The organism is Haematobacter missouriensis (assembly GCF_000740775.1).
GTDB classification, from domain to species: domain Bacteria; phylum Pseudomonadota; class Alphaproteobacteria; order Rhodobacterales; family Rhodobacteraceae; genus Haematobacter; species Haematobacter missouriensis.
The window spans coordinates 1-57,091 of the sequence record NZ_JFGS01000021.1 but is presented as its reverse complement, the minus strand read 5'-3'; the positions used below and the strand labels follow the sequence as shown (position 1 = coordinate 57,091).

Genomic DNA, 57,091 nt, shown 5'->3' with positions numbered 1-57,091 from the left:
GGCGAGAACGTGATGGATCAGGCAGCGGTGCAGGCGACCGTTCCCGTCCGCCAGCGGGTGGATATAGACGAAGCCGAAGGCGATGATGGCGGCCTGCAGGACGGGATCGACCTCTTCGGCATCTGTCAGCCGTAGCCGGTTGTTGCAGTCGTTCAGCGCCGTCATGAGGGCGGGAACATCCTCGGGTCGCGCGCCGATGAACTCGGGCAAGGGGTCGTTGCTGTGGTCCCGTTCGCCCAGAAAGACTCCGTCTTCGCGATAGCCGATCGGGGTCAGGCGATCGTCGCCGATCAGGATGCGGTGCAGACGGTAGATCTCGGTCTGATTGAGGGGGCGTTTGCCGGCCTCGAGCACTGCGCGTCCCCAGCGTTCGAGGCGGTTGACGGGCGGGCGCTCGCCTTCGATCTCGAAGCTCGCGCGGCTGTCGGCCAGCAGCATGAAGCTCGCCGCGCGCGCCACGACATGGCCGCCCGTCTTGCCGATGGTCTCCTTGGCCCGCGCGGCCAGGTCGAGCCCTATCAGTGCTTTGAGCTTCTCTGTGCGCCGGATCATCGGGCAGAGGGCGCCGGTGCCAAGCAGATTGTCCCGGACGCGGTGGCGCTGTGAGAAGCGCTCCTTGCCGGTGAAGTATTGGGTGGGGTCCAGAGCCGGGACCGCCGTGACGGTTGGCGCATCGTCGAGATCGAGCATGCGTCCCGTCAGGGTCTCGAAGAAGAACCACAGCCGCCGGGAGAAGGCGCCGGTCGGTGTGGCGCGGACGATCGCTTCGATGTCCTGTTGCGGAACGGCATCAAATACGCGCTTGAGGATCAGGAGGTCGATGCTCTCGTGCCGCAGGGCAAAGCCGAGATGGCCCTCCAGCGTTGCATCCGGCAGGTATCGCTTGTCATAGACCTGCCAGATCCCATCCGCGCGGACGTTGCCGCGCACATGTCGCTCCGAAATGCAGGTAGGGTTGCGCACCGGCGCAGGAATGCCGAACGCGGAGACCAGCCCTGCCCAACCTGCGAGGCTGGTGCCCTCGGGAAGGGGCTCATCCTGGAAGAAGGAGGGCGTCAGGCTCTCGGGTCTCATGCGTCGAAAAGGCCTCATCTGCGCGGATTATGGCCGTAAATCATGTGTCCGCGTCGAAAATCGTTATACGAACATCCGGCAGAAAATCAATCACGGATGTCGAAAAGCCATCATGCTGGAGAAGAATGTAGAAATCGGTATGATGTGGGGTGCGTGGTGAGCCCGGTGCCCGATCAGTGGCCACGGCCGAGCGCCGTTGCAGTGCGCAGACAGCAAGACAGACGATCGCCTTGCCGAAGGGCCGGAGGATTGCCGCAGCAAAGAGGCAGGGCTAGTGACGTGCCAAAGAATTGCGCAATGATCGCCCGCGCCTCGCTGCAGAGGCTGGACTGTGTCAGTAAATGAAGCGGCCTGACATCTTCTACCTTGCGCGGATCACGCAGGAAGGCCAGATCGCAGATCCGGTTGATCATGGTCGCGCCATCGGGGTCCCCTGCGGCGATGTCATCGAGGGGCGCAAGCGCCAGCAAGGCCTGACGGAATATCTCGGCCTTCGACCCGAAGGCGCGATGGACATAGGCCACATCGACCCCAGCCGCGGCGGCGATGTCGCGCAGGCTGGTGTCGGAATAGGGCATCCGCGCGAAAAGCAGCATCGCCGATGCAAGAATGCGTTCTTTCCCGGTTGCCTGCCCCGGCATGCGGTCGGTCGAGTTGGCTGAGTTGAGCGTCCTTGGCATGGGTGGCTTGTGTTCGTCCGGTGGCTTCGACGCGAAGAAACTGAACATGCTGCCCCGGAGCAGAGGTGCGGCAAGGTGCAGCCCAGACCGGGTCGTGTTGTTTAGCTGGTTTTTCAACAGCAAACAACCAGCAGCCGCTTTTGCGCGACAATACAGGTTTTTACCCTGTCATCGAGCGTTGACAACAGGGGAGCGTAGGGCGAAGACCGCATCGGGACATGCGCGAAGCATCCATCAGCACAGCAATCAGAGGCAGATCATGGCAAAGCCCGGCAGAAACACCATTATTCTGGGCGGCCTGGCCGTTGTCGCCGTGCTTGGCTGGCTGGCCTGGGACCGGCTGCAACCCGCCGGTCTGCCGGCGGGTTTTGCCAGCGCCAATGGCCGGATCGAGGCGACCGAGGTGGATATCGCGGCGCTCACCGGCGGCCGAATCGCCGAAATCACCGCTGCCGAAGGTGACATGGTCAGCGCAGGCGATGTGCTGGTGCAGATGGACGTGGTGCAGCTGAACGCACAAAAACGTCAGGCCGAAGCGCAGCTTGCCCGCGCCGAAATCGGCGTCGAGACAGCAAGGGCGCTGGTCGCTCAGGCCGAGGCACAAGAGCGCGCGGCCCGGGCCGCGGTTGATCAGGCAGGCTCGGTTGCCGATGCCGCGTCGCGCAGGCTTGAACGCTCTGAGCAGCTTGCAAAGACCAGTGCGATCTCGCAGCAGGTGCTGGATGATGACCGCGCCCGGGACGCCCAGGCCCGCGCCGGTGTGGCCTCGGCCGAAGCCAGCCATGCGGCAGCGCTGGCGGGGGTCAGCAGCGCGCAGGCGCAGGTGGTCGATGCAAGTGCGGCCGTCGAGGCGGCAAAGGCGTCGATTGATGCGATCCAGGCCTCTCTGGACGACGCCACGCTGAAAGCGCCGCGCACGGGCCGGATCCAGTATCGCATCGCACAAGAGGGCGAGATTGTCGGCTCTGGCGGGCGGATCCTCAGCCTTGTCGATCTGGGCGATGTCTATATGACGGTTTTTCTGCCGACATCGCAGGTCGGCCGGGTGCAGGTCGGATCAGAGGTGCGCCTTGTCATGGATGCGGCGCGGGAATTCGTGATCCCGGCCACGGTTTCCTATGTTGCCGATGTGGCGCAGTTCACGCCAAAGACGGTCGAGACCGCCGATGAGCGCGAAAAGCTGATGTTCCGCGTCCGTGCCCGCATCGACCCCGAGCTGCTGTCGCGGCATATCGAATATGTCAAAACCGGCCTGCCGGGCATGGCCTATCTGCGGCTTGATCCGGATGCCGCCTGGCCTGACTTTCTTTCCAATGTCGTGAAATGACCGGCTCAGTTGCCGGGGTCTCCGGCCTGACGCTGCGCTATGGCAAGGTCACGGCGCTTGACAATGTGACGCTGGAGATCCCTGAGGGGCGCATGGTCGGGCTGATCGGGCCAGACGGGGTCGGAAAGTCCAGCCTTCTGTCGCTGCTGGCCGGGGCACGTGTGATCCAGCAGGGCAAGGTCGAGGTTCTGGGCGGCGATATGCGCGATGTGGCGCATCGCAACCGCGTCTGCCCCCGCACCGCCTATATGCCGCAGGGTCTGGGCAAGAACCTCTACCCGACGCTTTCGGTCGAAGAGAACCTTGATTTCTTCGGCTCGCTTTTCGGTCATGACAAGGCCGAACGCGAGCGGCGGATCACCGATCTGCTGGCTGCGACCGGCATGACGCCGTTCCGGTCGCGCCCGGCGTCAAAGCTGTCGGGCGGCATGAAGCAAAAGCTGGGTCTGTGCTGCGCGCTGATCCATGATCCCGATTTCCTGATTCTTGACGAGCCGACCACCGGCGTCGATCCGCTGTCGCGCCGCCAGTTCTGGGATCTGATCGACCGCATCCGCGCGACACGGCCGGGGATGAGCGTGATCACCGCCACCGCCTATATGGAAGAGGCCGCGCGCTTCGACTGGCTGGTTGCGATGAATGCGGGCCGGGTGCTGGCCACCGGCACCACCAGCGATCTGCTGTCGCGGACCGGGGCCGACACGCTTGATGCAGCCTTCATCGCGCTTTTGCCCGAAGAAGACCGGGGCGAAGACAGTGCCGTGGTGATCCCGCCGCGGACCACCGATGACAGCGATATCGCCATCGAGGCCGAGGGGCTGACGCAGCGCTTTGGCGATTTCGTGGCGGTCGACAATGTTTCCTTCCGCATCCCCAGGGGTGAGATTTTCGGCTTTCTGGGTTCGAACGGCTGCGGCAAGACGACGACGATGAAGATGCTCACCGGGCTTCTGGAGCCGAGTGAGGGCCGGGCAAAGCTTTTCGGCCATGAGGTCGATGCAAGCGATCTGTCGGTGCGCCGCCGGGTCGGGTTCATGTCGCAGGCCTTCTCGCTCTATTCCGAGCTGACGGTGCGTCAGAACCTTGATCTGCACGCGCGGCTTTTCGATATGGCGGCCGAGAAGATCCCCGCCAGGGTTGACGAGATGATCGCCCGGTTCGATCTGGGCGACGTGACCGACAGCCTGCCCGAGGCGTTGCCGCTGGGTATCCGCCAGCGGCTTTCGCTGGCGGTGGCGATGATCCATGCGCCCGAGATCCTGATCCTTGACGAGCCGACCTCGGGGGTGGACCCGGTGGCGCGCAACGGCTTCTGGCGCATTCTGGCGGAACTATCGCGCAAGGATGGCGTGACGATCTTTGTCTCGACCCATTTCATGAACGAGGCGGAATGGTGCGACCGCATCAGCCTGATGCATGCGGGCAAGGTGCTGGTCTCGGACACCGCCGAGGGGATCACGAAAGCCAAAGGTTGCGCCACGCTGGAAGACGCGTTCATCGCCTATCTTGAAGAGGCGATTGGCGAGACGGCACCCGCCCCCGCCGCTGCGCCCGAGGCCGCGCCCGAGGCCCCCGCAGCCGGGGTGACCCATCACGCGCAGCAATCCGGCTTCAGCCTGCGGCGACTGCTTAGCTATTCGCAGCTGGAAAGCCTGCAATTGCAGCGCGATCCGATCCGGCTGACCATGGCGTTGGTCGGCAGCCTTCTTCTGATGATCGTGGTGGGGCTGGGCATCAACATGGATGTCGAGGATCTGACCTTCGCCGCCCTTGACCGCGACCAGACCACCACCAGCCGCAATTATATCGCCGATATTGCGGGATCGCGCTATTTCATCGAACAGCCGGCCCTGACAAGTTACGACGAGATCGACGCAAGAATGCGCTCGGGCGAGCTGGCGCTGGCGATCGAGATCCCGCCCGGCTTTGCCGCCGATATCGCGGCAGGCAGGGATGTGCAGGTCGGGGCCTGGTTCGACGGCGCCAACCCCAGCCGCGCCAATACGGTGCAGGGCTATGTGCAGGGCATGCATGCCGACTGGATCACACGTCAGGCGCGTCAGCTTTACGGTGACAAGGCGAGCGGCGGCAGTTTCGAACTGGTGACCCGATACCGCTACAACCCCGACGTGCGCAGCCTGAATGCGATGGTCCCGGCGATCATCCCGCTGCTTTTGCTGATGATCCCGGCGATCCTGACCACGCTTTCGGTCGCGCGTGAACGCGAACTGGGCTCGATCATCAATTTCTACGTCACGCCGGTGACGCGGCTGGAATTTCTGCTTGGCAAACAGCTGCCCTATATCGCGCTGGCCATGCTGAATTTCTTCCTGATGATGGCCATGGCGGTCACATTCTTCGCAGTGCCCTTCAACGGCAGTTTTCTGGGCTTTACCCTTTCGGCGCTGATCTATGTCACCGCGACCACGGCGCTTGGTTTTCTGGTGTCGGTCTTCATCGCAAGTCAGGTCGCGGCGCTGTTCGCGACCGCCATGCTGACGATGATCCCGGCGGTCAGCTATTCGGGTTTGATCTACCCGGTCTCTTCGCTGTCGGGTTTTGGCCGGGTTCTGGGCGAGATCTACCCCTCGACCTGGTTTATCACCGCCGCGCGGGGGGCTTTCTCCAAGGCCTTCGGAATGGCGGAACTGGCCGGGCCGATGCTGGCCATGGGCATCGCCATTCCGGTGATTATCGGGCTGGCGGCGGCCTTCCTGGAAAAACAGGCGAAGTGAGGGGCGGATGAACCTGCGCAACACCTTCAATCTGGGCGTCAAGGAATTGCGCGGGCTCTGGCGCGATCCGGTGATGCTGGTGCTGATCGTCTATTCCTTTTCGCTCTCGATCTGGACCTCTGCGAACGTCTCGCCCGAGGCGCTGACGAATGCCGCGATCTCGATCGTGGATGAGGATCAGTCGCATCTCTCCGCCCGCATCACCTCGGCCTTTTATCCGCCCTATTTTGTCGAGCCGCAGATGACCACGACGGCCGAGATGGATCGGCGGATGGATCAGGGGCTGGATACTTTTGCGCTGAACATCCCACCGGATTTCGCGCGCGATGTGCTGGCCGGAAAAAACCCGGCGATCCAGCTGAATATCGACGCGACAAGGATGAGCCAGGCCTTCACCGGCGGCGGCTATATCCAGCAGATCGTGTCCTCCGAGGTTTCGGAATATGTGGCGGGCTACCGGGCCGAGACCGCGCTGCCGGTCGATCTGGCGCTCCGCGCGCGGTATAATCCCTCGCTGGATCCGAAGTGGTTCGGCGCGATTTCCGCCGTGATCCGGTCGATCACCATGCTGTCGCTGGTGCTGACCGGCGCGGCGCTGATCCGCGAAAAGGAACATGGCACGGTCGAGCACCTGCTGGTCATGCCCGTCACCACGACCGAGATCATGTTTTCCAAGATCTGGTCGATGGGGCTGGTGGTGCTGCTGGGGTCGATCTTTTCGCTAAGTGTTGTGGTGCAGGCGCTGATGGCGGTTCCGGTGCAGGGCTCGGTCGTGCTGTTTCTTGCGGGCGCGGTGCTGATGGTTTTCGCCATGACGGGGCTTGGAATTTTCCTTGCCACCATCGCCGGGTCGATGCCGCAATTCGCGCTTTTGCTGATGATGGCGCTTTTGCCGCTGCAGGTGCTGTCAGGCGCGATGACGCCGCGGGAATCCATGCCAGAGATCATCCAGACCATCATGCTTGCAGCCCCCAACACGCATTTCATCATCCTCTCGCAGGGCATCTTGTTCCGAGGTGCGGGGCTTGACGTGGTCTGGCCCCAGTTCGCGGCGCTGGCGGCGATCGGGGTGGCGCTGTTCTGGGTGGCACTGATACGATTCAAGAAATTCCTGCGGTAAGGCATATGTTGGGCCGCCTGCTTCTGATCCTGACGCTTGCGCTTGCAGGCTGCGCTGCGCGTCCGGGGCCGGAAGTTCTGGCCCCCGATGCCGGTGCCCTGCCCGAGGGCGCCCGCCTTGTCCGGGTGCTGACCATGACCACCCGCGCGCCCGAGGCAAATCTGCCGGGGGCCTTTGGCGACTCTCGCTCCATCCGGCCAAGCTGGCTGGAATACGAGGTCTCGGTGCCGCCTGGCCATCGGCCGGGAAAGATTGAATGGCCGGATCGCAATGGCAGCAGCGCCGACCGGAATTTCGTGATGCGCAGCCGGCAGACGCTTAGCCGTGACGCCTTTGCAAAGCGTCTCTCGCGCGAGGGGGTCGGGCTTTATGTCCACGGCTTCAACACCCGCTTTCATGAGGCCTTGTTCCGTACCGCGCAGCTTTCGGTCGATGCGCATATCGAGGAAAAGCCCGTCCTTTTTACATGGCCCTCGGCAGGCTATCCGGGCGCCTATCTGGCTGATCGTGACGCGTCTTACTTTTCCCGCGCGGCGCTTGCCGATCTGCTGCGGCTTTTGACAAAGGGTCGGTCCGCTTCCGACGCGGTGCCGGTGCTGGCTCACAGCATGGGCGCGCGGCTGACGATGGAGACGCTGGTGCAACTGCGTCTTGCCGGGCGGGACGATGTGCTGGACCGGATCGAGGTCATCCTTGCCGCCCCGGATATTGATATCGATCTTTTCCGCGCCCAGATGGTCAGCCTTGGGCCGATGAAGCATCCCATCACGGTGCTCGTCTCCTCGGACGATCTGGCGCTGAAACTGTCGTCGCGGCTTTCGGCACGTCGGATACGGCTTGGGCTTGTCGATGTGCGTGATCCGGCGGTCCAGCGCCTGGCGGTCGCGACCGGAATACGGATCGTGGATATTACCGATATTCCGACCGATGATCCCGCCCACAGCCGCTATGTCGGCCTGCTTTCCGGCGAGGCCGGGGCTGTGGTTGAAAACACCCTTTTCGGTGAGGTACGCTTGGCTGGGGCCTTTGTCTTCAATCAGGTCGGCGGTGTCTTCACTGGCATCGGTGATGTGCTGGCGGATTGAGGCCGCGGCCTTGGCCCGGCGTTGGTGCCAGCGGCATTGGCCGGGTCATGGCCTCGACGTCGCGCCGTTTTGCCGGTAATCGTCCATGATGATCAGGGCAGGGACAGGGGATTCCGTGTCCGCCGCCGGACGCCGATGCTTTGCCTGTTCAGTCCGGGGGCGGCTGTTTCGGCGGTTTGACGGCGCTTTACGACATGTCGTCGGCATCGGGCCTTGGGCGCAATGCCTATGTTCAAGAAAAATCTTGAACTCTTTGATTTCGATCAACACTCGTTGATAGTTCTGTGCTAACTTCCGCCGGTAAATTGGAGACGCGACATGGCCCTTACTCCCAAATCAGATGGCTCGGGTGCAACCGGCGATGAAAGCCTTGGCATCGAGGCTTTTCAGGCCGTTGACCGCATACGAGAGGCGCTCTCGGGACAGCTCAGCGGCGGGGTTTCGCCCGGCTCGCTGATGATGGCCTATGTCGACTGGGCCTTTCATCTGGCGCAGGCACCGGGCAAGCAGATGGAACTGGGCGTCAAGGCGGGCCGCAAATGGCAGCGTCTCATGGCGCATCTGATGGCCTCGGCGATGGATCCGCAGGCCGCGCCGGTCATCACGCCCTTGCCGGGCGACCGCCGTTTCGCCGGTGAAGCCTGGGCGAAACCGCCCTTCAGCTGGATGTCGCAGGCTTTCCTGCTGCAGCAGCAATGGCTGCATAACGTCACCCATGAGGTTCCGGGCGTGACGAAGCACCACGAGGATGTGGTGTCTTTTGCCGCGAAACAGATCCTTGATGTCTGTGCGCCTTCGAACAACCCTTTTACCAATCCCGAGGTTGTGGCACGGACCTGGGCTACCGGAGGCATGAACCTTGTGAAGGGCTGGCAGAACTGGCTGCAGGACGTCGTCCGCCAGATCCGGCAGGAGCCGCCAGAGGGTGTCGAGGCCTTTACACCGGGTCGCGATGTGGCGGTGACGCCGGGCAAGGTAATCTTCCGCAACCACCTGATCGAACTGATCCAGTATACGCCCACGACAGAAACCGTGCACCCCGAGCCGGTGCTGATCGTTCCGGCCTGGATCATGAAATACTATATCCTCGACCTCAGCCCGGAGAATTCACTGATCCGCTGGCTGGTGGCGCAGGGCCACACGGTTTTCGCCATTTCCTGGCGCAATCCGGGTGCAGAGGATCGTGATCTGACGCTGGAGGATTATCGCCGGCTGGGCGTGATGGCCGCGTTGGATGAGATCACCCGTCTAATGCCCGATCAGAAAATCCACGCCACCGGCTATTGTCTGGGTGGCACTTTGCTGTCGATCGCGGCGGCTGCCATGGCGGGGAAGGGGGACGCGCGTCTCGCCTCGCTGACGCTGCTTGCCGCGCAGGTCGATTTCGCCGAACCGGGCGAGCTTGCGTTGTTCATCGACCCAAGCCAGCTGCATCTTCTTGAAAGCATGATGTGGAACCGCGGCTATCTCTCTGCCGATCAGATGGCGGGGGCGTTTCAGCTTTTGCGCTCGAATGACCTCATCTGGTCCCGGATGGTGCGCGATTACATGATGGGCGAGCGGACGGCGATGAATGATCTCATGGCCTGGAATGCCGACAGCACCCGGATGCCCTATCGGATGCATGCCGAATATCTGCGCAGGCTTTATCTGAATAATGAGCTTTCTTCGGGACGCTTCACCGCCGGGGGCAAGACAGTTCTGTTGCAGAACATCCGGGTGCCGATCTTTGCCGTCGGGACCGAGCGCGATCATGTCGCACCCTGGAAGTCGGTCTACAAAATCCACCAGTTCACCGATTGCGAGGTGACTTTCGCGCTGACGTCGGGCGGGCATAATGCGGGGATCGTCTCTCCTCCCGGTCACCCGCGCCGCCGCTACCGGCTGGCGACCCGCGCCCATGACGACGCGCTTTTGCCGCCCGAGACCTGGGTCGAGGCCAATCCTGCAACCGAGGGTTCGTGGTGGACGCCCTGGCAGGCCTGGCTTGCCGCGCGTTCGGGTGCCCCCGCCGCGCCGCCCGCAATGGGCAACGCGCTGGCAGATGCGCCCGGCACATATGTTTTCCAGAGGTGACAAGATGACCGGCACTCTGACCAACTATCTGTTTCACCAGATGAAAATCGGCGACCGCGCCAGTCTTGTCCGCCACGTCGGTCCCAAGGATATTGAATTGTTCGCCGCTGTTTCCGGCGACGCCAACCCCGCGCATCTGGATGCCGGTTTCGCCGCCCATGGGCCGTTTGGCCATGTCGTGGTGCACGGCATGTGGACTGCGGCGCTGATTTCGGCGGTGCTGGGCACCCGCCTGCCGGGGCCGGGGACGATCTATCTCGACCAGCAGATCCGCTTTAACAAGCCGGTTTCGCCAGGCGATACCATCACCGCCGAAGTTGAAGTGGCCGAGCTGATCGAGGGCAAGAACCGTGTCCGCCTGACGACCACCGCCCGCAATCAGCGGGGCGAGGTGGTGCTTTCGGGCGAGGCGCTGGTGCTGGCCCCGGTCGAGCAGGTGACCTGGGTGCCGGGTGACCTTCCCGAGGCGGTGGTCTTGCCGAAGGGGCGCTGGCAGGGCTTTGTCGAAGAGGCCCGCGCATTGCCCCCGGTGCGGGCGGCGGTGGTGCATCCCTGTTCGAAATCCGCGATCCTTGGCGCGATCGAGGTGCGCGACGAAGGCCTGCTTGACCCGATCCTGATCGGTCCCGGCGCAAAGATTCGCGCGGCGGCCGCCGAGGCCGGGGTCTCGCTTGACGGCTTCCGGATCGAGGAGACAGAGCACAGCCATGCAGCGGCGGCGCGGGCGGTGGAACTGGCGGCCTGTGGCAACGTCCAGGTGCTGGTCAAGGGCAGCCTGCATTCCGATGAACTGCTTGCGGCGGTGGTTTCGAAAAGCGGCGGCCTGCGCACCGAACGCCGGATCAGCCATGTCTATGCGATGGATGTGCCCGCCTATCGCAAGCCGGTGATCGTCACCGATGCCGCGATCAATATCGCACCGACATTGGAGCATAAGCGCGACATCTGCCAGAATGCCGTCGATCTGATGCGGCTTCTGGGGCGCGATCAGCCGAAGGTCGCGGTGCTGGCGGCGGTCGAGACGGTGAACGCGACGATGCCCGCCACGCTGGATGCCGCCGCGCTGACGGTGATGGCGGCTCGAGGCCAGATCACGGGCGCGCTGGTTGACGGGCCGCTGGCCTTCGACAATGCGATCAGCCCCGAGGCGGTGGCGACGAAGGGCATCGTCTCGCAGGTGGCGGGCGAGGCCGATATTCTTCTGGTGCCGGATCTCGAGGCCGGGAACATGCTTGCCAAACAGCTGATCTATTTCGCGGGCGCCACGGCCGCGGGGCTGGTTCTGGGCGCACGGGTGCCAATCGTTCTGACAAGCCGGGCGGATCCTTTATCGGCCCGCATCGCCTCGGCTGCGCTGGCCAAGCTGGTCGCGGTCCGCAAAGCGGAGGGGAAGGCGTGACCCGCGATCTGATCCTGACATTCAACACCGGATCCTCGACTATCAAGCTGGGGTTTTACGCACTGGAGGCCGCCGCGCCGCGCCCGCTGGCGTCGGGCGTGATCGATTTCCGCGATGAGCCTTTCGAAGTGCGCCTGACGCGCGAGGGCAAGACCTTTTCAGGCCCGATCACAGCGGATCCCGGCGATCTGACAGCCGTGCTGAACCAGGCTTTTGCCTGGCTGGCCGGGCATTTCAATCTTTCGCGCCTTGCGGTGATCGGCCATCGGGTTGTGCATGGCGGCGATGTCTTCACAGGACCAGCCCGGATCACCGATCAGGTGATCGCGCAGATCGACGCGCTGGCGCGGCTTGCGCCGCTGCATCAGCCGCAAAGCCTTGCGCTGATCCGGGCGATGCGGGGGCTTTACCCCGATGTGCCACAGACAGCCTCTTTCGACACGGCGTTTCATGCCACCAACCCGCCCCTGATCCGCCGCTTTGCCCTGCCGCGCGCGCTTTATGATCAGGGGATCAAGCGCTATGGCTTTCATGGTCTCTCCTACCGCTATATCGCCGGGCAACTGGGCGATCTGGCCACCGATGCAAAGGTGGTCGCCGCACATCTGGGCAGCGGCGCAAGCCTTTGTGCGATCCGGGGCGGCAAGAGCATCGACAGCTCGATGGGGTTTTCGACGCTGGACGGCATCCCGATGGCGACGCGTTCGGGTGCGCTGGACCCCGGCGTGATCCTGCATCTGATGGGCGAAATGGGGCAAAGCCTGAAACAGGTCGAGACCATGCTCTATCGTGAAAGCGGCCTTCTGGGCGTGTCGGGTTTCGAGGCTGACAGCCGCGAGCTGATGGCCAGCACGCGCCCAGAGGCTGCCGAGGCGATCGACCTCTTTTGCCTGCGCATCGCGGGCGAGGTGGCACGGTTGGCGACCAGCATGGGCGGGATCGATGCGCTGGTCTTCACGGCAGGAATCGGCGAGCATCAGCCCGGTATCCGCGCCCGTGTCGCCGCGCGGCTGGCCTGGCTTGGGGCAGAGCTTGACCCCGATGCCAATGAAGCAGGGTCGCGCAGGATCAGCACCGCCGCCAGCCGGGTGCAGCTTCTTGTCATTCCGACCGATGAGGAAAGCATCATCGCCCAGGAGGCCGTCAGCGAAGAGGCAGCGACATGATTGATCTGAAAGGCAAACGCGGCCTCGTGGTTGGCGTGGCGAATGAGGCCAGCATCGCCGCCGGTTGCGCCAGGGCCTTTCGCGCGGCGGGGGCAGAGCTGGCGCTGACCTTTCTTAATGAAAAGGCCCGGCCATGGGTCGAACCCGTGGCGCAGGAAGTGGGTGCGCCGCTGTTCCTTCCTTGCGATGTGCGTGAACCCGGCCAGTTGGAAGCCGTGTTTGACCGCATTACCGCTGAATGGGGGCGGCTTGATTTTCTGCTTCATGCCATCGCCTTCGCCCCGCGCGAGGATCTGCACACCAGCGTTGTCAACGCTTCGGCCGAAGGTTTTGCGACGGCGATGGATATCTCTTGCCACTCCTTCCTGCGCATGGCGCGGCTGGCGCGGCCTTTGATGCAGGCGGGTGGTTCGCTGATCACGGTCAGCTTTTACGGCGCGGATCGGGTGGTCGAGAATTACAACCTCATGGGTCCGGTAAAGGCCGCGCTGGAGGCTTCGGTCCGCTATGCGGCGGCCGATCTGGCGGGCGAAGGGATTCGTGCCTTTTCGCTTTCAACCGGTCCGGTCAAGACCCGCGCCGCCTCGGGGATCGACCGGTTCGATGCGCTGATGGATAAGATTCGCGCCCGTACGCCTGCGGGAAAACTGGTAAGCATCGAAGAGATCGGTACGCTGGCGGCCTTTCTGGCAACCGAGGCCGCAAGTCCCATGAGCGGATCGGTGGTCTATGCCGATAACGGATTTCACACCACCGCCTGAGGCAGGCGCGGGGCCCCGCCCTTGACCGGAAGGCGGATCCGGGGCAAAGCGGAATCAACATCAGTTGACAGCATTCTGACAGGCGCCGCCGCGTGACCTTCTTTACGGTTCATCCCTTCCATTCCTTCAATCTTGCCGTGGTCTTGCTGATCGCGGGCAAGATCCTGACCCTGAACATTGATCTTCTGCGCCGCTATTCGATCCCCGAGCCGGTGGCGGGCGGCTTTCTCTGTATCGCGGTAACGGGGCTCCTCTGGGCGCTGTTCGATCTGAAGGTCTCATTCGAGGTGGGGATCCGTGATTTCCTGCTGCTGGTGTTCTTTGCCGGTATCGGGCTGAAATCCGATATCCGCACGCTGCTTGCGGGGGGCAGGCCGTTGGTGATCCTGTTGATCCTTGCGACCAGCTTCATCCTTTTGCAGAACTTCGCGGGGATGGGGCTGGCGAGGCTCTTTGGAATGGAGCCGAAGACCGGGCTGATGGTCGGCTCGGTTTCGCTGACCGGCGGCGTTGGCACCACGCTGGCCTGGGCACCGATATTCGCCGAAAAGCTGGGGATCACGAATGCGCTGGAACTGGGGGTCGCGGCCAATACTGTCGGGCTAATCGCGGCCTGTGTGATCGGCGGGCTGATTGCGGCGCTCCTGATCCGGCGGGGCGGGCTGAAGGCGGAAAACAAGCGCGATCTGGACATCGGCGTTCCGAATGAGGGGCGCGCGGTCCGGATGGATTACTTCTGCATCCTCTGGTCGATCCTGGCGCTGAATGTCACCGTGCTGATCGGGCTGGCGCTGCATGAGGCGATCACGGCGGCCGGCGTCACGCTTCCAGCCTTTGTCAGCTGCCTTGTCGCGGGGATCGTGCTGCGCAACCTTTTGCCGCTGGCCCCGAGGCGGTTAGTGCGGCGGATCTGGCCTGGGGTCGATGATGCGCTGGCGCTGATCTCGGATCTGTCACTCGGGCTTTTCCTGATCATGGCGCTGATGGGCCTGCAGGTCTGGGAGCTGAACGGCGTCCTTCTGTTCATTACCGCCGCCCTTGTGATGCAGATCCTGCTGACGGTCGGATTCACGATTTGGGTCGTGTTCCCCGCGATGGGGCGCGATTATGAGGCGGCGGTGATCTCGGCCGGGTTTGGCGGTATCACGCTCGGCTCAACCGCCACCGCCATCGCCAATATGACCGCCGTGGCGCAGCAACATGGCGCGGCGCACCGGGCCTTTGTGATCGTGCCGCTGGTCTGCGGCTTTTTCATCGATATCGTCAACGCGCTGATCATCTCGGCGCTGGTCGGCTAGCGATTGTGTCTATTGATCAACCTCTAGATGCCATACCTCGCCTGTTTTCAGGACGGCAATTGCGATAGTGATCAGCCGGCGCGCGATGGTGATGATGACGCCCTTAGGGTCCAGACTCATTGAGTTTCACAGCCAGAACAAGACGGTTGCGGCTAGGATGATCGCAGAGAAGAAGGTTTCCGGGCACCGGTCGTATCGGGTCGCGACGCGCCGCCAATCCTTCAGGCGGCCGAACATGATCTCGATGCGGTTGCGCCGTTTGTAGCGCCTCTTGTCGTATTTCACCGCCTTCTTGCGAGACTTCCGGCCCGGGATGCAGACCTTTATCCCCTTGTCTTTCAACGCCTCTCTGAACCAATCGGCATCATAGCCCCTGTCGGCCAGCAGCCAACCCGCTTTCGGCAGGCTGCCCAACAGCGCCGCCGCGCCGGTGTAATCGCTGACCTGGCCGGCCGACATGAAGAACCCGATCGGGCGCCCCTTGGCATCGGCGACGGCGTGCAGCTTGGTGTTCATGCCGCCTTTGGTGCGCCCGATCTGGCGCCCGCGCCCCCCTTTTTCACGCACAGGCTCGACGCCGTGCGATGTGCCTTGAGATAGGTCGCATCGATCATGATCGTCTTGTGTTCGGCGCGCTCAGTGGCCAGGCCGACCATGATCCGGGCAAAGACCCCATTGTCGCTCCAACGCTTCCAACGGTTGTAGAGGGTCTTTGCCGGGCCATATTTCTTCGGCGCGTCACACCATCGCAAGCCATTGCGATTAATAAAGATTATGCCGCTTAACACGCGACGATCATCGACGCGGGGCTTGCCGTGGCTCTTCGGAAAGAAGGGCCGGAGCCGCGCCATCTGCGCCTCCGTCAGCCAGAAAAGGTTGCTCATCGATCAGGTCTCCTCGCGGAGCCTGAATCACGACAAAGGCCGGAAATCAATGGGTCTGGAGCCTAGAAGAGCTGCTCATTAAAGGTAACGAGGCAGAGTAAGACGCTCGAAGGGAAAGCAAGTGGAACTTACGAATAGAAGGATCCATTAGAGTTTTTTGTGACCAAGGTCCGTTTGCTCGATCTTCCCATAAGCTCGCTGCAACCGCAGCGAGCGTCAGCTTTCCGCCCTTTCCGCTCATCCGCAGAAAACTGATCGCCAAGATCCCCTGCCTTGACTTTCGTCGCGGGCTCCACATGTAGTAACGTAACCACAAGTGGAGGCCGCCGTGACGATTCATACGATCAGCAGCCGCGAACTGAACCAGGATCTGGCCCGGGCGAAACGCGCGGCGCTTGACGGGCCCGTGTTCATCACGGACAGAGGCCGGCCGGCCCATGTCCTTATGAGCTTTGCCCAGTATCAGCAGATGAGCGGACAGCGCCGCAACATCCTCGATGCGCTTGCGGTGCCTGGACTGTCTGACATCGAATTCGAACCTACAAAGGCTGAGATCATGTCCCGACCGGCCGATCTGTCCTGATGTTCCTGCTCGACACCAATGTGATTTCCGAGTTGCGCAAAGCGGGGGATGGCAGAGCCGATGCCAATGTCACCGCATGGCTGAGCGGTCAGGATGCCGGGGCACTGTTCATTTCGGCAATTACGGTGATGGAACTTGATATCGGTGTGCGCCGCATCGAGCGGCACGATGCGGCGCAGGGAGCCTTGCTCCGGGCATGGTTCGCAGAACGGGTCCTGCCGGAGTTCCAGGAGCGGGTTTTGCCGGTAGATACGAGCGTGGCACTGCGATGCGCGGGTCTCCATGTTCCTGATCCGAGATCAGAACGGGACGCGCTGATAGCGGCGACGGGGCTGGTCCATGGTTTCACTGTCGTGACCCGCAACACCGGTGATTTCAAGGACACAAGGGTGATCTTGCTTAACCCTTGGGTCAGCGTGTGACTGACAGCCGGAAGACCCTGTTACTGGCCTATCTACCAGGCGCAGATCACTACGGCACCTTTTGAGGGGACGCCTTCTCCCGGTTCTCGGTCGAAAAGTAACCGGGATAGGGATTGGCAGGTCCGTAGCCTATCCCGTTCTCAACGAAGAAGCCCAATCGCCCGAGCAGCCACGCCCGGTGCCAGCACAAGCCGGCCAGCAGCAGACGCAGCCAGCGTGGCGGTAGGCGGCCCGAATAGCCAGCGAGATACATCTGGTGCAAAAGGCCTCTGCGAAGGCGGGTGGCAGCGCAACCCTTACCCATCCTTCCCGACCGGCACGACTGCAAATCGATCAGCCGTGAGCGAGGTTTGATAGACGGTCTGCCCGTCCTTGGCGTAATTGCTCTCGCCGATCCGCCCCCTCACATGGACGAGGTCGCCGGGTTTCAGGTTCTCCTTCAGCCAGGCGAAACCTGCGGTGCTGCGCTCGAAGAGGGTGACGGTGTTCCAGTCAGTGCGCTCGCGCAACTCGCCGCTGTCCTTGTCCTTCCAGCTGTCGGTTGCGGCGATGCTGACCTTCAGGACCTTGCCGCCGCCAAGCTCGGTTCTGCGGCCGACATAGCCCTGAATCTGGAATTCCGCAAAGGTGTACAACATCTTATCTTTCCTCGTTACGATACTGGATTGAAGGCTCGCCCTCGAAAGGGCGCCTACTTCCCGAGCCTCCGTGCCCGCTCTGCGACCCGGACGATTTGCCCGCCGGCGGCAAGAGCCGCGGATTTCACGGCGGGCGCATTCTGGGCGATCTGGCGGCCGACCATTTCGCCCGTGCTGAGATTTCCCATTCGCTCGCGCGCCTGCACGCCGCGCGTATTCAGCATCCCGCGGGTCATTGCGGCCGTCCCGGCGGCGACGGCTGGGCCGGCAACCACCATGAAGTTCCCCGACAGCCCACGCACGATCAGGGGCGTTGCCGCGACGAAGCCCTTCGCCAGGAAGATCATGACGAAGAAGGGGATGAGCGAGCCAATGTTGGTGGCGGATTCCGGGTCCCCAACCTGAGTGAGAAGGGCGTTTGCCATGCCCACCACAGTCGAGAACATCGCGGCGATCACCACCGGGTAGAACGCATAGCTGACGGTTGTGGAGACCCAACGGTGGAAGAAGTCCTTGGTTGCATCGAACAGCGACAGGGCAATCATTACCGGAGCCAGGCCCAACATCAGCGAGAGCATCATCTTGGCAAAGATCAGAACGATCCCGGTCATGAAGCCGAGGATGCTGAGCAAGATGAGGCCGATGCCGCCCAGGATCGCGCCTGTCATCCACCCCAAGTTATTGCCGATGGCATTCAGATAGGCCGAGAACTGTTCGATCAGATCATCGAACTCGCCAGCGAAATGTGTCGCGCCGGCCCCGCCGCCGCCGACTGAAGAGACCAGGGCACCCGCGATGTAGTCCAGGCCGCCGATCACAGCGTTCGCCACCGCGTTGAAGCGGGTCCAGTTGAAGGCGAAGAACCCGATCAGGGTCAGTTTCAGCAGGTACCAGAAGAAACTGGCGCCATCCATGCTGCGATACTGGAAGGCCATGTTGATACAGAGCCCGATCAGGGAAAGGGTCACCATCAGCAGGGTGATCGTACCGATCTTACCCGCCACCGCCCCGAACTGCGATTCCGCAACCGAGGCGAGGAAGCTATCGGCGGAACCGACCATCCAGCTGACGACGCCCACTACCAGTTGCCCTGGGCTTCGCAGATCGTTCGGACTTGGCCGGCAAGCGCGTTCTGGTTTGATCTCAGCTCTCGGCGCAAAGCGGTTTGCTCGCCCTGTGCCAGATCGAAGAAGCGCTCTCGATACTCGGCGTCCGCCGCTGCCCAGTCCGGAAACCTGACCTCGCAGGAGCAATTCCCGAGGCTGACGATGTTCTCCCATGCCCGCAATTCATAGAGGCCCATCAGGGTGACAGCCTTCCACGCCTCACGGATGCGCAACTCATCCGCCCATGCAGGACGCTCCGGCCGCTCGTTGCAGATGCGGTATCGCTGCGGTTCCATCGTCACCGTCAGATCATTGGTGACGGGGGTCTGGGCAAGCGCCGGAAGCGCGGTGGTCGCGAAGGCAGCGGCGAGGCAGAGCATATGCATGGGGTTTCCTTTCATCATTCGGCGGCAAGGCAGGTGCGGGCCTCTTCCTCGCCCATGCCGGGCAGGTAGAATTCGGTAATGCCGCGCGCGCCCTCATGGCGGCCCGCCTGGATGATCACGTCGATCGAGCCCTCGATGTAGGTGATCATGTCGGCATAGGTCATCGGCAGGTCGGTCTTCAGGGCGGCGATGGCAAGGCGGCGGACCGCGAGTTGCGGCGTCTCGGCATGGAGGGTGGTCAGCGATCCGCCATGGCCGGTGTTGATCGCCTCAAGGAAGGTGAGCGCCTCCTTGCCCCGCACCTCGCCCAGAACGATCCGGTCGGGTCGCATCCGTAGGGTCGAGGTCAGCAGCGCATCCGCGCTGCGCATCTCGGACTCTCGGTCCGAGATTAGAGTCACCACATTCGGCTGCTCGGGACGCAACTCGGCCGCCTCCTCGATGGTCAGGATGCGTTCTTCGACTGGGACAAGGGAGAGGATCTTGCGGGCCGCGACCGTCTTGCCGGTCGAGGTGCCGCCCGAGACGATCATGTTGAGCTTGTTCTCGACGCAGAACCGCAACGACGCTTCGATATCCCCAGATGCGACAACGGTGCGCAGCGCGAGATTGCGTTCCTTGCGCAACCCCTCAAGGCTTCGTTCACGCCCGTAGAGAAACCCGAGACTGATCTTCTCCAGCGGCAGAGTGGAGAAGAAGCGCAGCGAGATGGAAAACCCGCCCTCGACCGCCGGCGGCTGAATCACCTGCGCCCGGATTGGTCGATCTCCCCAAGTAATGCTGACCGAGACGATGGGTTTGCGGGCGCTGAGCGTGGTATTTGCCGCCGAGGCGATCTGGTTGCCAAGGTCCCGTATCTCCGTGAGCGAGAGCGGGCGCCCTAGATCCCGCATGAAATGATCGCCCTGGAACTCGCCCCAGACCCTTCCATCGGGATTGATGCAGATCTCGATCACATCCGGTCGGCGGATTGCGTCGCCGAGGCGGGCGAGGGAGGCTTCGAGATAGCTTGCCGCCATCAGAGGATCTCCAGATCGCGGTCGACCATGACGGTGATGCGGGCGCCCTGCGGAACGCGGATCACCGGGCGTATCGACAGGTAGTCCTGCATGACGCTGCGGCTGGCATCGCGCAGATCGCCCGCAACATCGCTGGCAGCCTCCGAGGTCGCCTCGTCGTCGATACTGGCCACAGCGGCTGCGGGCACAGCCCCGATCAGCGAAATCAGCGCCGCCGAGCCGAAGCGCTGGCCAAAGCGGGTGTCCACATCGCCGGTGACACCGGAGCGCCCGAGTTGGTCGCCCCCGAAGGCGCTGATCGCAACCGTCTGGTTGTCGGGAAGGATGATGCGGTCCCAGCCAACCATGACACGGGATTGCGCCAGCGAGACTTCGGAGCGGTAGCGTCCGATAAGCTGCGCACCGCGCGGGATCAAGACACGGGTGCCGTCGAAGGAATGCACATCTTCGGAGACCACAGCACGGATCACACCGGGCAAGGTGCTGTCCATCGCGGTCTCCAGCACGGCCTGGATCATCGTGCCCTGTACAACGGTATGGCCCGGGTTCACGATAAGCTCGGCGCGGGTTACAGGCGCGGGCGAGGCGCCGCCGCGGACAAAGGCCTCATCGGCGCTGAGGCGGGCGGCCTCGACCCCGCTTTCGCCATCGGCGCCGCCGCCCATCCCGGACCAGGCCAGCATGGGCGAGTTCACCCGGGCCTCGCGCGCGGCGGCCTCAGCGGCGCGACGGCGTTCCAGCTCGGCAAGCCGTGCATCTTCCTCGCCCCCTCCCGGAGGCCCCAAACGCGCGATCTCCAGATCCATCCGGATCCGCTCCAACTCGCGATCCCGTTCGACCAACTGCCGCTCAAGCGCGGACCGCGCCTCTGCCGATGCGGCTTCCAATGCCGCCATCTGCGCGGTCAGCTCGGCGATTGCCGCCTGCGCTGCCGGATCCCCAGCCTCAATCGGCCTTGCGCGCAGCTCTGCAAGTTCAGCCTGCAACGTGGCAAGGGTTTCACGGAGCTCAAGTTCAGCCGCACTTGGCCCTTCCGGAACCGGGGCAGGTGTGGGCGCAGGCTCCGGGACAGGCGTTGGCGGGAACTCTCCAAAGCCCGTGCCTGCCGTCTGGAATTCCTCGGCGGCGGCGGTCGGCATGGTGGGTTCCGACTTTGGTTGCATCAGCATCCAGCCGAGGCCACCGACGGTCAGGATGGCACCGGTGCCCAGAAGGGCCGTGAAGAGGGAAGGGCGGGCGCGGCCCTTGCGTTTTGCGGTTGACGCTTCGATGGCGGCAAGGCGGGCGGAAAGATCGTCGGGCTCGCTGCTCATGACGCGGCCTCGCCAGCATCGCCCGACATGTCTTGGATGCAGATCACCTCTTCACCAAGGCGCAGCACCCATTGGCGGTGGATGCCAGACACGCGGATCACCCCTTCGTCCTGCGCCACCGAATTGACCGTGCGCTCGCGGCCGCCGGTCCAGCGGAAGATCGCCGGGATCGGCGCGTTCCGCGGGAAGCGGAAGTAGGTGAAGGTGCCATCATCCCACACAGCGGTCGGGGTGAACTCGGTCTGGCTGCTGACCGCATAATTGCTGTTCGGCGCCCCTGCTGCCACGGCATTCGCCGCTGGCGTGGTGCTGTCGGGATAGCGGAACTGCACGACGTAATGCGGGGTCTCGCGCGCCTCGACCACGTGGAAATAATAGGACCGCCGGTTGGTATAGACAGTGATATTGGTCGCCACCCCGGAAGCTACCGGTTTGATTGCAAAGGCACGGCCGCCCGGGACACCATCGAACTGAAACCCGGAGGTGTCACCGGCAATGATCGAGCGGATCGTTTCTCCCTCACCGAACTCGACCGAGGTGACGCGGGTCAGGTTGGTGACCACCCGATAGACCTGACCCTCGGTCCAGGTGGCAATCCGCACCCGACGGTCATGGCCACCTGGGCGCGGCGTGGTTTCCGCGAAAGCGGGCAGGGCAGCCATGGCGATGAGTGCGGCAGCAAGAAGCCGGGAAGGAGAGAGGAGGCGGGGCAGGGCGCATGGCCTGAAGCAGTTCATTCCGACCGGTCCGATCTGATGGCATATTGGGTCACGGTGAAGCCGAAGGGGTTCTGCCAGACATCATCGATGCTGCGGGCGCGCTCGGGCCGGAACTCGAACATCAGCGTTGCCGTGAAGAGACCGACCTGTCCGCCCTGCGGGCTGGTCAGGCGTTTGCGCAGCCGGACCTGCGCCCGGTTCTCGCCAATCAGGGTGATGCTGGCAATCTCGACCGCCATCTCGGCGGAAGGCCCATAGCGCGTGGGCGGGAAACTCTCCTGCCCGCTGGTCCACATCGCCCGCATGCCGGCTTCGGCGGCGCCCGCCGATTGCGCCAGAACCCGGTTCACCCGCAAATCATTGTCGAGCTGGTTATAGGTTTCGCGATCCAGGATGTAGCGGTAGATCTGCGACTCGATCACCGCCGGGCGCTCGGAGAGGCGCACGGCCTCAACCGTGGCATTCGGCAGCGCGAGACCGCTTTCGGGATCATAGGGCACCACCACCGGCAGCGGCGGATCGACGAAGATCGCGACGGCCGCCGCCGCCAGGCAGCCGAGAACACCAAAGCCCGCGCCGGCGATGCCAATCACTCGCCACTGCCGTTCCCGGCGCAGCGCACCATAGACCAGTTCTTCTTCGACAACTTCCCGGATGCTCATCTCAGGATCTGCCGCGCTCACTCGAGACTCGGCATGGTGAAATCCATGTAGCGCCGCTCTTCAGCAATGGTCGCGGCATCGACCACGCCAGCATTGCCGGCCCCGATGGTCTGGATTGCCTCCAGCTCCCACATCCGGGTCATGGCAATCGCGAGTTCCGCCGTGACCCGGGTGTTGTGGTCCATCGATGCCTTCAGATCCTCCATGTCCGGGATCATCGCGACCAGGCGCTCAACCCGGGCAAGGGACTGCGCGGCTTCTTCGTGGCTGTTCTGCGCGGCAGCCGAGAGCACGGCGCCGGTGGTTGCGCGCGTTGCGATCCCCTCAGCGCTTGGATTGCCACTGGTCGCTATCTCGCGGAGCGAATCCTCGTCGAAGCCCGCACTTGCGAGCGCCGCCTGCATCTGAGTGCGCATCGGTCCGGCGGTCACACCGAGCAGATTGCTCCAATCGCCTTGCTGGATGCCCCGGATCAGGCCGGGGATGTCCTCGAATTTGGCGTCCAGCAGCTGATCGAGCTCGCCGCCCATGATGAGGCCGAGAATCTCGCGCGGCCCGGTCAGCGAGGCATACATGGTCTGAAGCTGGTCGAATTGCTGCTGGAGCACTTCAAGCTGTTCGAGCGCATTCTCGAAGATATCGCTCTGGATCCCGAAATCTTCCAGCATCTGCTGAAGCTGGCGGATTTCCTGGGCGATGTTCTGGGTATCAACCGTAGGCACACCTTGCGCGGAGGCGCCGGCGGCAAGGCCAAGGCAGAGGGCAGTGCTGATCAGCAGATATCTCATCGCAGATCCTCCATTGTAAAATCCATGAACCGCCGCTCGGCCGCCTGGGCTGCAGCCATTGCCAGCTGCTCATCACTGAGGGGTTGGGTTTGCGCCGCCTTCAGGCGGGTGCGGGTGGCGACGATCCGGGCCAGTTCGGCACGCGCATAGGTGTTGAGCGCGATGGCCGCCTGCACGTCTTCGGTTGTTCCGATAAGCTCTATTATGTTAATAATACGCTGTGCGGCCGCCTGAACCGAGACCATGGAATAGTCGCCATAAACGCCGGATCCGTGCGCCGAGAGGCTGAAATTCGCATTTGCCAGAAGCACTGGGTCGATGGTGCCGAGGGCATCGGGACCGCCCACCATCGCGAGGTATCGGTTGTACTGCGCAGGGATCACCACGACATAGTTCTGCGTCTCAGCAAACGGCGGCACGCCGCTGTATTGCTGCACACGGCCGGGCCCGGCGTTATAGGCGGCCAGCGCATAGATGATGTTGCCGTCAAACATGCCGAGCATCTGCGCGAGATAGCGTGCACCGCCGGTCACCTGCAGATAGGGATCATCGTAATAGGCCGGGTAGATGCCGAGATCGCCGGCAGTACCAGGCATGATCTGCGTGAGGCCAAACGCCCCCGCCGGAGAACGAGCGCCGATCTGGAAGCGGCTTTCCTGCCAGATCAGGGCCTGAAGCAGGCAGCGCCATTGCACCAGTGTCAGACCGGCGCGCGACACGCCGGAAAGAGAATGGGTGTCGCGGGCGGCACGGATGATCAGCTCTTCAACCGTCTCGCGGGCGTCGCCGAACAGACGGGTCGCGGCAGGGTTGCCGTCCTCGTTCGCATAGACTGCCGAGGCCGCCGTCCCCTCCCCATTCCCGGCCTCCAGCGCTGCAACGGTCGCGCCGACAGAAGCGCTCGCGCCGGTGGTCATCGTGCGAAGGATGCTTTCAAGTGAGGCCAGTTGCTGGCGCTCGATATCGGCCAGTTCCTCTTCCCGGGCCAGCCGATCCCGTTGCAACGCGATGTCCAGATCCCGTTGCGCAATCGTCGCTGCTGTCCTGGCAAAGCCCTGAGCGTCAAAGGTCGGCACGCCTTGTGCGCCCAAGGGCTGCGCCAGCGAAATCCCAATGAGGACCTGTGGCAGGATCGGTGCCAGAATCCGGGCCATACCGTCAGTCCGCCACGCCAATCAGGGTGAAGGCGCAGGGGTCTGCCGCTCGCGAGACCTCGCCGCCCATGGTCGAGACCGTGACGCCGGAGGGACGCTCGGCGAAACTGAAGCAATTGGCCCGTGGGGCCTGCCCGCCTGCACAAGCGGCAAGGAGCAGGAGACTGCCGAGGACAGGAAGATGGATAAGCCGGGCACCATTTACACGAGACATCACACTACACCTTCCAGAAATCAGGGCGGTCGCGGTAATCCGCCCCCACGAGTTGCTCGCCCTTCTCCATCCCGCCAAGGACGGTCACGAGAGGGCCGAGGGCTGAGAGATCGGCATCGATGACAACCGAGCCTCGGTCGTCGCGCACCAGCGCTAGGCGCGATGCGGTACCCACACCCAGAAGGACATCGAGTTCCTTCTCGCTGAGACCGAGCATCGCGTAATCGGCCGCGCTGGCGCGGATGTTTGGCAGCAGGATCTGTGTCGGCACCGCCTCGACAATGGTCTTGCCGGTGCGCGTGCGCTCGAGTTGGCTCGCGTATTGGGTCATCATCACAACGACCGCGTTCTGTTTGCGGGCGGTGACCAGCCAGTTGCTCAGCCGATCCGCGAAGTAGCCATTGTCGAGCGCTTTCCAGGCCTCGTCGATCAGGATCACCGTAGGGCGTCGATCCTCAATCACCCGCTCGACCCGGCGGAAGAGGTAAGAGAGCACGGCCATCCGCTCGCGCTCACTCTCGGAATCGAGAATACCGGTCAGGTCGAAGCCGGAAACCTCGCCGCCGAGCGAAAAGCCGTCTTGCGGGTTGGCCCCGAAGATCCAGCCATAGCGGCCGGTCTCGGTCCATTCCTGCATCCGCTCGAAGAGATCGCCGTCATCATCGGTCGAGACCAGCAGTGAGGCGAAATCTGACCAGTTGCGAAGTCCCGCGTGATCGGCGCCAGCATTCTGGCGCACAACCTCCTGCAGACGGTTGGTCTGCACCGGCGTCAGCGGTCGGTCGCGGCGCTCAAGGAGCGTGGCAAGCCAGTCGGCCAGCCAGGCCTGGCCGCGATTGTCGATCTCGGTCTGAAGCGGGTTCAGTCCGGTGGGCTTTCCTGCACGGACCGTGGCGTAGCTGCCGCCAAGGGCGCGAACAGCCATTTCCATCCCGGCGCGGTAGTCGAAGATGAAGAGCCGTGCCCCGGCCCGGCGGGCCATGGTCATCAGAAACGCAGCCAGCACCGATTTGCCGGAACCGGGACGTCCGAGGATCAGGGTGTGCCCGCCGGTCGGCTCTTTCAGAGGCGAGCCCTGTTCATGGAAACTGAACCGGAAACCGCTTCGCTCCGGGGTTGGAAACAGCGTGATCGGCACGCCCCAGGGCAGTTCCTCACCGGTCTTCCCAAGTGGAGTGCGGTGGAAAGTCGCCAGATCCGCGAAATTGTGGTTGGTGATCGCAGCCTTGCGGCTCCGCGCGCCGGTGTTCCCCGGGTGCTGCGCCATGTAATGCGCGCGCGACCCAAAACCTTCCGAGATCAGGTTGATGCCGGAACTGGCGGAAATATTACGGATCTCTGCGCAGATATCGTCGAGATGGGCGCGGCTTCGGGCATAGACCGCCACGGTCATGTGGTGTTCGCCAAAGATCAGGCGCTTCGATTCCAGATCGTCCTGGGCCAGTTCCAGCTCTTGCGCGAGGCTGACCGCACCATCATTGGCGGCTTGCATCAGCCGCAGCTGGCGTTTGATCCGCCCGGCCATGATGTTCGAATTGATCGGCACAAAGGAATGGGTGACCACCATGTCGACGGGCAGGTTCAACTCATCGAGCATCAGGCTGTCTGTCTTGGCCGGATAGTTCTTGACGGCAAAGATCGCCCCGAACTTCTCGCCCACGGCCCCGTCAGTCAGGTGGATCTCCGCGCCGCGGAAGGTCACGCGGGTATTGGCCACGTCTTCGGCGAGGATGCCGAGGCGCGATGCCGGGAAGAGAGGGTGTTCCTCGCCCGTGTTCAGGCTGCCGAGGAAACCGAGCAGTTCTCCGCTTTCGGCGGTCAGCAGGCGGGGCTTCAGATCGGAGAAGCTGGAGAGCATGAAGCCCACCACCTCATCGAGCTTGCGCAGTCGGCGAGCTGTGTCAGCGGCCAGCCGCGCGCGGGAGGCCGCAGCAACGAAGGGGATGCGGCTCCCCGGATCGGGGCGTTTCAGGATTGAGAGCGTCAGGGTCTTGTCGCGCAGCCCGCTCTTCGCAAGCTGCGCCTGCCAACACGCATCAATCGCAGCCGCGAACCCGTCGCCTGGGATCGGCGGCAGGCCCGTGTCCACCGCCTTTGAGACCTTGTGCAGATAGAACGAAAACTCCGTCCCGACCTGCGCGACCACACCCGCGAGCAGTGCCCCGATCCGGTCAAGATGGCTGTCCTCGGAAGTCGTACTGTTCACCCCTTCAAGCCGGATGCATTGCATCAGCTCATTGCCGCGGGTGCGGATGGTGTTGCCGGCCACCAGGCTGACATAGGGCAGCATATGTGCGAGCCGCTTCTCCTTTCCGGACCATTCCGGCAGCGCCGAGATCGGGTCGAGTGCGAGCGACGCTTCACCCGCTTCGGCGATCGCTGCATCATGGGGCATAGCTGTCTCCCCCGTGATGTTTGCGGTTCCGCGTCGGCGGGGTTTCTTGCAGCGTAATCACCAGCACGTCGAGGAAGTTCGGATCCCAATCCGCCGCCTTCCATAAGAGCGGCCAGGTAATCCCGGCCGCCACGACGATGATCCAGCTCTGGACCCAGAGGAACAGCATCGACGACCCAAAAAGCCAGACCATGGCATACATGATCGGCAGCCCCATCAGCTTGGGGGGCCGCAAGAGGCCGATGAAAACGCGCGACTGTTCCGCCATGCTACCCAGGCCTCAAGTGGTCCAGATCGCGGCAACGATGGTCGGTGCGGCGGCGATGCCGGCGATCGCCACCAGAACCCAGAGCGCCTGACGGAAGTCGAGGATGCCGAAGAGCCAGGACAGGAAGACCCCGATCAGTGCCAGCGTGCCGATCACGATGCCCAGAGGGCCGGTGATGGCATCGACAATGCCTTGCAGCAGTGTCTGCACCGGCGAGAGGTCGATGCTCTGAGCCAGCGCAGGGCCTGCCAGCACCACAAAGGCCATTGTCATGACCGCCGTGACGGAAGGGGATTTCATCAACTCGTTCCTTTCAGCCGCGCATAAACGGCCTGCACACGGGCCACATGGCCCTGGGTCTCAACATAAGGGGGGATGCCGCCGTGGCGGCTGACGGCCTCGGGTCCGGCGTTATAGGCGGCAAGCGCCAGTTCCGGCGTGCCGAAGGTCTCGAGCATCAGGAGAAGATAACGGGCCGATCCGTCGAGATTCTGCCGCCAGTCATTCGGATCGACCCCGAGAAAGCTGGCGGTGTCGGGCATCAGCTGGCCAAGGCCGATGGCGCCGGCATGGCTGAGGGCGGAAGGGTTATAGGCGCTCTCGACCTCGATGTTGGCGCGGTAGAACAGCGTCCAGTCGCTGACAGACAGCCCCGCCCGCCTCAGCGCGGCATGGCCACCATAGCGCAGCGCGGTGTCTTCGATGCCCTGTAGGATCTCGGGGCTGGCAGAAGCAGGCCGCGGCATGGGGACACTGGCACCAGCTTCAGCATCATCCTGCGGTGTCGTGAAGAGGAAGAGGCGATCCGGCGTCTCGGTGCCAAACTGGCGCATGAAGCCGGTATCGGATGACACCGCCGCCAGTTGGCCGTCCAGCGCTACCCGAAACACAAAGCCCTCGGCCCTCGCGCCAGCTGGAGCGATCCCGGCAAGGACACAGAGGGCCAGAAGAAGGGATGAAGCCTCAGCTCTGCTGCGCGGGCAGTTGGTGGAGAGAGCGCCCCCCTTCGTCGAGCGGAATATGCGCCGTGCGCATCCCGATATCAGAGAGGAAACTGACGAGCCCAACGACGGTCTTGAACTCGCGCGCCTTGATGTAATTGCGGCTGGTGACGACGATCTTCTCATCGCCGCCCGAAGGGCCGATGGCCCGCACATACCAGGAGCCGTACCAGGCGTTGAGGCGCTTCTCGGCTGCGGTCCGACAGACCACTTCGGCCGAATAGCCCTGCGCGAGCAGCTGTCGCAATCCGTCTTCTGTAACCACATTCGGGGCGTCTTCTAGCATGGTCTCCCCGCGGCTCCTCTCCATAGAATGGGTCAGGCCATGGGGAATCAAATCACCATAGCCGTATCATTACACCATTATTGATGGCAACGATTATTTGATGCCTTGACGGCAGATCATCGCACCATAAGGGTGGATAGCCCAAGACAGTGACAAATCAAAGCAATGACGGGGCCTCGTCCGAAACATGGTGAAGCTAAGCCTTATGCCCTGCCTTGTCGCCATCATGGTGAGTTGCTCCGCCGCCTTAGCATCATGCGATCCCCCTGAACGGCCATGGTTGCCAAGCGACCCGGCCGATGTACGGGCCTATGCCGATCTGATCCGGGACGACTTCGAGGACTACATCTCCGCAGTGCAGGACTACTTCCGCTGCCTCGATGCCGAGCGTGCCCGGGCCTTCTCCGAGGCACAGGAGGTCAGTCAGGATTACGGGCGTTTCCAGAGCGTGGTGGGACACTAGGGCGAAGATCAGACACGCCAGCCACACGACAAGCAATGCAAGAATGTTGCATTCAATAATGGTGTATCGTAGCGATAGGGGGTAACTGAGCGAGTCGCCTCCATGTATCCTGCCCTTCGATCCACCGTTCTGACAGCCTCTCTGGCCCTGTCCGCCGCAGTCTCGAGCCCTGCACCCGTTAAGGCGCAGAGCTACCAGATCGACTGTGCCATCCTCCTTTGCCTCGCCGGCGGCTGGCCTTCCTCTGTCCCCTGCGCCAGGGCCCGAGCCGAGTTCATTCGCCGCATCACGCCCTGGCCGGTCGAGCCGCCCCTACAAATCTGGCGCTGCCCGATGGGCGCATCCTTCGGCGGTCAAGCGCCGCTCAGCCCGATGGAGCGGCTCTATGACATTGCGTTCCGCGAGCCGCCTGTACGCACGCGGTCGCCCCCTATCGAAGTACCCGGGCTGATCCTCGCGCAAGCCGAGGGGCAGGCCAACATCGACATCTCCGGCGATGCCTTTGACTTCGTACGCAGCATCCGAGTCTACCACATCCAGTTCAGCCAGCATCAGAACCGTGATGGCGACTGCATCCAGAGCGATTCCACCCGTCTCGGCTCCTATGGCACGCAAGGCGACTATGGCTGGACCCGATCCTCAGTTGGTGCTGTCCCGGAGGCATCTGATCTCGCGGTGCCGGAGCATTGCCGCAGCTATTCCTGGCGCTCGGTCTTTGTGGACTGGCGTGACCATGCCGGAAACTATGGCTCGGAAGAGGTCCGCTATTGAAAAGCCGCCGGAGCCTTGCGGCCCCGGCGGCTCTCTGTGTCGGGGACGTTCGATCCCCTTTTTGAAGACGACGCCAGACCAAAGGCCCAACACCAAAACCTCAAAGAACACTCACCTAGCCAGAGTATTCTAGTCCATCCTTTGAGGTTGCGCAACCAATAATGTTATATTGCATGCGATGGTGATGTATTGCTGTGTGCTTGGCGCGTCGTATCGGAGACGACGATCATGGAACTCACCACTGGCGCCATCCTTCGCCGCATCACCCACACAAACCTCTCCTGCGCCGCACACAAGCTTGCGACACTGATCCTCGACGGCATCGCCTGGAAGGAAGGCTACAACGGCCTGCCCCATGGAACCGCCGCCTTTACTCTGAGCGATCTCGCCGAACGGATGGAGGTCTCGCGCCAGCATCTGCACAGCCTGCTGACGGAGTTGGCGACTTCCGGGCTGCGGCTCTTGCGCCATCGCGGCAAGGGCAGGTTCGCGCCCTGGCTCTTCCGGTTCGGCTGTTGCGATGAGCCGGGTGTCGAGGATGACGTGTCAACCACAGCTGACATCTCGCCTTATATAAGAGATTCAAACAAAAATGTATTTCATGGAACAATCATGGTGGGTCGTGGCGGACCTGAACCGACAGCGCGCTGGCTGGCACTGATCGGGAAGGCCAAGACCGCCCTGCCCTGCCGTGCGGCAGACAGCCGGCACATCTGGGATCGCTTCCGGGAGTTCAACCGGCGGCGTGGGCGAGAGGCTGTGCCAGCGGGGTATCTGCTCGGGTTTATGCGGAAGTGGCGTGGCGGCGGTGGTGAAGTTCGGCCGGGCCTATCCCATACAACGCCTCGGTCAATTTCGCCAAAGGAGAGCGAATTGCAACGGCTGATCGCGCCCGCGCCGTTCGGCAACCGATACTTCCATGAAAATGATCTGAAACGGGCAATCGGCGAGAGTTGCTATGATAACCGGGTGGAAGATCTGCGGTCCAAGTTCGGCTGTTCGAGGTTTCAGGCGCAACTGGCAGCACACGGAATGGCCGTCTCAGCGGGCACGATCCGGCGATGAAACTGCTCAGTCATGAAGCTCATGGCTACAATTCACCTTCTACCCGCGCAAAAAAATCTGCAGTCATGCCTACGTGGCATGATCGTCAACGAAAGGGAGCCGAAGTATGCACACGTTCCAATCTCGCTAGCGGTCAAAACGTCAGGCTCACGGCTCCTTGCGGAGAAAACACCAACTTCAAGATCAAGCGGCCCGTGCAGCCCGCATCACACGACGGAACATCAACCCCATGAGCATGTCACGCGCCTCCTTATCCTGCATGAAAGCGTTTCGCATCTGATTGTCCCTCTGAAATACATTGATGGCGCGGCGCATGAATTCTGCATTGAAGCGGTCCTTCACAACCTCCGGCGCGTTATTCCGCAAAATCTCCACCCACGCATCGTCATCCAGAATGGCATCATTGACAGCTTCGAAACGGATGTAATCTTCTTCAGTGAAACTCGTCCCATGGCGCGCGTTGAATGCATCGATAATTTCAGAAAGTGCCCTCTGCTCTTCCTCGGTATAGGCATTGGCACCAAACCGGTCGATTGGTGACAGATTGGCGGTCTCGTCGCGTTGAAGGCGGCCGTCCGAAACGCCCTGATCCTGCAGGCGATACGCTGTCAATTGAAGCATGTCATCGGTGATGTCTTCGCCTTCGGGCGCGGCGCGAGACGGAAGCAGCCGCTTCAGCCAGGAACCATAAACATGCAGCTTCTCTAGCCCCGTGTCTTGGAGACTGACCACCTGCGCGATGAATGAATAGAAGCGCAGGTAGGACGCCAGCAGCTGGCGAAACTCCTCCTGCTCATCTTCGGCCAACTGTGTTTCAAAGCGATCAACCGCCTGACGCACGATTCCTTCCAGAACCGGTCGCTCATCGGCCGCCTGACGATTTCCAAGGAAACGGGCGACAAAACGGTCAATTTCATCCTGCTGAAGGATCCCGAAGGCATTCAAACGAGCTTGCAGGTTGTAAATCTGGTTCGGGTCTGATCGGTCTTCCATACCCGTGGCATTGAAGTATGGCCTGAACGCCTCTTGGATTTCGTCGACTGCATTACGAAAGTCCAAAATGAAGGTTCGGGTTTTGGTCGGAAATGTCCGGTTGAGGCGCGACAATGTCTGGACGGCCTGAAGCCCATCCAGCTTACGATCGATGTACATCGCAACCAGCTTCGGTTGATCGAAGCCCGTTTGATACTTTTCGGCGACCACCAGCACGTTGAACTCAGCACCATCGAACCTGCGGGGCAGTTCCGTTTCCGGAAATCCGTTCATCCCGGGCTCCGAGTAGGCCTGACCGTCCACCAATATCTCGCCCGAGAATGCGACCAGAGAATGCACGTCGTCATAGCCCTGCGCGACGATGTATCGGCTTATCGCCTGATGGGTGCGGATGGCGTGTTCCCGGCTGGAGGTGACAACCATGGCCTTGGCCTGCCCAGCCAGCTCCGGCAGAGCATGGCGTCGGAAGTGCTCGACGATCACCTCGGCCTTTTGATCCATCGCGGTTTCATGGAAATCAACGTAACGCGCGACCTTGCGCCGGGACTTACGCTCCAGAAGCTCCGGATCCTCGTCGATGGCCTTTTCCAAGGCAAAATATGCCTGATAGGTCTGGTAGTTCTGAAGCACGTCGAGGATGAACCCCTCCTCGATCGCCTGCCGCATCGAATAGAGGTGGAACGGCGCGGGCAGCCCGTCGAGTCCGCTGATCCCGAACCGTTCCATCGTCACGTTGCGAGGGGTGGCGGTAAAGGCCAGATACGAAAGGTTGGCTTGTGGACCGCGCAAGCGCTGCAGTTCCAACAGGGCCTGCTCAACCTCGTCCAGCTCATCTTCGTCGGCGATTCCACCATCCGCCAACACACGCGCCATGCTGTCGGCATGCTTCCCTGACTGCGAACTATGCGCCTCATCGATCAGGATCGCGAACCTGCGCTTGGCCTCGTTCTTCAGGACGCTCATCTGGTATGTCGAGAACTTGTGGATCGTCGAAATGATGATCTTGGCGCCCTGCTCGATGGCGGCGCGCAACTGCCGCGAAGTACCGTCGATGGCTTTCACATAATTCGCGGTTTGGGCAAACGACTTCACGGTGTTCTGTAGTTGCCGGTCCAGGACGACCCGATCGGTGACGATGATCACGCTGTCAAAGATAGGCCGATCCTGATGGTCGTGCAGGGTGGCAAGCTGATGGGCCACCCATGCGATGGTATTCGATTTGCCGGAACCCGCCGAATGCTGGAACAGGTAGTTCCGACCAGCGCCCATTTGCTTCGCATCGGCGCACAGACGGCGCACAGCATCAAGCTGATGAAACCGGGGCCAGATGGTCGTGCGCTTAACCTTGCCCCCGGGCTCTTCGACTTCGCTCACCAACACGAACTTGTGGATGATGTCGAGCAAGACCTCGCGGGACCACACCGCCTTGCTGCCCTCCACATCACGGTAGAGGTAGGCGATACGAAACTCACCCTCGACATCCGGATTGCCTGCACCGCCATCACGCCCCCGGTTGAAGGGCAGGAACCGCGTCCGCCCGTTTTCTAAGTGCGTGGTCATCGAGACATTGTCCTGATCCAAAGCGAAGTGGACCAGCGCTCCGCGCTTGAACGTCAACAGCGGCTCGCCATTTGGCGAACGGTCGCGGCGATACTGGGTTTCGGCCGTCTGATAGGTCGACCCCGTCAGCGTGTTCTTGATCTCCAGCGTGATCACCGGGATGCCGTTCACGAACAAGACGACGTCAATGGCGTTCTCGGACGAACGACTATAGCGAACCTGACGCGTGGCGGTCAGAATGTTGCCCTCGTAGGCGCGCACCAGGTCGGGGTTCATCCCCGAAGCCGGACGAAACCCGCACAGGCTGATGCGGATTCCTGGGACGATGGTGATCCCCTGCCGCAGCACCTCCAGCGTGCCGACCGCGCCAAGACGACTGGCAATCTGCCGGGCAAGCTCAGCCTCGGCTCGTCCGGGGTACTGATCGTTCAGGCGCGACCACGCCTCGGGCTGGGTCGTCCGGACAAACTCCGCAGCCATTTCCGGGTCAATGGCATTCGTACGATCAAACGTGGTGTAGGAGCGTTCCCGCCAGCCCTGGTTGGAGACAAGCTGATCTACCAGATGGATTTCGACCGCCTCTTCGGTGTGCAGCTTTTCGCGTCGGATATTGGGACTGGTCATGAATTTCCTCCTCGCGCGCCGCCGGTCGGAACATTCAGACGCAGGCGTTCAATCAAATCAACAAAATGAGCCCGCAATGCGCGCATGGCGTCGCGGAGAAAGTTCATCTCTGCCCAACCCTCAGGCCCGGGGAACTGACCGCTTTCATGGCCGTATCGCAGGTGGGTCGAGCGCGGGTCAACGGCATGCAACTCTAGAATGCGGTTTCGCATCCAGTCAGGCAGGCAGGGGGCCATTGCCAGCAGTTTCGCCAAGTCATGTTCCCGGCCCGGCTTGCCGCCGCTCGCTTCAATCAGGCACTTCAGATAGAGCTCAAACGAGTGGCGATAGAGGTACAGGATGGGACTGGAAACGGTGTAATCGGCCACCTGATTGTCGTTGACCAGCTTCACGACGGCTTCGGCCGCGTCGAAATACTGATCTGCCAATCCTCGCTTGTTTTCGTCCAACGCGACCATCCCGTCCCTCAGTATCCCCTTGGGGTAGGACCATTCGTCGTCACGCGCGGCCCTGTCGCCCATGTCGGAAAACAACGGCGCCGACTGTAGGCGAGCCGTGTCGTCCGTCATGAATGCACCGTCCGGGGACAAACCATCCGGTTACTCCCGCTCGAACAAGCTGGGCGTGTTGGTCGAGACTGTCCGCGGGCCGGTCCCTTTGGGGACAAGGCCGTGGCGGCGCATCCAGTCGAGCCAGGTCTGCAGGTCGGCCTGCTTAAATTTGCCCTTCTCCGGATGCCTGTCCTGCAGGAAACCCCGGATGATGGCGGCGTCGTCAGGTTGCTTGCCGTCAATCAGCGCATCGTTCCAAACGGCGTAGAGGGTTGCGACGGCCTCGGTTGCCTCGGTATCCTTGCCCTTGAACAGGTCAACAAGCTGCCGAAGGGTATTTGTCTTGCCGCCCAGTGCCGCCGCAATGGCATCGCGATGGCTCCCGGCGCGCGACATCTGCAGAAACGCCACCTTCTCGCGATCGACACCCGTGCCTTCCCTGGTGTCGTAGTAGCCGTCCTGCCGCAGGCCCAGTTCGATTTCCTGCACCATGGCGTCGTCATAGGGGCCATAGCGGTACCGTTGATAGCGACCGGCAATGTCGTTGATATTGGCATGCGCCTCGGCGAGGAACATCAGCTTTTGCAGCTTCGTGCGCCCAAGGTAGGGATCGGCGCCAAGGCGATTAACCACGTCGGCAGCGACCAGTACACGGATGGTGCGACGATCTGGAATGGCCACGGGCCGAAGGGGCACGACTTCACCGCTTGCGCGAGGTTGTGCAGTTTCCACCGGCCGCGCATGGGCAGCTACGTCGATCTGGCCAGTAACCGCAGCCGTGATCAGCGCAGCGCGGTATTCGCGCAGTTTCGTGATGGAGGCGGACTGAAGTTCCAGCAGCTTGTCGATTTTCATCAGCGCCTGGTCAATCTCACGCAGAATTTCATTCTGAAGACCCCGCGGCGGGACTGGAACACGGACCTCTCCTACCTGCGAGAAGCCCAATCCCTGCTTTAAGCCGTACTGGAAGAAATCGAGTTGCTTTTGGCCAATTCGCGAATAAAGGATGTGGGCCAGCAGCTTTGGCTCCATCAATGCGGGTCGTGCCCGCAGGAGGCAGACGTGCTGGTTGATGTAAGCAGGCTCGGTAATCTGCTCCAAGTATCCTACAGCACCGGTGCGCCCACCCGTGATGCACACCAGAACGTCTTTGGCCTGTAGCCGCGTCCGTTTCGCCTCGGCTCCGCTCTGCGGTTGGATCCGTTGCGCGGTATCAAGGACGACCTCCATGCTGCGGCCGATGTTGCCACTTTGAAGGAACAACTCGCCCTCGTCGGAAATCAGGTCGCTCCAACCGCGCGAACCTGATGTCATGAAGCTTATGACGTGCTTGACCCGCCTCACCGACCAACCGTCGGTGCGGATATCGGTTGCGTACGTCTCAGGCGTGATCTGCATCACCGGTGCGTTGAACTGCTCAAACACCTGCAAGACCGCGTCCATCCTATTGGCCGCCAAGATGTCGGAGAACCGCTGCTTCTTCTCGATCAGCGCGTCGATCCGGGCAGTTTCGGCGTCGAGGAAATCGGCGATCTGCTTCTGGGTGGCGAGGTCGGGAACAATGACGGGTATATTCGCCCAATCATAGGATTTGATCTGAAAGGAGTTGGGCCGAATGCCATAAAGATATCGGGTGTAGATCCGCAAATAGAATTGCGAACGCAGAAGGTGGTGCACGAAACGGCGGTCAAGCCGGTCAGATATGTTGTAGACCCCATATGCCGGGCTGACGTAGCCAAGATGGTCGGAAACGCCCAAACCAAGATGGTTCAACCACATCGAATTAACAGCCAGCTGGCCCGGCCTCACGACCCGATAAGTTTCGACCTCATCGTCCGCACGCTTGCGCTCTTCGGCGTCGTAATCCTTTGGAGTGACACCGTGGTATTCGGACACGGAGAGCATTTCGCCAACGGGTTCCTTGCCATTGCGCTCCTTGCTTTCCGAAAAAAGGAAACGGAGCCGCTCGACGGTCCAACCGGCCGGAACCTCGGGAAGCTCGTTTTCTTCAATCAGTCTCTGTCGGACGAGGTGTTTGGCATCGTCGAGTTTCATGCCCCCACCCTCCAAGCCGTCCGGGCCCCCCAATCGGCCGGAAAGCCCATCGCCGCCGGATCGGCCTGTGGGCATCCGTCGATCAACGCCACCAGCCGCCCGCGCCAGCCGCTGTCGGGGGCCGCGACACCCAGCAGGTGATCCAGCATCACGAGGGTATTGTGCAGCATCCGCTCATGGGCGCCGCGCATCGCCACCGGCAGCGTGGCCGGGAACTTCGGCACTGCCATGGTCACTGTGAACCGCTTGTTCCACAGCCGCCCGTGATGGGCGCAGATGTTGCGTACATAGCTCATGTGATGCGCGAACGAGATCAGCGCCTTTTCATCCAGCCCCAGGGGCTTGGCGATGGCCTGGCGGTCCGCCCGCAGTTTGAGGTTGCCCAACCATTTCGACAGCTGGCCGAACGAAATCAGTTCAGCCGCCATCCAGATCGGCGGCAAAACCGGGTCGGTGTATTTGGTGCGATAGTGCTCGGCGAAGGTATCCTTCGACCACTTGAACTCGTCCGACAGCGACGTCACGGCGCGGGCGTGACGGTCGCGACTGTCATAGAGCGCCTGATCCAGATACCCATGCGAGCCATGGGTCATCGCCATGTGATGCGCCCATCCGGCGCGCAGGGCGACCTCCACCCGCTCGATGGCATCCATGACCAACAGACGCAGTTGGCGGTCAAAGACGTAGAGGGCAAGCACATCTTCGAACCGCGTGCCGGGCCGGAACGCATGATCACCCGCAGCGGCCGGGGTCTCGTAGGTCAGCCAGTAGGCGCGCAGCCGGTAGTAGGAGATGTGCTGCAGGTAATGACGGGCGGCGGGTTCATCATCGATCACCATGCCGCGACGACGCAGCAGTGCGAGTTGATCGGTGATGGATGTGGCGGGTTTGGTGAACTTCATCGGGCCACCATGCCGCCGATTTCGGCACGAATGCAGGCCCCATAAACAAGTAACCCGCCAGGGTGCGCAGTACAAAGCCGAAGCTCTGCCCGAGGCGTGGCGGGTCTTGTTGAAGCAACAGTTAGTCGAGGGTTGTCACCAAAGCAATAACGAACCGCACGCAGACACGAAAATTTCACACCGTCACCTCGGACAACAGGGTGGCGATCTCGGACTCGAGCGACTTCAGTTCGGCGTCGATCTCGGCCAGGGGGCGCGGCGGGACGTAGCGGTAGAAGTAGCGGTTGAAGTTGATCTCGTAGCCCACGCGGCCGACCTGGCCGTCGCGGTCGTCGGTATACGCTGTGTCCACCCACGCGTCAGGCACGAACGGACGCACCTCGCGGTCGAAGTATGCTTGCCAGTCTTCCAGCAAGGGGACAAGTTCATGATCCCGCAGACTGGTGTCGGGCTCGGGGTTCCCGTCCTTGTCCCGGCAGATCGCCGCGTCTTCATCCGGTGTCGCGAACTGCGCCAGGACGGCCTTGCGCACAGGCGCGCCGATCTTGATTTTTGCTTCGCGCAGCATCCTGGTCAGAGCCTTGTCGAAGTCGACGCGGTCCATGAACACCTCACCGCCCAGGTCGGCCTTCAGAGCGACCAACAGGTCCTGCCGTTCCGAAGCGGTCAGCTTTTCCATGGCCCTGTCCTGCGCGAGCGCGATCAACGCCTCGTCTGTGACCTCGAAACGAAGGCGGAGGGGCCGTTCCACCCGGATTTCACGATAGCCGAAATCGGTGGTCGGGAAGATCTTGGACACGTCGCCATAGCCCGCATGGCCGTTCAGATACTCGCCGTAGATCCGCACGATCTCTGCCCGGGCCTCGTCGGTGATTTCCCGACGTTTCGATCCGAGGGATTTGCGCATTGAGCGCCAGAACCGTTCGCCTGAGGCATCGATCAGTTGTACCCGGCCGCGCCGATCAACGGGCTTGCGGTTGGTCAGGATCCACACATAGGTCTGGATGCCCGTGTTGTAGAAAATGTCAGTCGGTAGGGCGATGATCGCTTCGACCCAGTCGTTTTCCAGCATCCACCTCCGGATCTCGGACTCACCCGATGCCGCGCCGCCGGTGAACAGCGGCGATCCGTTCATGACGATGCCGATGCGCGAGCCATTTTCGTCATCGCGCATCTTCGCAATCATGTGCTGCAAGAACAGCAGCTGACCGTCGGAGATGCGCGGCAGGCCTGCACCGAACCGACCCTTCATTCCACGGTCTGCGGCCTCTTCCTTGATCGGATCCGCGTACTTCTTCCAGTCCACACCATAGGGCGGGTTAGACAGCATGTAGTGGAAGGTCTGCCCCTTGTGCGCGTCCTGGATCAGCGTGTTGCCGAATGCGATGCGCGACGCGTCGTGCCCTTTGACCAGCATGTCCGATTTGCAGATGGCGAAGGATTCCGCGTTCAGTTCCTGGCCGAACAGATCGACGTGCAGGGTGGGGTTCATCTCCACCATTCGTTCCTCGGCGATCGACAGCATCCCACCCGTTCCGCACGCTGGATCATATATACGGCGCACGATGTGCCGCCCGGACAATGCCCCCTGATCGTTGGCGATCAGCAGGTCGACCATCAAACGCACGACCTCCCGAGGGGTGAAGTGCTCCCCTGCTGTTTCATTGGACATTTCTGAGAAGCGACGGATCAGCTCCTCGAACAGATAGCCCATTTCGAGGTTAGATACCGCTTCCGGGTGCAGGTCGATCTGGCTGACGCGGTCGAAAACCGCCCATAGGATACCGGCATTATCCAGCTTCTTCAGTGCTTCGGTGAACTCGAACTTCTCAATGAAGATGTCGCGAACGTTCGGACTGAACTTAGCGATATAGTCGATCAGGTTGGCCCGAAGCTGGCGTGGATCTTGTCCCCGCAAAGAAGCGAAGGTGAACTGGCTCTCGTTATAGATCTGCCCACCCGGCGAGGCGATGGCCGTCAGGATCATCGCGCGCGCTTCGTCATCAGTTTCTTCGGGCAGCGTAGAAGCCGTTTCCAGCACGACCGATTTGGTCGGCTCCAGAAGGCAGTCGAGGCGCCGCAGAACAGTGAAGGGAAGGACGATCTTGCCGTATTCGGATTGCTTGAAATCCCCACGCAGGATTTCCGCAATGGACCAGATGTACGCGGCGTTGGTCTTGATCGTTTCCTGACTCAAAATTTCACCTTCCAAAGTCCTCGGAAGGGCCTGTTTGCCTTCAACTTCCGCTGTTCTGCCTTGCATGACGATACTCGCGGTCTCGACGTCCATCAACCCAGCTTTCGCCCATGCCGCATACATCTGTGTAAAGGATGGCCTATTCTGGCCCGTCAGAAGAAATAGGGAAATCCAGATCAATCTCTCCCACCGGTTTCAGCAGCCCGGCATCTTCCAGCGCTTCAAGGTCCGGCAGGTCGCGCAGCGTCTCCAGCCCGAACTGCACCAGAAACCCGGGCGTGGTGACGTAAGTGTAGGGCGCACCGGGTTCGGGGCTGCGCGGTCCGCGGGCGATCAGGTCCTGGCGGTGCAGGCGGGCGATCAGATCTCGGCTGATCTCGCGCCCCGTGAGGCGCGAGATCGCGCCGCGGGTCACCGGCTGCATATAGGCGATGATGGTCAGGACGAGGGCTTCGTTCTGCGTGAATTCTCGGACAGCGTCATCCTCGCCGCGCGCGACGCGGATCGCCACCGCATGGTGCGGCCGCGTGCGGAACTGCCAGCCTCCCGCAACGCGCGCGATCTCGTAAGGACGCCCCGCCAGTTCCGCCGAAATATCCTCAATCAACAGATCCAGCGCACAATCCCGGCCGACCACGCGAGCCAGTATGTCGCGCCCGACCGGCTCAGAGGCCGCGAACAGTACCGCTTCGACCCGAGCCATCCATTCCTTCCAACGCAGTGCCTGCGGCAGGTCCGCGAGTTCGATGTCCAGCGGCTCAGATGATTTCGGGGTCATTGTCACAACCCGTAAAGCCGAAAGGTCGACCGCCCGGTCAGTTCACGCACCAACCCCAGCGAGGTCAGCCGATCAAAGAGCCGCCGCGCCGCACGATCACTGGCCTCGGCCCCCGCCTGAGCCGCCAGCGCATCCTCCGTCAGGAGCCCGGTGGTGATGGATGCTGTGTCCTTTCCCGGCCGCCGCAAATGCGCGGCGCGCAACGCATCGGCGCGGCGGGTCAGCTCGATGTGCAGATCGAAGGCGGCAACCGCCCCCCTGCCCCAGGCACTTGCGCAGGCCGCAAGCCACGCCTCCCCTTCCAGCCGGAGGGCTGCCCGCGGCAAATGAGCGGCGAGCAGCGGCACCGGCCGGTCCCAGCCGAGTGCCCGAGCCAAAAGCGCATCCGCCAGCCAGAGCGCCAAGCCGCGATGGACCGGTCCGAGGGCGAGAGCCTCGCGCGCGGCCTCGGCGGCAAAGCGCAACGGCTGGGTCCGCCCGACAAAGCGCGCTCCAAGTTCGCGCAAGACCTCAGCACTCGGCCCGGATGGCAGATCGAAGAAGCCGGGCAGCCGGCCTGGCCACTCGGCGGATCTCAACGCCCGCGCCTCGCCCAAGGCGCGCCAACCGAGCAGCATCCGCCCGGCGGGGCCGGGATCATCGCCGGGTTTACACAGCGCCAAGGCATCACGCAGTTGCGCCTCACCCTCCCGGCGCCCTTCCAACTGGGAAACTGCCACTGCGCTCGAGAGCGCCAGTCGCTTGCGCCAGAGGACGCCGACCGGATCCTCAGACCGGGCAATCGAGTCCAGCACAGCAAGGGTTGCCCCGGCAGAAAACATCGCTGTTTCAACCTCATCTCGGCCCGTACCCTGCCGGATCCAGCGCGGTAAGGCCGGAGGATTTCGGGGCGGCAGGGGAGATCTTGCGGCAACTTTCATGGCTGGACGCTAGCAAGTATCGGCGTTTTATGCTAGTTTTACTCGCAATATCCGCCGCGCCTGTCATTCCTACATAATATCCAATAAGATTGTATTATCGGATGTATTGCTCTTTTATAGAGAGATGCCCGTTCTGATCGCCAAAACAGCCGGAATTCGCTGTCGGATGGCCAGAATTCGTGAGATTCAAGCACTTCGTCGAAGAGCATGCCGGGGTTCATGAGATTCTGGCGCGGTATTCATGAGACTGGACGCGCCGGTATTTGTGAGACTGACCCCGTCTCGATGGTTTCGCAACGATCTGGCGCGCGCTCTCGTCGCGCTGAGCACGCCAGAGACGGGCAGAGATACGCCTTCTCAACGAGAGAGGCCATGAGCTGAGCACAGCTTGCACCCGCCCTTCCCCGTCCGCATCACTGGCGAGCAGAACGTCGATCGCTCGCGCGACAGGATCTTCAGCGATCCGGCCGATGCCAACGGTCAGCGCGAAGGATTGCAACAGCGAGCCCTGAGCGAGGCTGCGCGGCCCAGACAGGACCGGTTTCGTCAGCACCGGGGCCACCCGATCATATTCGGGAACGATCACCGTTAGCGCCTGTCGAGTGATCGGCGTCGTGAGGAATTCGTGGTAGTCCCGCCGGGTCTGGAGCGACATGCGCGGTTGCTCCCTCAGGGACAGCGGCGAGGCACGCCGGTGTCGCGCCGTCAGCAGCGCCAGCATCTCGACCGGGCCGAAGCCCTGCTGCCCGACGCCATGCGCCCAGGCCTCGAGAACGGTCGCACCGGCCTTCGCAGCCCTCTCCAATGCGGCCATCGGCCCGGTGCCCAATATGGCCGGAAGCGAGCCGCCGGCGGCATCCTGTAAGTCCGCGACGTGGACCGCACAGTGAAAGGCCCAAGGCAGCGCCGAGGTTCTTCGACGGATGTCCGATGGGCAAGCCGGGCAACGACGTCCATGCCCGCGCGCGATCATCATACGCGCTTCAGGCAGCAGATCCCAAAACGTCATCGCCCGCACAGCTTCAGGCGAAAGGCCAGTCCGTGCCGCGATCAGAGCCCCCTGCCCTTCCGAAAGACGCCATTCCAGGTCGAACACGTCGTGCCCCTGCAGGCCAAGCGCGGAGACAAATTCCGAAACAGTCATGGCGTAGAACGGGGCCATGCGCGCGGCCCAGGAGGACAACCGCTCGTCGGCGTCGGGGACGTAGACAACCGGCAGGCGCCCGCACCGCGTCACACCGGCTCTCCCAGGACCGACTGCAACCGGTCGCCGCCCAGAATATCGCGCGAGAGGATGCGTTCCTCGCCGCTTTCGATGGCGGCGATCGCCAGCTGCGACAGGATCGAAAAGATGCCCGAGGTGATGCCGCCGGTCACCTTGATGATCCGCGTGAGCGCCTGTCCGTCGATCTGGCTTTCGCGTCGGAGCGGCAGCGTGCGCGCGAGCGTACTCATCAGCCCGTTCAGATCCTCGCCCTCCCGCCAAGGCGGCAATGCGAAGGCCTCGAAGCGGCGCACTAATTGATCATCGGTGCGCAGCGCGTTGCGAGCCTGCGCTGTACCGACACAGACCAGCGGGACGCGCAACTCGTTGCCCAGAAAGCGCAGCATGTTCAGGAATCTCGCCTGTTCTCGGATCGTCCCCGCCTGCAGGCTGTGGATCTCGTCGATCACCAGCATCCCTGGGCGCAACTCGGCGAGCAGTCGCAAGGCCAGGCTTTCCAGCACGGAGAGCGTCGCCCGCGGCGGTTCCGGGGCACCAATCGCCGCCAAGAGCCGGCGGTAGAAGCGCTGCTCGTCGGGCCCGGATACCATCTGTACGGCGACGACCGGCATATGCAGCCGTCCGCTCACCTCCTCGAAGCTGGCCGCGTGATCGCGGGTGAACTTCTCTATGATCATCGTCTTGCCCATGCCGCTCTCGCCGACAATGAGCAGGTTCGGCATGCGGGCACGCTCGGGAAACGACATCAGCGTTTCCAGCTTCTCCAGGGCGGCCTCGGCCCTGGGATAAGAAATCCAGCGGTCGGCGCGAATCCGAAGAATACGGTCCTCGGCGCTGAGCGCGGCGATCTTGCCGGCTCCCGGATAGAGATGCGGGAACTCAGTCATCGTCGTACCATTCCTCGACCTTGAAGCCGGGGTGGCTGAGGAACGGGCTCCCCTCCCCTTCCGGCGCGGGCAGGGCATCTCGCGCGGCGGCATCCGGTGTCACATCGATCATCGATAGGGGCGCCAGATGCGCCCGCCGCGCCTGATGGCGCCGCGTGGCTTTGGTCTGCCGTACGGCGGTGTCGACGAGCTCGCGCTGCGCCTCGATCGTCCTGAAAATCAGTTCCTCGTCCACAGAACGGCGCCCAGCCTCGCGCAGCGACCGCCGCGCCGCACGGTGTTCCCAGAGCGTGATCGCTGGCCGTGTCAGGTCCGCCGGTCGGGCTTCGATGATCCCCTCATCTGTCAGGACGAAGATGCGCGAGAGATCGCGCGGGTCGTATTTGAGCGTGAACTTGCGGCTCTCCCGGCCCATCAGCCAGCGCAACTCGTCCGACCAGTAGCGGATGTGAAACAAATGCAGACCGTTGCGCTGCAAAACCCGCTGCTCGGAGGGCAGGAAATCGACCAGGAACTGCTGTAGATCGGCGGGCATGCGGATCGGGGCCTCGTTCACCCGCGCCGCCCAAGCCGCCGCAGGCGTGGTTTCCAGCGCGCTGTGGACCCGCGCATGGTAGGAGCCGGTGATTTCGAGCGCGAGCCAGGTCTCCAGCTCATCGAGTGTCATCACCGCCTCGGCTTCGGCATCGAGATCGCCGCGCTCGAAAATGTTCGAGAAATGCGAGCCCGGCAGCAGGTGAATCGCGCCCATCATCGTTCCGATCAGCCGCTCGATATGGCCGCCATAGCGCGGCGTTCCCGGTGGTCGGTGCCGCAGATCGATCTGGTATTCGGAACTGGCCCGCTCGAAGGCGCCAGCGTGAAACTCCGCGCCATTGTCCACGTAAATTGCGCTCGGGATACCCTGCGCAGACCAATCCGTGCTGATTCCGCGCGCGGTGAGCCAATGCGATTTGTCCATCACCGCATGGGTCAGACACAGCGCAACGGCCAGAAGCGAAGGAGGCTCCAGTGACAGGTGAAACCCCAAAATCATGCGGGTGTTCACGTCGATTGCCACGGTCAGCGTCGGGCGACCGAGCGGGCGCCGCGTGACCGGATCGACCACCGTTACGTCGGCCTTGGTATGGTCGATCTGGACGATTTCCAACGGGTGGCTCGCAGCGAGACCTCCCGGCGTGGCCAGATGGCGTCGCTCGGCCTTGTCCTTGCCTTCTCGCCGGGACATCAGCTTAGCTTGGTCGCGCCCCTCCAGCCAGCGATCCAAACGGCGGATCGAGGGCGGCGCCAGCCCTTGCGCCCGACAATCAGCGGCAACCTCGCGCCAGAACCGCGTCCTGGCAGGCTTGCGACGGGTGGCATAAAACCCCTTGAAATGGCGGAATACGATCTCTTCCACCGCCGGATCGAGGGGCTGCATGCCCGGCTTCGGCCCACGCGTGTTACGCAGAAGTGCACTGGTCCGCCCGTCCTCGCGAAACTGCTTCACCAGACGAAAGAGCGTGGATCGGCTGACATTCAGCTGATGCATGGCACATTCGACGGCGCTCGGGCTCAGCCGTTCAGGCAGCTCCGCCAACACCCGGGCGCGAAATTCGGCCTCTTCCCAATCCTTGTCAGCAACAGGATTATCGGACATGATCTGCTCCGTGCGCGGATGTCGGGCCGTCTCACAAACAATGAATCAAATCGGTGCCCAATCTCACATACCCTGAATCAGTCTCAGAAATGCGACGCAGGCAAACAATTGAAAACAAATGAATCTCAGTCTCAAAAACTCCGGCAGACCGACAATCCCACCCAAGACGCGCCAGCGAGGCCGTGCAGAACGCGAGCTTCTGTCTGCGCTTTTCCGGCGGCATCGCGCCTCAGCGCGCACACGCCGGCGCGTGCCGCCCAAGGAGATGGCCATGACAGATGAGGCATCCGATCTGGAAGACGCGAAGAGGGGCGCCCCCTCCCCTGCCCAGCTCGACCACCAGCCCCCTGCCCTGCGAGATCTCACTGAGCGGGCGCGCGGCTATGCTGCGGCCGCAAGTTCGGCCAACACCCGCAAGGCCTATGCTGCCGACTGGAAGCATTTCGCCGGATGGGGCCGGCGCGAGGGGTTGGACGCGCTGACGCCAAACCCGCAGGTCGTCGGCCTCTATATCACCGCCTGCGCTTCCGGCGCGAAATCGGTTGGCGGACGCAAGAACGCGGTCTCGACCATCGAGCGCCGCCTTTCGGCGCTGGTCTGGGCCTACACCCAACGGGGCCTGAACCTTGACCGGCGCGACCGTCATATCGCGACGGTCCTTGCCGGCATCCGCAACAGCCATGCCGCCCCGCCGCGCCAGAAGGAGGCGATCCTGCCCGAGGATCTTTTGGCCATGCTGGAAACCTGCGATCGGGGCACCCTGCGGGGCCTGCGGGACCGGGCCATGTTGCTGATCGGCTTTGCCGGGGGATTGCGACGGTCCGAGATCACCGGGCTGGACGCGGGCCGGGATCAGACCGAGGACGGGCGCGGCTGGATCGAGGTTCTGCCCGGCGGGTTGCTCGTCACTCTGCGCGGCAAAACCGGCTGGCGCGAGGTCGAGATCGGTCGCGGGTCGTCACCCGCAACCTGCCCGGTCAAGGCGCTGGAGGACTGGCTGAAGTTCGCGCGTATCAGCCAGGGACCACTGTTCCGTCGTGTCACCGGCGGCGGAAAGGAACCCGGCGCGTTCCGCCTTAATGACCGCGAGGTCGCAAGGCTGGTCAAGCGGGCCGCTCAAACAGCGGGACTGCGGGGCGATCTGCCCGAGAAGGACCGCCCTGCCCTCTTCTCCGGCCACAGCCTTCGCGCCGGTCTCGCCTCCTCAGCCGAGGTCGACGAGCGTCATGTCCAGAAGCAGCTCGGCCACGCCAGCGCCGAGATGACCCGCAGGTATCAGCGCCGCCGCGATAGGTTCAGGGTGAACCTGACCAAAGCAGCAGGTCTATAACTAAACGTCCGGGATGCGACTACGGCTCCAGAGACCCTGCACGCTCGAGCAATTCGCAGAGTCGCTCGACATCAGCGGTGCTGTCAAAGCTTGCGACAAGTTTTCCTCTCCGTCCACCGCGCGTCAGGGAGATGCCGACAGGCATACCCATGGCAATCGATACACGATGCAGCAGCTCAGGGCTGATATTTTGAACTTGCCCGCCGACGTTTTGCTTCACGACTGGACGCAGATCCTCGCGCTTGACGAGAAGCTCAACCTCGCCAACCGATAGACCTTGTTCCACTACCTACTGTGCGAGCTCAATGGGCAGCTTCGACGTTATCAGCGCACATGCCTGCCCCCTCGGCAGCCGCTTGTCACGCAACACATCTCTAGCACTGGCTCAGACAGCGACAGCAAGCGGAGAAGATTGGCGATATGGCTCCTGCTCTTGGATATCGCATCTGCGAGCTGCTCTTGAGTATGCCCAAATCGGTAGATCAGCAGTCGATACGCCTCGGCCTCTTCTAGAGGACTCAATTTTGCCCGTTGAATGTTTTCTATCAGCGCCACTTGAAGCACTTCATCATCGTCGAAGTCTCTGACGACCACCGGCACCACCGAAAGGCCGGCTAATTGGGCCGCACGCCAACGGCGCTCTCCTGCATCAATCTGGTAGCCACCAGTTTGATGTAGCTGTCTTCCTACCAGTGGCTGAATCACTCCCTTCTGCCGGATTGATTCCGCTAGTTGAGCCAGTGACTCGCTGTCGAATTTCTTTCTGGGCTGATCTGGGTTGGCAGAAACCTTCGAGACCGAGACAACTTGCCCCAAAGGAGCACCGGAGCCTTCAGGTACGGTAAGCGGGGCCTCGGCAGCGGCCAGAAACGTCGAGAGGCCACGTCCAAGGCGGCGGGTTTAAGGAGATTCGCTTACTCTTGTTTGCCTTCCTGACATACCCCAGCAGGACGGCAGCCATGCCTAGAAGCTCAGCAATCTGCGGCGACCGTTTACAACTGTAAAATGTTCGGGCAGCCTCGCCATGCATCTAGTCTCTGTGCGCCAGCATAGACACTATATGCAGGAAACTCTTGACATAAGTCCGTGAATCACCGCCATTGTCATCAAGTGGCGTGAAAAAGGCCACATTTTCGGATTTGAGGCAACCAGATGATTCCCGTGACACCGCTATCCGCGGATCGCCCGTCAGCACTCGCTACTGACATCTCTGAGCGACTGAACGCCGCGATCAGGGAGCATCTCCTTGCTGCGTTCGCTCCAGACAACACCAAGACACTTCGCGAGTTCTCGGCCCCAGAGGTTGCGGAACTGCTGGATGTTTCCGGGCAGTTCATGCGGAAAGTTCATGCAGACGGCGTTCTGCCAGAACCCGCAACCAACCGTGGAGGACGCCGCTACTACTCCGGTCAGGAGATACTGCAGGCGCGCGAGATTCTTGAGCGAACCTCCCGGAAGAAGGGTCACTACTTGCCACGCCGGATGGAGGGCGAAAAGCTTCAAGTCTGGCAGCTGATGAACTTCAAGGGAGGGTCGAGCAAAAGCACGACGACGATCCACCTTGCCCACTACCTCGCATTGCAAGGCTACCGGGTACTGGTCGTTGACCTCGACCCCCAAGGCTCGCTGACGTCCATGTGTGGTATCAGCCCCGAGATCGAGTTCGATGGGCTCACGATTTATGATGCGATCAAATATGAAAACCCTTCGCCGATGGCAGACGTGATCGTGCAAACCTATTTCCCCGGGCTCGCGATCGCCCCTTCCCGGCTTGTCCTGTCAGAGTTCGAGACGGAATCCGCGGTTCATTCCAACCCCGAAAGGCCTTTTTACTTCCGGATCCGCGATGCACTCGCCCAGGTCGAGGCTGACTACGACCTGGTCCTGATGGATAGCCCTCCGCAACTTGGCTTCCTGACGATTTCCGGTATGGCCGCCGCGACCTCGATAATTGTCCCGATGACCCCATCGATGTTGGACGTTTCGTCCACTGCGCAGTTCCTTGAACTGGCAGGTGCTTACATGGGCGTCATCGAAGATGCCGGCGCGGAGCTCAACTACGATCACTTTAAGCTTCTCATCACCCGCGATGAACCCACGGACATCCCATCTCAGCAGATCACCTCGTTCATGCGGGCCCTGTTTCAGGATCGCGTCATGTCAGCCACCGCTCTCAAGAGCACGGCAATCAGTGACGCGACCATGCTCAAACAGTCTCTCTATGAGGTAGTTCGCTCAGATATGACCAGGGCAACATATGACAGGGCTCGGGGCTCGATGGACGCTATCGGCCGCGAGATCGAGACGATGGTCCGGCAAACCTGGGGGCGTAAGTAATGGCTCGCAAATCACTCAGCGGGATGACAGGCATCGCCAGTACGATCGCGCGCTCCACCACCTCGCCATCCGAGCGGTCGACCAAGATCACCGCGCCTGCACTCGGCGCCCTGCAGGGATCTCTCGCCGCAATTCGCGAGATTGAACCTAATTTGATCGACGACTGGGGACCTGTTGACCGGCTTACACCGTTTACAGCTGTAAACGATGATGAAGCGAATGACGGCCTCGAGAGCCTTACGAACAGCATCCGGGATCAGGGACAGCAGGTGCCAATACTGATCCGTCGGGCGAAGGCAGAAGGTCGCTACGAGGTCATTTACGGACGACGCCGGCTCGCCGCGTGTCGTGATCTGGGCATTAAAGTCAGAGCCAACGTCCAAGATCTGGATGACGCTACAGCGCTCATAGCTAAGGGCCTCGAGAACGCTGCCCGAAGGAACCTATCCTTCTATGAGCGGGCCCGGTTCGCCCAAGCGATCCTCGATGCCGGCCATCAACCAACAACAGCGAAGGCGGTGCTTAACCTGTCCTCCGCAGGTCTTTCCCACCTAACAAAAGTCACCCAGGCCGTACCTGCAGACGTCGGTTCGCTCATTGGTGCCGCACAGAGGTCCGGACGACCAAAATGGACTGCGCTGGCAGAACTCTTCATCGCTGGGAAGCTGACCGAGAAGACGGCTGATCGAATCCTGAGGACCGCAAATGAACGCCTGACCTCCGACGAGCGCTTGGACCATCTCATTCGCGAGGCGACAAAGCGCGGTGCACGACATGACGACATCGCCGAGAGCACCCCAGTCGACGGCGTCACGATCCGTTCTGGACGCAGCTCGGTGACGCTAACCGTAAAGCGAAGCGGAGCAACTGCCGAGTTCGCTTCCTGGCTGGACACCCGGCTTCAGGATTTCATCAAACAATCCTACGCGGAGTTCAGATCAAGTTCTCCGCAGGACGACGAATAACCAAACGAGGCAGAGCAGAAAGGAGGAAAGGCTAACAAAACAAAACCCCCGAAGCTGTGAAGCTCCGGAGGCTGCCGCGCCGAAGCGCATTCTCGATTAGACACCCTGAATCTAGCAGCCCCCGAATCACGAATCAAGAGCAACGCTTCCGAGCGAACGGGATAGTTTTGTCTGCTGATCATTATGAAGCACATCACATCCACGGTCCTTGCGGCCGGGGCGCAGGCGAACTGTGCCAAATCTGCGGAGCACTCGCTCCCCGGCATGGGCTCGATCACCCTGCAGCCAGCATTCCGACCTATCTCTCGTCGTGACATCATGGCCGCGGTCAACACATGCAGCCGCGATCTCGGCATCCGGCAAGGCGCGGTCATTGTCTTGGACGCTCTGTTGAGCTGTCTTCCCTGCAAGAGCGCAGATGGCCGAGAAATGCCAGTTTCTCCGACCACCCTGCTCACGGTCTATGCCAGCAACGAAACCCTGTGCTTCCGCGCCAAGGGCCTCACCGACCGCCAGTTGCGGCGGCATCTGGAGACACTCGAAGCCGCCGGCTTGATCCGGCGCCGTGACAGTGCAAATGGTAAGCGCTTCCCTGTGATGCAGCACGGCAAACCGATCGGCGCCTTCGGGCTAGACCTATCGCCCCTCTTCGCGCAGTCCGACGAGTTGCTCGCCCTTGCCCTGCGCCGCCGCGAGGAGGCAGACGAATTGCGCGGGCTGCGGGCCCAGATCCTCAGACTTCGCGCGGCCTGCGCCGAACTCCACTTGAGCGACACTGTCGCCACCTTCATCGACGGACTACGCAACCTCGTGCGGCGTACCTCACTGACACTCGTGGAGGCTCGGGCAGCTCTCTCGCAACTGACCGCTGTCCTCTCGTCACATGCAGCCCCACAAGCAGTCGTCCAATACGAAGTTGAAGAGGTTGAGCAGCGCCTGCACTCCAAAGCGGAAGCCGCTGATGCTAAATCCTGCGCGGAGACCACCACGGACCGCGCTCCAGACCAAGCGGTTCTCCAAGCCTTTCAGGCCCTCACCGCAAAAACTTGCGGCCTGCCGCCAACCGAACAAAAGCCCGCCTCTGACGGACAGAATGTCCGCCACATAGAGCAAGACTCAGATACAAAAAAAAGAAAGCGAGAAGTCGATGACCTTCCAAGTTGGAGAGCCCTGACCGAGGTCAGCGCTTTCTATGAAGAGCCAACAAGCGCCCAAGAGGCCAAACGCATCGCTTTCGAATTCGGAAGCATGCTGAGAGTAAGCCAGGAGATCCTCGCCAGCGCTGCAAGCAAGCTCGGGCTTTGGGAACTTCTCAGGCTTGAAAACCGCATGGCAAAGCAGATCGGAACCATCCTCAACCCTGATGCTTATGTGAGATCCGTCCTGCGGGCGTGATCCCTGACTGTGATCGGGTGGCCCTGAAACAGCAGGATAGACCGTTCGTGAGGAATCGGATAGGTTCGTTGATTGTTCTCATGCGGAAACGCTGCGAGGTGGAGTGATGTGCAATCTTTACGCTCAGACCAAAAGCCAGGACGCGATGCGTCAGGTCTTTCGGGGCGTGCTCGAAGACGGTGAGGATCTGATCGATACCGCAGGCAATCTCGCGCCTGCATCCGGCATCTTCCCCGACTATGCCGCGCCGATCATTCCCCGCGGTGAAGGACGGGATTGGACTTTGACCACGGCCCGATGGGGGATGCCGACGCCACCCGTCTGTCTGGCCGGCAAGCGCACAGACCCCGGCGTCACAAATATCCGCAATGTCAGCTCACCCCATTGGCGCAGATGGCTTGGCGTGGAACATCGCTGTCTCGTTCCATTCACCAGCTTTTCCGAACTCGACGCCCGACCCGGCGCACCTCGCAACAACCCGGTCTGGTTTGCCCTCGGCAAGGACCGCCCGATCGCCTTCTTCGCTGGCATCCACACCGAGTTGACTTCGGTCAGAAAGCTGAAGGAGGGAGAGGTGACAACTGACCTCTTCGGCTTTCTGACCTGTGAGCCAAATGAAGCAGTTCGACCAGTGCATCCCAAAGCCATGCCGGTGATCCTCACGCGCCCGGATGAATGGCGCTGCTGGCTGACCGCGGATACGAGCGAGGCTTTGAAGCTTCAACGGCCGCTGGCCAATGGTCTTCTCGAAATAGCCGCCGAGGGCACACGTGCGGAACCTGCGTGACCGTCTGCAGGCTGGAAGTGATGATTTGCTTCACCTGGTGAAGGGCCGCGTCCACGAAGTCGAGGGCCGGGGCCGAACCGGCTTTGCGCTGTTCCAGACCACGAGATTGCCAGGGCCGGTCTTCTGGATCGTGCTGGCGCATGATCGCGACCGGCCGATGCCGGGATCCCTGCCAGACGGTGTTGCCGAGCGGTTGCACTTCATCGAGGCGAGGGGCGAGACCGATCTGCTCTGGACGGTCGAAGAAGCGCTACGGGCGCGGCCAGTATCTTTGGTGATCGCCGCTCCAGAGAAACCAATCTCACTGACCGCGGGCAGGCGGCTCCAGCTGGCAGCCGAGGCCGGAGGCACCACTGGCCTGATGCTGATCCAGGAGGGCAGGGGAAGCAGTGCCGCCGAGACCCGCTGGAAATGTGATCCGCTACCCTCGCCTCTGGACTCGACTCGTCATCGCTGGATCCTTAATAAGAACAAAAGAGGAACAATCGGAATCTATGATGTGAGTTGGAATGGCACGACGGCTGCTGTCCATCTGGTTCCCCAGGCTGGCGAGCGACATCAGCCTGAGGGTCCGCCCCGTTGAGGGGCCTTTCGCGTTGACGCTCCGGGCGTCGAACGCGGAACATCTGCATTGCCTCAACAGCACCGCAAGCGCCGTCGGGCTCCACCCTGGCATGCCGCTGACCGATGCGCGTGCGGTGTGCCCTCGCTCTCCACGCGGCCCGCCGATCTGATCCGGGAGGGCAGGGCGCTTGAAGGCCTGCGGAGGTGGGCCAGCCGTTACGGGCCTCATGCCGCGAAAGACGGAACGGATGGGTTGATCGTCGATGTTTCGGGCGGGCCGCATCTCTTCGGTGGCGAGGTCGTGCTTCTGGCCGATCTTGAGGCTCGTCTCGAAAGGGCAGGGGTCTCATCGAAAAGCGCCATTGCCGAGACCCGGGGCGGAGCCTGGGCACTTGCTCGCCGTGGTGGCGGGGTGATCCCGGAAGGCGGGTTGCTCTCTCGGCTGGGCCCGACGCCAGTGAGCGCGCTGCGGATTGAAGCTCCGGTCGCCGACGGTCTGACCCGCCTCGGACTGCACAAGATCGCCGACCTGACCGCTGTGCCCCGGGCACCACTGGCGCGCCGGTTCGGCGCTGAACTTCTTCGCCGTCTCGATCAGGCGCTTGGGACCCAGGCCGAGCCTGTCGCAGCCGAAGCGGATGCGCCGCATTTCGGGGTGCGGATGACCTTGCCCGAGCCGATCGGGCTCACGGCCGATGTGATGGGGGTGCTGGACCGTCTTCTGATCCGGCTTTGCGACAAGCTGACATCGGCCCAGATGGGGGCCCGGGCTGTCCGGCTGGAACTGCACGCGTAGATCGTTCGGCTGCCCTGGTTAACGTCGGTATAGCCCGCGCAATGCGGGACCCGGCTCGGATCTCGGCCTTGTTCCTCAAGGGGGGGATAAGGTGGATTCCGGCTTCGGGATCGACGGGCTGCGCCTCTCCGCCACGGTGACCGAACCGCTGGCTCCCGAGCAGATCGGCAACGCGCAGGCGCGTGCGGAGGATGAGCTTTCCGACCTGATCTCGCGGATCGGCAACCGGCTGGGTTTCGATGCGGTGCAGCGTTTTCTGCCCGCCAGCAGTCGCATTCCAGAACGCAGCTTCCTGACCGTCCCTGCTGCCTATACGGCATCGGAAGCGTTTCCCCCGAAACGCCGCCCCCGCCGTCCCATCACCCTCTTCCCGGCGGAAGCTCTGGCCCAGGTCTCTGGCAGCCCTCCCGCCCGCTTCAGCTGGCGCCGGATGGGTTTCACCACCCTTCGGGCGCATGGCCCCGAGCAGATCACCCCGGAATGGTGGTTCGATGATCCGGCATGGCGCAGCGGTGTGCGGGACTATTGGCGGATAGAGACCAATGAGGGGCCGCGGCTCTGGCTGTTCCGCACCCCACAATCCGGATCTCGGAACTGGTATGCGCAGGGGGTGTTCCTGTGATTCCTCACGCCGAGCTTTGCGTCACCTCGAACTTCACCTTCCTGCGTGGTGCCTCGCATCCCGAGGAACTGGTGAAGCGCGCGGCCGAGCTTGGCTTTGCGGCCATCACCATCACCGATCGGAACTCCGTCGCCGGGGTGGTGCGGGCATTCTCGGCGCTGAAGGAACTGGCGCGTGTCGCTGAGGAAGCGGGCCAAAATCCTATTGGACAGGGGCCTCGTTGCCCTGGCCGATCCCAGGAGCGCGGCTCATGTTGTCCGACAGCAAGGTGGAATGGGGGCGCTGCCTACCGATCTGGCGGCCTAGACGATTCTGCCTTGTGAAGACCATCGACAAAGTGAGAATCTCATTTTATCTATAATTAATGACGGATAGTACCAAAGAAACCTTGGCTGACAAAATCAGCCGCATCCTTGCAGATCGGATTATTGCAGGCACGCTTTGTGCCGGCGACAAACTGCGTCAGGATCACATCGCCACAGAATTTGGCGCCAGCCATGTCCCTGTGCGAGAGGCGTTTCGTCGCCTGGAGGCGCAGGGACTTGCCATCAGCGAGCCGCGTCGTGGCGTGCGGGTTGCCGGCTTCAGCCCCAAGGAGGTCAGAGAGGTCGCTGGAATGCGCGCGGCACTTGAGACAATGGCGCTCCGCAATGCTGCGCCCAATCTGACCAAGGCAATTCTTGATAAAGCTGAGGAAGCAACGCGGGTTGGTGACCACGCCCCAGATGTGCAGAGTTGGGAGGAAGCCAACCGGCGCTTTCATCGGCTGATCCTCGAGCCCTGCGATATGCCGCGCCTGATGCGCAGTATTGATGATCTGCATGCCGCCAGCGCGCGCTTTCTGTTTTCGGGCTGGCGGGCAGAATGGGAAGCCCCAACCGATCGCGATCACCGCGCTATCCTGGCCGCTCTTCGCGCTGGCGACACCATGAACGCTTGCGCCATACTTGCGCGCCATGTGCAGTGGACGGGGCCAAGGGGGCGATAGCTGCTCCGATAATTATCTATAATAGTGCGAGGGGTCTTGCAGAAGACCCCCATCCATGTGCCTATGCAACGACGGATTCGTCATATTATAGATAATTTGGAGGGTCCAATGCCCACAATCACACCGTATTCTGGCACTGTAACGCCCCTGGCCCGCGTATTTCGCCCGCTGGCCATCGGCATTGCGGGCGTCACGTTGATGACGATTTCTGCCAAGGTGCAAATCCCGTTCTGGCCGGTCCCGATGACATTGCACACGATGGCGGTCATGGCCTTTGCCCTCCTGCTCGGCCCGCGCATGGCAGTGGCTATCTTCGCCGTATATTTCGCGGCGGGTGCCGCCGGCTTGCCGGTATTCGCGGGCTCGCCTGCGCGCGGTCTGGGTCTGACCTATATTGCCGGTCCAACCGGCGGCTACCTTGTCGGCTATCTGCTCGCCTCGGGCGTAACCGGATGGCTAGCTGTGGGACGGGGTTGGCTTGGCCAGACATTTGCGATGCTGACCGGGCTTGGCGTGGTCTACGGGTTTGGCCTGATCTGGCTGTCGGCCTTTGTGCCATCGGAGCAGCTTATGGCCGTCGGAGTCCTGCCCTTCCTCGCCGGAGATCTCGCCAAGATCGCTGTTGTAGGGCTTGCGGCTCAGGGGATGGCGCGACTGCGGGGGCTCAAGTGAGGCTGGATACATCCGCAAGCAGTGCGCTGCGCCACGACTGGAAAACCGATGAAATCCTTGCACTGCATGAGCTGCCCCTGCTCGAGCTTGTCGGGATGGCGAATGCCGCGCATCGCGCGCACCACGACCCGAACCGCCTGCAGAAGGCCAGCCTGCTGTCGATCAAGACTGGCGGTTGCCCTGAGAACTGTGCCTATTGTCCGCAATCGGCGCATCACCGCGATGTGGAGCTGACCCGTGAGCGTCTTATGGATCCGGCGAAAGTTATCGACATGGCCGCCACCGCGCGTAGTGCCGGGGCGGAGCGTTTCTGCATGGGGGCGGCTTGGCGACAGGTGCGCGACGGTCGCGATTTCGACGCCGTGGTCGAGATGGTGGCGGGGGTCAGGGCGCTCGGGATGGAGGCCTGTGTCACCCTCGGCATGCTCAAACCCCATCAGGCCGAGCGCCTCGCAGAGGTTGGCCTCACGGCCTATAACCACAACCTCGACACCAGCCCCGAATTCTACGGCAAGATCATCACCACCCGCACCTATCAGGACCGACTGGATACGCTGGCGACGGTGCGTAGTTACGGCATCGAGCTCTGCTGTGGCGGTATCATTGGCATGGGCGAGAGCGTGCGGGATCGCGCCTCGATGTTGCAGACGCTGGCGACGATGGTGCCGCATCCGGAAAGCGTGCCGATCAATGCGTTGGTGCCGGTCGCGGGAACGCCGCTGGCCGGACGGGCCCCCATCGACCCGCTGGAACTGGTCCGTATGGTCGCCACTGCCAGACTGGTGATGCCCGCCTCGATTGTGCGGCTGTCGGCAGGGCGCTCGAGCTTGAACCGCGAGGCACAGATCCTGTGCTTGATCGCCGGTGCGAACTCGATCTTTTACGGCGACACTCTGCTGACTACACCAAATGCGGGCATCGGCGAGGACGCAGAGCTCATCGCGGCGATTTCTACTCCATTCAGAGCGGGCGATCTGAGTTCGAAAGAAAACCCCAGTCACCAGACCCGCGCCGAGGCGTGAAGTTGGCTGCGAGGGCGACCGTATTCGCCCTCGCAGCTTGGTCGTGTCTCGGAAGTGGTGGAAATTGGCTGGCGGCGTAATCTCCGGGTGAACCAACACCCACCCAACCGGCGGCGGCAACCGCCAGGGAGATCACGCCATGAAGCAGAATACCGACAGCTCATCCTTTTCGCTACTGCCCGACGCAGGGGCGTATGATCCGATCGAGGATCGCCTTCGGGCAAATGTCCGTGCCACCATTGAGTCCATGTTCGAAGAGGAACTGGCCGACTTTCTTGGACGGCTCCGTTACGGCCGCGGCAACGAGCGGGCCAAGGGCATCGCGATCGGCAGCTGACCGGCACATTCGGCACTGAGACGGTGCGGGTTCCTCGTGCCCGGATCGAGAACGAGGGCGGCAAGATCACCGAATGGCGCTCGAAGG

General features: G+C 62.2%; 55 protein-coding genes and 2 pseudogenes (1 of these 57 cut by a window edge). 27 read left to right on the top strand and 30 right to left on the bottom strand.

All coding sequences use genetic code 11. The annotated features are described in order from the left end of the window. Both CG51_RS12955 and CG51_RS19225 read right to left on the bottom strand, forming a co-directional pair. Positions 1 to 1,074 carry the 5' portion of a Fic family protein gene (locus CG51_RS12955; protein ID WP_035745653.1) on the bottom strand. It extends 471 nt beyond the left edge of the window, so only the first 1,074 of its 1,545 coding nucleotides appear in the window; the start codon lies at positions 1,072 to 1,074; its stop codon lies beyond the left edge, outside the window. A 173-nt stretch (positions 1,075 to 1,247) separates the two neighbouring features. Then, on the bottom strand, positions 1,248 to 1,715 hold the full coding sequence (locus tag CG51_RS19225; protein WP_051930561.1) for a TetR/AcrR family transcriptional regulator: 468 nt from the start codon (positions 1,713 to 1,715) through the stop codon (positions 1,248 to 1,250). Between CG51_RS19225 and CG51_RS12945 the strand changes: the two genes are divergently transcribed. From CG51_RS12945 to gltS, 9 genes are all read left to right on the top strand, one after another. Next, positions 1,714 to 3,081, top strand: coding sequence for an HlyD family secretion protein (locus CG51_RS12945; RefSeq protein ID WP_248783382.1), 1,368 nt, complete (start codon positions 1,714 to 1,716; stop codon positions 3,079 to 3,081). The two genes, CG51_RS19225 and CG51_RS12945, sit on opposite strands and share 2 nt — an antisense overlap. Then, positions 3,078 to 5,816 carry a ribosome-associated ATPase/putative transporter RbbA gene (gene rbbA / locus CG51_RS12940; RefSeq protein WP_035745650.1) on the top strand — a complete coding sequence of 913 codons (2,739 nt, stop codon included), beginning with the start codon at positions 3,078 to 3,080 and terminating at the stop codon, positions 5,814 to 5,816. The genes CG51_RS12945 and rbbA overlap by 4 nt, the downstream gene beginning before the upstream one ends. A gap of 7 nt (positions 5,817 to 5,823) precedes the next feature. Beyond that, a complete protein-coding gene (locus tag CG51_RS12935; protein WP_035745648.1) occupies positions 5,824 to 6,936 on the top strand; it encodes an ABC transporter permease in 1,113 nt (370 codons plus the stop codon). A 5-nt stretch (positions 6,937 to 6,941) separates the two neighbouring features. Beyond that, the gene (locus tag CG51_RS12930; protein ID WP_035745646.1) at positions 6,942 to 8,021 is read left to right on the top strand and encodes an alpha/beta hydrolase; all 1,080 of its coding nucleotides are present in this window, start codon (positions 6,942 to 6,944) and stop codon (positions 8,019 to 8,021) included. A gap of 318 nt (positions 8,022 to 8,339) precedes the next feature. Beyond that, positions 8,340 to 10,097, top strand: coding sequence for a PHA/PHB synthase family protein (locus CG51_RS12925; protein ID WP_051693716.1), 1,758 nt, complete (start codon positions 8,340 to 8,342; stop codon positions 10,095 to 10,097). 4 nt (positions 10,098 to 10,101) lie between these two features. Continuing rightward, complete coding sequence (locus CG51_RS12920) at positions 10,102 to 11,496, top strand: bifunctional enoyl-CoA hydratase/phosphate acetyltransferase (protein WP_088233858.1); 1,395 nt, start codon at positions 10,102 to 10,104, stop codon at positions 11,494 to 11,496. Continuing rightward, entirely contained in the window at positions 11,493 to 12,662 is a 1,170-nt protein-coding gene (locus CG51_RS12915) for an acetate/propionate family kinase (RefSeq protein WP_035745643.1), read from the top strand. Before CG51_RS12920 ends, CG51_RS12915 begins: the two co-directional genes overlap by 4 nt. Next, positions 12,659 to 13,423 (top strand): enoyl-ACP reductase FabI, encoded by a 765-nt coding sequence (fabI, locus tag CG51_RS12910; protein ID WP_035745640.1) that lies wholly within the window; start codon positions 12,659 to 12,661, stop codon positions 13,421 to 13,423. Before CG51_RS12915 ends, fabI begins: the two co-directional genes overlap by 4 nt. Positions 13,424 to 13,515: 92 nt before the next feature. Beyond that, positions 13,516 to 14,721 carry a sodium/glutamate symporter gene (gene gltS / locus CG51_RS12905; protein ID WP_035745637.1) on the top strand — a complete coding sequence of 402 codons (1,206 nt, stop codon included), beginning with the start codon at positions 13,516 to 13,518 and terminating at the stop codon, positions 14,719 to 14,721. 126 nt (positions 14,722 to 14,847) lie between these two features. On the opposite strand, the gene CG51_RS19605 is transcribed toward gltS, so the two are convergent. Then, positions 14,848 to 15,605 (bottom strand): IS5 family transposase gene (locus CG51_RS19605; protein ID WP_088233857.1). Its coding sequence is split into 2 segments (ribosomal slippage): positions 14,848 to 15,281 and positions 15,281 to 15,605, totalling 759 coding nucleotides; the frame shifts between segments, so codons are not numbered across the junction. A 328-nt stretch (positions 15,606 to 15,933) separates the two neighbouring features. Here CG51_RS19605 and CG51_RS12890 point away from each other — a divergent pair. Both CG51_RS12890 and CG51_RS12885 read left to right on the top strand, forming a co-directional pair. Beyond that, positions 15,934 to 16,188 (top strand): type II toxin-antitoxin system Phd/YefM family antitoxin, encoded by a 255-nt coding sequence (locus tag CG51_RS12890; RefSeq protein WP_035745633.1) that lies wholly within the window; start codon positions 15,934 to 15,936, stop codon positions 16,186 to 16,188. Beyond that, positions 16,188 to 16,610, top strand: a complete 423-nt coding sequence (locus CG51_RS12885; RefSeq protein WP_198947669.1) for a type II toxin-antitoxin system VapC family toxin — start codon at positions 16,188 to 16,190, stop codon at positions 16,608 to 16,610. The genes CG51_RS12890 and CG51_RS12885 overlap by 1 nt, the downstream gene beginning before the upstream one ends. A gap of 296 nt (positions 16,611 to 16,906) precedes the next feature. On the opposite strand, the gene CG51_RS12875 is transcribed toward CG51_RS12885, so the two are convergent. From CG51_RS12875 to CG51_RS20105, 15 genes are all read right to left on the bottom strand, one after another. Beyond that, on the bottom strand, positions 16,907 to 17,248 hold the full coding sequence (locus CG51_RS12875) for a single-stranded DNA-binding protein (RefSeq protein ID WP_035745630.1): 342 nt from the start codon (positions 17,246 to 17,248) through the stop codon (positions 16,907 to 16,909). Between the two features lie 53 nt (positions 17,249 to 17,301). Continuing rightward, on the bottom strand, positions 17,302 to 18,327 hold the full coding sequence (locus CG51_RS12870) for a TrbL/VirB6 family protein (protein ID WP_035745629.1): 1,026 nt from the start codon (positions 18,325 to 18,327) through the stop codon (positions 17,302 to 17,304). After that, positions 18,327 to 18,740, bottom strand: coding sequence for a hypothetical protein (locus CG51_RS12865; protein ID WP_035745628.1), 414 nt, complete (start codon positions 18,738 to 18,740; stop codon positions 18,327 to 18,329). Before CG51_RS12865 ends, CG51_RS12870 begins: the two co-directional genes overlap by 1 nt. A 14-nt stretch (positions 18,741 to 18,754) precedes the next feature. Next, positions 18,755 to 19,759 carry an ATPase, T2SS/T4P/T4SS family gene (locus CG51_RS12860; RefSeq protein WP_035745627.1) on the bottom strand — a complete coding sequence of 335 codons (1,005 nt, stop codon included), beginning with the start codon at positions 19,757 to 19,759 and terminating at the stop codon, positions 18,755 to 18,757. Beyond that, positions 19,759 to 21,072 carry a TraB/TrbI/VirB10 family type IV secretion system protein gene (locus CG51_RS12855; RefSeq protein WP_035745626.1) on the bottom strand — a complete coding sequence of 438 codons (1,314 nt, stop codon included), beginning with the start codon at positions 21,070 to 21,072 and terminating at the stop codon, positions 19,759 to 19,761. The genes CG51_RS12860 and CG51_RS12855 overlap by 1 nt, the downstream gene beginning before the upstream one ends. Further along, the gene (locus CG51_RS12850; protein ID WP_233141272.1) at positions 21,069 to 21,734 is read right to left on the bottom strand and encodes a TrbG/VirB9 family P-type conjugative transfer protein; all 666 of its coding nucleotides are present in this window, start codon (positions 21,732 to 21,734) and stop codon (positions 21,069 to 21,071) included. Before CG51_RS12850 ends, CG51_RS12855 begins: the two co-directional genes overlap by 4 nt. Positions 21,735 to 21,805: 71 nt before the next feature. Beyond that, entirely contained in the window at positions 21,806 to 22,453 is a 648-nt protein-coding gene (locus CG51_RS12845) for a VirB8 family type IV secretion system protein (protein ID WP_035745624.1), read from the bottom strand. Between the two features lie 17 nt (positions 22,454 to 22,470). Beyond that, positions 22,471 to 23,241 carry a type IV secretion system protein gene (locus tag CG51_RS12840; RefSeq protein WP_035745623.1) on the bottom strand — a complete coding sequence of 257 codons (771 nt, stop codon included), beginning with the start codon at positions 23,239 to 23,241 and terminating at the stop codon, positions 22,471 to 22,473. Beyond that, positions 23,238 to 24,383, bottom strand: a complete 1,146-nt coding sequence (locus CG51_RS12835; RefSeq protein ID WP_416171659.1) for a lytic transglycosylase domain-containing protein — start codon at positions 24,381 to 24,383, stop codon at positions 23,238 to 23,240. The genes CG51_RS12840 and CG51_RS12835 overlap by 4 nt, the downstream gene beginning before the upstream one ends. Before the next feature lie 16 nt (positions 24,384 to 24,399). Further along, positions 24,400 to 24,609, bottom strand: coding sequence for a hypothetical protein (locus CG51_RS20115; protein ID WP_131389326.1), 210 nt, complete (start codon positions 24,607 to 24,609; stop codon positions 24,400 to 24,402). A gap of 4 nt (positions 24,610 to 24,613) precedes the next feature. Beyond that, the gene (locus CG51_RS12830) at positions 24,614 to 27,004 is read right to left on the bottom strand and encodes a VirB4 family type IV secretion/conjugal transfer ATPase (protein ID WP_035745618.1); all 2,391 of its coding nucleotides are present in this window, start codon (positions 27,002 to 27,004) and stop codon (positions 24,614 to 24,616) included. After that, the gene (locus tag CG51_RS12825) at positions 26,994 to 27,272 is read right to left on the bottom strand and encodes a VirB3 family type IV secretion system protein (RefSeq protein ID WP_035745616.1); all 279 of its coding nucleotides are present in this window, start codon (positions 27,270 to 27,272) and stop codon (positions 26,994 to 26,996) included. Before CG51_RS12825 ends, CG51_RS12830 begins: the two co-directional genes overlap by 11 nt. A 12-nt stretch (positions 27,273 to 27,284) precedes the next feature. Continuing rightward, a complete protein-coding gene (locus CG51_RS12820; protein WP_035715012.1) occupies positions 27,285 to 27,572 on the bottom strand; it encodes a TrbC/VirB2 family protein in 288 nt (95 codons plus the stop codon). Then, positions 27,572 to 28,162 carry a lytic transglycosylase domain-containing protein gene (locus CG51_RS20110; protein ID WP_233141271.1) on the bottom strand — a complete coding sequence of 197 codons (591 nt, stop codon included), beginning with the start codon at positions 28,160 to 28,162 and terminating at the stop codon, positions 27,572 to 27,574. The genes CG51_RS12820 and CG51_RS20110 overlap by 1 nt, the downstream gene beginning before the upstream one ends. Before the next feature lie 73 nt (positions 28,163 to 28,235). Then, positions 28,236 to 28,559 (bottom strand): hypothetical protein, encoded by a 324-nt coding sequence (locus CG51_RS20105; RefSeq protein ID WP_035745614.1) that lies wholly within the window; start codon positions 28,557 to 28,559, stop codon positions 28,236 to 28,238. 205 nt (positions 28,560 to 28,764) lie between these two features. On the opposite strand from CG51_RS20105, the gene CG51_RS12805 reads away from it, so the two are divergent. The 3 genes from CG51_RS12805 to CG51_RS12795 all read left to right on the top strand — a co-directional run bounded on the left by CG51_RS12805 (position 28,765) and on the right by CG51_RS12795 (position 30,858). Beyond that, a complete protein-coding gene (locus CG51_RS12805) occupies positions 28,765 to 29,022 on the top strand; it encodes a hypothetical protein (protein WP_035745677.1) in 258 nt (85 codons plus the stop codon). 102 nt (positions 29,023 to 29,124) lie between these two features. Further along, entirely contained in the window at positions 29,125 to 29,793 is a 669-nt protein-coding gene (locus CG51_RS12800) for a hypothetical protein (protein ID WP_084695179.1), read from the top strand. 228 nt (positions 29,794 to 30,021) lie between these two features. Continuing rightward, a complete protein-coding gene (locus tag CG51_RS12795; RefSeq protein WP_035745611.1) occupies positions 30,022 to 30,858 on the top strand; it encodes a hypothetical protein in 837 nt (278 codons plus the stop codon). 183 nt (positions 30,859 to 31,041) lie between these two features. Here CG51_RS12795 and CG51_RS12790 read toward each other — a convergent pair whose 3' ends face one another. From CG51_RS12790 to CG51_RS12745, 10 genes are all read right to left on the bottom strand, one after another. Next, a complete protein-coding gene (locus CG51_RS12790) occupies positions 31,042 to 34,035 on the bottom strand; it encodes a type I restriction endonuclease subunit R (RefSeq protein WP_035745609.1) in 2,994 nt (997 codons plus the stop codon). Further along, a complete protein-coding gene (locus CG51_RS12785) occupies positions 34,032 to 34,604 on the bottom strand; it encodes a HEPN domain-containing protein (protein WP_035745607.1) in 573 nt (190 codons plus the stop codon). The genes CG51_RS12790 and CG51_RS12785 overlap by 4 nt, the downstream gene beginning before the upstream one ends. Positions 34,605 to 34,634: 30 nt before the next feature. Further along, on the bottom strand, positions 34,635 to 36,641 hold the full coding sequence (locus CG51_RS19220; RefSeq protein ID WP_051930559.1) for a restriction endonuclease subunit S domain-containing protein: 2,007 nt from the start codon (positions 36,639 to 36,641) through the stop codon (positions 34,635 to 34,637). Then, positions 36,638 to 37,543 (bottom strand): Abi family protein, encoded by a 906-nt coding sequence (locus CG51_RS12775; RefSeq protein WP_035745605.1) that lies wholly within the window; start codon positions 37,541 to 37,543, stop codon positions 36,638 to 36,640. The genes CG51_RS19220 and CG51_RS12775 overlap by 4 nt, the downstream gene beginning before the upstream one ends. Positions 37,544 to 37,718: 175 nt before the next feature. Beyond that, positions 37,719 to 39,833: an N-6 DNA methylase gene (locus CG51_RS12770; RefSeq protein WP_211254207.1), complete on the bottom strand. Its 2,115-nt coding sequence runs from the start codon at positions 39,831 to 39,833 to the stop codon at positions 37,719 to 37,721. Positions 39,834 to 39,879: 46 nt separating this feature from the next. Then, positions 39,880 to 40,518 carry an SMC-Scp complex subunit ScpB gene (gene scpB / locus CG51_RS12765; protein WP_035745603.1) on the bottom strand — a complete coding sequence of 213 codons (639 nt, stop codon included), beginning with the start codon at positions 40,516 to 40,518 and terminating at the stop codon, positions 39,880 to 39,882. 2 nt (positions 40,519 to 40,520) lie between these two features. After that, positions 40,521 to 41,438 (bottom strand): DUF1403 family protein, encoded by a 918-nt coding sequence (locus CG51_RS12760; RefSeq protein ID WP_035745601.1) that lies wholly within the window; start codon positions 41,436 to 41,438, stop codon positions 40,521 to 40,523. A gap of 217 nt (positions 41,439 to 41,655) precedes the next feature. Continuing rightward, on the bottom strand, positions 41,656 to 42,675 hold the full coding sequence (locus CG51_RS12755) for a TniQ family protein (RefSeq protein ID WP_035745599.1): 1,020 nt from the start codon (positions 42,673 to 42,675) through the stop codon (positions 41,656 to 41,658). Then, entirely contained in the window at positions 42,672 to 43,550 is an 879-nt protein-coding gene (locus CG51_RS12750) for a TniB family NTP-binding protein (RefSeq protein WP_035745597.1), read from the bottom strand. The genes CG51_RS12755 and CG51_RS12750 overlap by 4 nt, the downstream gene beginning before the upstream one ends. Next, on the bottom strand, positions 43,543 to 45,189 hold the full coding sequence (locus CG51_RS12745) for a Mu transposase C-terminal domain-containing protein (protein WP_035745595.1): 1,647 nt from the start codon (positions 45,187 to 45,189) through the stop codon (positions 43,543 to 43,545). The genes CG51_RS12750 and CG51_RS12745 overlap by 8 nt, the downstream gene beginning before the upstream one ends. A 271-nt stretch (positions 45,190 to 45,460) precedes the next feature. On the opposite strand from CG51_RS12745, the gene CG51_RS12740 reads away from it, so the two are divergent. Beyond that, positions 45,461 to 46,519, top strand: coding sequence for a site-specific integrase (locus CG51_RS12740; RefSeq protein ID WP_226937282.1), 1,059 nt, complete (start codon positions 45,461 to 45,463; stop codon positions 46,517 to 46,519). 19 nt (positions 46,520 to 46,538) lie between these two features. Here CG51_RS12740 and CG51_RS20100 read toward each other — a convergent pair whose 3' ends face one another. Both CG51_RS20100 and CG51_RS19600 read right to left on the bottom strand, forming a co-directional pair. Beyond that, a complete protein-coding gene (locus CG51_RS20100) occupies positions 46,539 to 46,805 on the bottom strand; it encodes a hypothetical protein (RefSeq protein ID WP_131389347.1) in 267 nt (88 codons plus the stop codon). A gap of 38 nt (positions 46,806 to 46,843) precedes the next feature. Next, a complete protein-coding gene (locus CG51_RS19600) occupies positions 46,844 to 47,335 on the bottom strand; it encodes a ParB/RepB/Spo0J family partition protein (RefSeq protein WP_158212556.1) in 492 nt (163 codons plus the stop codon). A 336-nt stretch (positions 47,336 to 47,671) separates the two neighbouring features. Here CG51_RS19600 and repA point away from each other — a divergent pair, with 336 nt between their 5' ends. The 12 genes and pseudogenes from repA to CG51_RS12685 all read left to right on the top strand — a co-directional run. Next, positions 47,672 to 48,856 (top strand): plasmid partitioning protein RepA, encoded by a 1,185-nt coding sequence (repA, locus tag CG51_RS12730; RefSeq protein ID WP_035714014.1) that lies wholly within the window; start codon positions 47,672 to 47,674, stop codon positions 48,854 to 48,856. Continuing rightward, positions 48,856 to 49,821, top strand: coding sequence for a plasmid partitioning protein RepB (gene repB / locus CG51_RS12725; RefSeq protein WP_035714011.1), 966 nt, complete (start codon positions 48,856 to 48,858; stop codon positions 49,819 to 49,821). The genes repA and repB overlap by 1 nt, the downstream gene beginning before the upstream one ends. 264 nt (positions 49,822 to 50,085) lie before the next feature. Then, the gene (locus CG51_RS12720; RefSeq protein WP_248783380.1) at positions 50,086 to 51,216 is read left to right on the top strand and encodes a helix-turn-helix domain-containing protein; all 1,131 of its coding nucleotides are present in this window, start codon (positions 50,086 to 50,088) and stop codon (positions 51,214 to 51,216) included. Between the two features lie 106 nt (positions 51,217 to 51,322). After that, positions 51,323 to 52,003: an SOS response-associated peptidase gene (locus CG51_RS12715; RefSeq protein ID WP_035714009.1), complete on the top strand. Its 681-nt coding sequence runs from the start codon at positions 51,323 to 51,325 to the stop codon at positions 52,001 to 52,003. Further along, on the top strand, positions 51,987 to 52,586 hold the full coding sequence (locus CG51_RS12710) for an ImuA family protein (RefSeq protein ID WP_051911372.1): 600 nt from the start codon (positions 51,987 to 51,989) through the stop codon (positions 52,584 to 52,586). Before CG51_RS12715 ends, CG51_RS12710 begins: the two co-directional genes overlap by 17 nt. 117 nt (positions 52,587 to 52,703) lie before the next feature. Next, the gene (locus tag CG51_RS21060; protein ID WP_338085415.1) at positions 52,704 to 53,363 is read left to right on the top strand and encodes a Y-family DNA polymerase; all 660 of its coding nucleotides are present in this window, start codon (positions 52,704 to 52,706) and stop codon (positions 53,361 to 53,363) included. A 91-nt stretch (positions 53,364 to 53,454) separates the two neighbouring features. Then, complete coding sequence (locus tag CG51_RS21055; protein ID WP_306424946.1) at positions 53,455 to 53,985, top strand: hypothetical protein; 531 nt, start codon at positions 53,455 to 53,457, stop codon at positions 53,983 to 53,985. Beyond that, positions 53,985 to 54,170: pseudogene (locus CG51_RS19595) on the top strand (PHP domain-containing protein); the annotation flags it as partial. The gene CG51_RS21055 and the pseudogene CG51_RS19595, both read left to right, overlap by 1 nt. A 179-nt stretch (positions 54,171 to 54,349) precedes the next feature. Next, the gene (locus CG51_RS19590; protein WP_084684238.1) at positions 54,350 to 54,973 is read left to right on the top strand and encodes a GntR family transcriptional regulator; all 624 of its coding nucleotides are present in this window, start codon (positions 54,350 to 54,352) and stop codon (positions 54,971 to 54,973) included. Between the two features lie 108 nt (positions 54,974 to 55,081). After that, on the top strand, positions 55,082 to 55,645 hold the full coding sequence (locus CG51_RS12695; protein WP_035714005.1) for a biotin transporter BioY: 564 nt from the start codon (positions 55,082 to 55,084) through the stop codon (positions 55,643 to 55,645). 2 nt (positions 55,646 to 55,647) lie between these two features. Further along, positions 55,648 to 56,667 carry a biotin synthase BioB gene (gene bioB, locus CG51_RS12690; RefSeq protein WP_035714096.1) on the top strand — a complete coding sequence of 340 codons (1,020 nt, stop codon included), beginning with the start codon at positions 55,648 to 55,650 and terminating at the stop codon, positions 56,665 to 56,667. Between the two features lie 139 nt (positions 56,668 to 56,806). Beyond that, positions 56,807 to 57,091, top strand: a pseudogene (locus CG51_RS12685) (transposase); the annotation flags it as partial.

Bases quoted from the DNA above. Each gene is read 5' to 3' on its own strand.
- CG51_RS12930 (WP_035745646.1), top strand. From the start codon at position 6,942: ATGTTGGGCCGCCTGCTTCTGATCCTGACGCTTGCGCTTGCAGGCTGC.
- CG51_RS12750 (WP_035745597.1), bottom strand. From the start codon at position 43,550: ATGACTGAGTTCCCGCATCTCTATCCGGGAGCCGGCAAGATCGCCGCG.
- CG51_RS19590 (WP_084684238.1), top strand. From the start codon at position 54,350: ATGACGGATAGTACCAAAGAAACCTTGGCTGACAAAATCAGCCGCATC.
- CG51_RS19220 (WP_051930559.1), bottom strand. From the start codon at position 36,641: ATGAAACTCGACGATGCCAAACACCTCGTCCGACAGAGACTGATTGAA.
- CG51_RS12925 (WP_051693716.1), top strand. From the start codon at position 8,340: ATGGCCCTTACTCCCAAATCAGATGGCTCGGGTGCAACCGGCGATGAA.
- CG51_RS12865 (WP_035745628.1), bottom strand. From the start codon at position 18,740: ATGCATATGCTCTGCCTCGCCGCTGCCTTCGCGACCACCGCGCTTCCG.
- CG51_RS12760 (WP_035745601.1), bottom strand. From the start codon at position 41,438: ATGAAAGTTGCCGCAAGATCTCCCCTGCCGCCCCGAAATCCTCCGGCC.
- CG51_RS12820 (WP_035715012.1), bottom strand. From the start codon at position 27,572: ATGAAATCCCCTTCCGTCACGGCGGTCATGACAATGGCCTTTGTGGTG.
- scpB (WP_035745603.1), bottom strand. From the start codon at position 40,518: ATGACCCCGAAATCATCTGAGCCGCTGGACATCGAACTCGCGGACCTG.
- CG51_RS12785 (WP_035745607.1), bottom strand. From the start codon at position 34,604: ATGACGGACGACACGGCTCGCCTACAGTCGGCGCCGTTGTTTTCCGAC.
- CG51_RS12830 (WP_035745618.1), bottom strand. From the start codon at position 27,004: ATGCCCCATGATGCAGCGATCGCCGAAGCGGGTGAAGCGTCGCTCGCA.
- CG51_RS12695 (WP_035714005.1), top strand. From the start codon at position 55,082: ATGCCCACAATCACACCGTATTCTGGCACTGTAACGCCCCTGGCCCGC.
- CG51_RS12935 (WP_035745648.1), top strand. From the start codon at position 5,824: ATGAACCTGCGCAACACCTTCAATCTGGGCGTCAAGGAATTGCGCGGG.
- CG51_RS12860 (WP_035745627.1), bottom strand. From the start codon at position 19,759: ATGGCGGCAAGCTATCTCGAAGCCTCCCTCGCCCGCCTCGGCGACGCA.
- CG51_RS12885 (WP_198947669.1), top strand. From the start codon at position 16,188: ATGTTCCTGCTCGACACCAATGTGATTTCCGAGTTGCGCAAAGCGGGG.
- rbbA (WP_035745650.1), top strand. From the start codon at position 3,078: ATGACCGGCTCAGTTGCCGGGGTCTCCGGCCTGACGCTGCGCTATGGC.
- CG51_RS12740 (WP_226937282.1), top strand. From the start codon at position 45,461: ATGACAGATGAGGCATCCGATCTGGAAGACGCGAAGAGGGGCGCCCCC.
- fabI (WP_035745640.1), top strand. From the start codon at position 12,659: ATGATTGATCTGAAAGGCAAACGCGGCCTCGTGGTTGGCGTGGCGAAT.
- CG51_RS12855 (WP_035745626.1), bottom strand. From the start codon at position 21,072: ATGAGCAGCGAGCCCGACGATCTTTCCGCCCGCCTTGCCGCCATCGAA.
- CG51_RS12840 (WP_035745623.1), bottom strand. From the start codon at position 23,241: ATGAGATATCTGCTGATCAGCACTGCCCTCTGCCTTGGCCTTGCCGCC.
- repB (WP_035714011.1), top strand. From the start codon at position 48,856: ATGGCTCGCAAATCACTCAGCGGGATGACAGGCATCGCCAGTACGATC.
- repA (WP_035714014.1), top strand. From the start codon at position 47,672: ATGATTCCCGTGACACCGCTATCCGCGGATCGCCCGTCAGCACTCGCT.
- CG51_RS12920 (WP_088233858.1), top strand. From the start codon at position 10,102: ATGACCGGCACTCTGACCAACTATCTGTTTCACCAGATGAAAATCGGC.
- CG51_RS20105 (WP_035745614.1), bottom strand. From the start codon at position 28,559: ATGCTAGAAGACGCCCCGAATGTGGTTACAGAAGACGGATTGCGACAG.
- CG51_RS12745 (WP_035745595.1), bottom strand. From the start codon at position 45,189: ATGTCCGATAATCCTGTTGCTGACAAGGATTGGGAAGAGGCCGAATTT.
- CG51_RS12825 (WP_035745616.1), bottom strand. From the start codon at position 27,272: ATGGCGGAACAGTCGCGCGTTTTCATCGGCCTCTTGCGGCCCCCCAAG.
- CG51_RS12945 (WP_248783382.1), top strand. From the start codon at position 1,714: ATGCGGTCGGTCGAGTTGGCTGAGTTGAGCGTCCTTGGCATGGGTGGC.
- CG51_RS12845 (WP_035745624.1), bottom strand. From the start codon at position 22,453: ATGAGCATCCGGGAAGTTGTCGAAGAAGAACTGGTCTATGGTGCGCTG.
- CG51_RS12795 (WP_035745611.1), top strand. From the start codon at position 30,022: ATGGAACTCACCACTGGCGCCATCCTTCGCCGCATCACCCACACAAAC.
- CG51_RS12800 (WP_084695179.1), top strand. From the start codon at position 29,125: ATGTATCCTGCCCTTCGATCCACCGTTCTGACAGCCTCTCTGGCCCTG.
- CG51_RS19225 (WP_051930561.1), bottom strand. From the start codon at position 1,715: ATGCCGGGGCAGGCAACCGGGAAAGAACGCATTCTTGCATCGGCGATG.
- CG51_RS12715 (WP_035714009.1), top strand. From the start codon at position 51,323: ATGTGCAATCTTTACGCTCAGACCAAAAGCCAGGACGCGATGCGTCAG.
- CG51_RS12875 (WP_035745630.1), bottom strand. From the start codon at position 17,248: ATGTTGTACACCTTTGCGGAATTCCAGATTCAGGGCTATGTCGGCCGC.
- CG51_RS12770 (WP_211254207.1), bottom strand. From the start codon at position 39,833: ATGGACGTCGAGACCGCGAGTATCGTCATGCAAGGCAGAACAGCGGAA.
- CG51_RS12775 (WP_035745605.1), bottom strand. From the start codon at position 37,543: ATGAAGTTCACCAAACCCGCCACATCCATCACCGATCAACTCGCACTG.
- CG51_RS12850 (WP_233141272.1), bottom strand. From the start codon at position 21,734: ATGGCTGCCCTGCCCGCTTTCGCGGAAACCACGCCGCGCCCAGGTGGC.
- CG51_RS20115 (WP_131389326.1), bottom strand. From the start codon at position 24,609: ATGTCTCGTGTAAATGGTGCCCGGCTTATCCATCTTCCTGTCCTCGGC.
- CG51_RS12805 (WP_035745677.1), top strand. From the start codon at position 28,765: ATGCCCTGCCTTGTCGCCATCATGGTGAGTTGCTCCGCCGCCTTAGCA.
- CG51_RS12720 (WP_248783380.1), top strand. From the start codon at position 50,086: ATGGGCTCGATCACCCTGCAGCCAGCATTCCGACCTATCTCTCGTCGT.
- CG51_RS12790 (WP_035745609.1), bottom strand. From the start codon at position 34,035: ATGACCAGTCCCAATATCCGACGCGAAAAGCTGCACACCGAAGAGGCG.